Consider the following 57,671-nt stretch of genomic DNA (forward strand, 5'->3'; position numbering starts at 1 on the left):
TTCATGTTGCTCTCTCAAGCGAACTTCTATATCTTAGCATTTCTGAAAGTCACTGTCAAACACTTTTTTAAAAAAGTTTTTTTCATTCGTTTCAAAGACGCTTTATACAATTTAACAGCTATGAACATCTCTGTCAAGCTTGTTTTTATTGTGTTTGTTACTGGCGCTTGTCGCTAGCAACGAGACTAAATATAGCACTATAACATTACGTTATGCAAGCACTTTTTAATTAAAAGATTATTCGCTCTTTTTAAGCTTCTGTTGGATTTACGTTTCTTCCTATTATATAGGCATATTTTTTAGGTAAAGCAATTTTACTTGTCACAAAGAAAAAAGCCACTAGCAAATGCTAATGGCTGAAATGTTTATGCTGTAAATAAGTAAACGACGAAGATGAGTGCGAAGATGTACATAATTGGGTGTACGTCTTTTGCGCGACCTTTTAAGATCATCGTTAATGGGTAAAATACGAAACCGACTGCGATACCAGTTGCGATTGAGTACGTTAATGGCATCATGATCATCGTGAAGAATGCCGGTACTGCTACTTCGAATTTGCTCCAATCAATTTGACCAAGTGATGCAACCATTAATACACCGACAACGATTAACGCTGGCGCTGTTACTGCTGACGTAATAACAGATAATAATGGTGAGAAGAATAATGCTAATAGGAAGAAACATCCTGTAACAATTGCTGCAAAGCCTGTGCGAGCGCCTGCTGCTACACCTGCTGATGATTCAACGTATGACGTAATTGTTGACGTACCGAAAATTGAACCGGCAATTGTTGCGATCGAGTCAGAAATTAACGCTTTGCCTGCGCGTGGTAATTTGTTGTCTTTTACGAAGCCAGCTTGGTTCGCAACTGCCATTAATGTACCTGCGTTGTCAAAGAAGTCTACGAATAGGAACGTTAAAATAACTGAAAGCATTGATAATGTATAGAAGCTTGGGTCACCGAACGCTTCAAATAATGCACCGAATGTTGGCGCGATGCTAGGTGGTGCCGATACGATTGCTTCTGGTGTGTTCACTAAACCGAAAATCATGCCGACAATTGCCGTTACTGCCATACCGTAAAATACGCCTGCTTTTACACCGCGCACTAGGAAGATGATTGTGACGATAATACCGAATACTGCGAGTAATACTTCTGGATCGCGTAAATCACCGATACCAACTAATGTTGCGTCGTTGTTGACGATTAATTTTGCGCTTTGCATACCGATGAAGGCGATGAATAAACCGATACCTGCACCGACTGCTAATTTTAGCTCCATTGGAATGGCGTTAATTAATTTCTCACGTAAGCCTGTTACTGTTAATAGTAAGAAGAATACACCTGAAATGAATACTGCTGCTAATGCGTGTTGCCACGGACTGCCATTTACTAATACGACTGTGTAAGCGAAAAATGCATTTAACCCTAAACCTGGTGCTAACGCTAACGGGTACTTCGCAAGGAAGCCCATAATGAACGAACCGATTGCTGCTGCGATTGCCGTTGCGACGAAAATTGCGCCGTAATCCATACGCAGCGCCTCAGGAAAATCCGTCACCGATTGTAATGATAATGTTTGCGGATTGACGACTAAAATGTACGCCATTGCTAAAAACGTTGTGAAACCGCCTAAAATTTCACGGCGATAATTTGTTCCAAGCTTCTCAAACTCGAAATACTTTTTCATGTGAATGTGTTCCTCCATTTGTCGTCTGAAAGAAAAAAGACGTACAACTTTGAAAAAAGTCGTACGCCTTGTTGGCTACTGCCATTTGAAATGGTTATTTCAAATCGTAGTCGAGTTGTTTACGGTAACTCGGTAGAAACTTTCAGGCCATATTCCTGACTTTATACGACGACATATTTAATTTACTTATGTACTATAGCACTTCATTTTTTTGATTTCAACTTTTTTGGCGAACTTTTAGTGTTTTTTTTGTGTCATCGTTCGGAAATTGATACGACATTCCTTTAATACTACTAATTACAGACATCTTACAACGAACAACGAACAAACAACTAAAAAGACGCAGCGACAATTCGCTACGTCTTCGTTGTTATGAAAAATCGTGAATGACGCTGTCGATAATCGACGCTACACCTGACATTTGGCGACCGACTACGTCAAATAACGTGCGTACAAGTTCGCCGTCTTGCGGATCGTCGCTATCAATTTCATACAGCCAATCGCCGTGCTCATCAAATAACATGAAACGTACAAGCTCCGTTTCTTCATTGAAAAGCAGCGCAAATGTCGCTTGCATTTTATCATAAAAAAACGTTAGCACGACATCGGCACCGCGCATATCGCTCAGCGCCGCTTCAATGTTCGTCGTATCGGTCGTCCACTTTATGCGATTTTTGAGCGTTGCGTGAATGAACGTGTTTAGCAATGCGTGCTCACTGTACATCGAACATCACCTTAAAATCCGCTAAAAATTCATTCATCGCGCGCTCTGCCCCACTTGCGACGCGACGAGCAACTTCATCGATCGGCTTCACAAGTTCGCGCTCCTCTGGCGTTAACGTATTCCAGCCGTATAGCCAATCGCGCGCACCTTCTGTAATTAAAAACGCCGTCACCTCTTGATTGTTTTGCATAAACGTCACGAGTAAAAAACGATAACGCTTGTAGTTCGCCACGATCGGCTGGCTATATTCCGCCCCGTCGACAACGTCCGCAATGACCGATTTCATCTCGCCTTGCTCATATTGCCAATCGACTTTACCTGCAAGCGACGCCTCTAAAATCGCGCCAAGAAATTGTTTTACTTTTTCATCTACCACAATATCACTCCTTCACGCATATTGTAGCAAACATCGCGCCAATTGTTGCACGTGAAACATTACAGCTTGCGGCACATTTGCTTGTAGTTGCACTTTTCGCAGCGATTGATAAACTGGGTGCATGCAAAATCTTCCAGCTCTACAGGCTCATTCGTTAAAATGTCCGCTTGAAAGCTTTTCATAAGGCGCACACTGTCGCTATATAAATGCATGAACACGTCAAGATCGATGTCGTCTAGCTGTGTATTAACGTATCGATTTTCAAGCAAATATTCATTGCGCACTTCGATTTGCTCAAGCGGCACACGTAACGTTTTATGCACGTAATACGCATATAACGCGAGCTGCTGGCGATCGTCCGCAGTCGATTTCCCCGTCTTCCAGTCAACGATAACCCACTGATCGGTGCGGCGGTCTTTGTACAAAATGTCCATGACTAAATAGACGGTAATGTCGTTAAGCTTAATTGTGCGAAATTCCTCCGCCTGCTGCAAATCGATAAATTCGCGGTTTTGTCGCAGTTGCTGCACAGTGTAGCTATTTAAAAAGTTTTCGAAAATGATGTGCAGTCGCTCTTGATAAATCGCGACTTCTTCTCTATTTAAATTGCCATTATAGTACATGTCATATAGCATCGTCGAACGGCTCGGTTTTGCCGCCCATGCCGCTTCGTTTTTCGATTGTATATACGCATCGTTTAGCTTGCGACGGGCGCGCTCAATTAACGTTGTCACGTCCGGCACTTCATTGTGGCGTAAAATCATCATGATCGTTTCTTCAATAATTCCATGCGCAACATGCCCGAAAAACATCGGCAAGTGCTGAAGCTTTTTTAAACGATAGGCGTGCTGTGCTTCCGGCGATACGTTATATTGCAGCCACCCGTTATGTGACACGTAATAATCGTATGCATATTTACGCTGACAGCTTTGCAACGTTTTATGGCGCGATAACGACCAAGAAAATTGCGGATATTTTTTGATTTCAAACATACCGGCTCACCTTCTTCTCATAGTTTATATATATGTAGTGTAACAAACGCGTTCGTAGCACACCATCTTTCAGACTAGTAAATATGCATAATTAACCAAAAACGCATGGACAGCATTTCGCCATTCATGCGCTTTTCATTATTCACGATCGGACAACAAGCTTTCGGCAAAGTCGGCGAGCTGCTTCGCTTGGCGATTAATTTCTTGAATCGTCTCTGAAAACTCGCCGATTGAGCTTTCTTGCGTATTCGTCAGCGTATTAATTTCCGAAAACGACTGATTTAGCGCACCGAGCAGCTGCTGAATGTTTCGCGTAATCGTATTAATTTGATCGGCGTTTTCCTTCGAGTTCGTCGCGAGCTTGCGAACTTCATCGGCTACGACCGCAAAGCCTTTGCCGTTATCACCAGCACGCGCCGCTTCGATTGCTGCGTTTAAGCCGAGCAAGTTACTTTGATCCGAAATGCCTTTTACGACAGCGGAAATTTGCCCGATTTCGCCCGCGCTCACGCTAACGTCTTGCATCGAAACGGTCATGTTTTCCACTTGATGTGACAGCGTGCCGATCGAGCTGCTAATTTGCCCAACCGACGTCGCATTTTTCTCCGCAATCGCTAAAAAGCTTTCGGCCATCGCAAATAGCTGATGTGCCTTTTCTAAGCTCGTGCCAATGCCGACACCACCAATGACGCGACCGTTGCTATCATGAATCGGAATGGCGCGTGCTGCAAGCGGAAACCCAAACAGCTCCTTAGGCACCGAATCCGATAGCTTTTTGTTTTGCCGTATCGCATTTGCAATAATGTCACCTTCTAGCAGCGGATCCCCAGGCTTACTGTTTAACACAAACGTTTTCGCTGGCACTTGAATGAGCAGCTTTTCCGTATCGTACACCCCGACCCCGATATCATCTTGAATTAAATCATTTAAGTACGGCGCCACTTTGACAAACGCCTCTAACAAGCTACGATCTTCCATCCAAACTCCCCCTTGTTTTAATGAAATATTTAAACAAGAAACTATACCCTTATTTTCAAAAAATCTAGCTTTTCACCATAACTTTGAATTGCTTTCCCGGCTGGAGTCCGCCTCTTGTTCCAAGCAACATCTATATCAATCGCAGCTCGTGTTGATGAACCTAAAATTTCTTCCTGAAAACAAAAAAAAGAGCAGATGACATATGCCACCTGCTTCATTGCGAAACGTTACTACTTGTCCGCGTTCTTTTTGTTTTGTAAATATTGCTCGCGTAGCTTTTTCAGCTGCTCTTGTTTATTAAACTGCGCCGGCTTGTTTTTCTCGTGGAATTTCGTCACCGCTGCTTTCCCTTTACTATCTAACTGGTACTTGCCCATACGTTCACCTTCTTCTTTTCCGTTTCACCATCGTCGGTATCTTTTATCTTACTACATTATCGAATGCTTTCGCTAATCGTTCGATTAATGCAAACAAAAAACTCCCTTCTGTTCACGATGCTGCGAACAAAAGAGAGTGTCATAAATATGAAGTTGTCACATTGCCGTCGAGTGCAACATGTTCAATTGATGCACTAAAGGTTTTCCGTAATACCTCGCATCCATTTTCCAAAGTCAACCCCACCACTATTTTTCTTCTTTTTCACGCTCACTGTTTTCATATCTGTCTCTAACAGCGCATTCACAAATAGTAATAGTTTTTTACGCACGTCTTCTAATGTTTTCGCGTCAGCTGTGCATAATTCTTTCGCAACGCGTGACACAACTGATGTGCGCGACTTCAAAATGTAATCTTTAAAGCTTAAGCCGTACACTGATTGTAAAAATATTGCTACGTCATCATTTTTCGCAAAAATGTCTGGATCTAAAATAATTTCTGTCGTAATGCCGACAACTTTATATCTCGCTACATTTTTCGCCTTTAATTCACTTCTAAAAAATCCGTAATCTTTTTTCACAAACCTATCCCCTTTATTGAATTTGATTCATTAACTCTAAACAAATGTCATGCAAATCATCGCGCGATTTTTTATAGCGCGTCGGCAGAGGTCCTTGCTTGCCGACTTGTATATCTCTCACTAAGCTCATATACGCTGTAAAAATGTACAGGTCCTCAACTTCATCCATCGATTCAAATCGATTCTTTAAGTCTTGCTGCTTTTTCGTTAAATTATCATCGAGCAATGTATGAATTAACCCTGCGCATTGTAAATTAATTCCTTCTTCTGAAATTAAATGACCAATCGACTGTTGCAATGCTTTAATGCCGATAAGCGAGTATATGTCTAGTCGATTCGGAATGACATAATAATCGGACGCAAGTAACGCACTCTCCGTATAAATCGTTAACGTCGGTGGGCAGTCGATAATGATGAAGTCATACTTTTCCTTTAGCTTATTCGCATGAATAAATCGTCTTAATCGCTTCGTATGTGAATAATCCGCTGATTTATTCGCCAACACTAAATTTAAATCGCCGCATATAATATGTAAGTTATCCGTTAACTCGACAACAAGTTCGTCCGCTGGTGGTGATTGATACACTTCCGTAAAATTCACTTGCGGCTTAAAAAATTTACTTACTGTTTTCTCAATCGAAAAAATATCTTTAAAATAATCACCTTTATAATATGCTTCGAACAATGCTTGCGTCGAGTTAAACTGCGGGTCCATATCGATGAGCAGCACTTTGTAATTTTCATCTTTGTTAAAGTACTCTGCAAGATAATCTGCAATACCGACACTTAACGTTGTTTTCCCGACGCCGCCTTTCATATTAATTAAAGATATGACCTTACCATTCCTAGTCATAAATACACTCCCTTTAAGCTCTCTTAATTACATATTATACCTTAACTATCAAACTTTTGGGTACAAGAAAAAGAATATTCAAAATTCATTTTGTCGCGTCTTGTGGCAAGCAGAAAAAAAACGCACGCTCGTCGGATTGACTGAGAGTGCGTTTTAACGATGTTGCTTCATTTCGGTATCGTCACGGTTGCTTAGTTGCTGTAGTTGAAGAAATGTATGTTGAATTACATTATGCTGTAGACATTCGAACGCCTCGCCACTTTCGCATTGCACGCCATGATCTGTCGGGTACAGCGAATGAAAACGCATCAGTTCATTTTGTTGCGCGTTGCCTTTAAAGTTGTTTTGAATAGTATAACATCTCTGCAACAACACGAGTACGGATTGCATAGCTATGCGTTTTCTTTCAAAACAAACAAAAAAGTGGCATCAACATCGCTATGAAGATGTACTCATACGTTACAGATTTTCCGAGCGAGAAAGCCCACTCCTTTAGGGGTGGGATGATAGCTCGGTCAAATAGGGCGTGTCTTTAGACGTGTCAACTATTCGATTTTTCTAATGCAACATTCAACAAATGAAATATCGTTTGTGTACGAGTGCTGAATCCTTTTTCTTTTTGATAAGCGTCAATACGATTTAGTAATGTCTTAGGGAAACGTAACATCACAGATACTTTTTCCAATTTTCTCACCTCTTTTTGATAAAAATGATATACAATTTATATCTTTTTTGATAAAATTATATACACAGTATATCATAAAAGGAGGTGAAAGTAATGGGACAAACAATCATGATCAATATAAAGTTGCTTCCTACAAAAGAGCAAGCAACAATCCTTGAAGAAATGAGTAAATCATATATCACCGCTATTAATGAACTCGTAGCGGAAATGGTACACGCCAAACAATTGCTTAAAAAAACAAGCAAAAATGTATTCGTTCCTTTGCCGAGTGCTGTGAAAAATCAGTTAATTCAAGATGCGAAAAGTGTTTTTAATAAAGCAAAGAAAACAAATTATCACTGCATTCCAGTGCTAAAAAAGCCACTATGCGTATGGAATAACCAAAATTACTCATTTGATTTCACGCACATTTCCTTGCCAATCATGGTGAATGGTAAAGCGAAAAAAACACCAATACGTGCTTTATTAGTAGATAGAGAGAACCGAAATTTCACCTTATTAAATCATAAGTTGGGTACACTTCGTATCACGAAAAAGAATCATAAATGGATTGCACAAATTTCTGTGACGATTCCGACTATACAAAAAGCAGGCATGAGAATAATGGGTGTTGATTTAGGTTTAAAGGTTCCTGCTGTTGCAGTAACAGATGACGAGCATGTACGTTTCTTTGGGAATGGTCGTCAAAATAAATACATGAAACGTAAATTCCGAAGCAAACGTAAGGAACTCGGTCAAAAGAAAAAGCTAAAAGCCATCCGTACATTAAACAATAAAGAGCAACGATGGATGAAAGATCAAGACCATAAAGTAAGTAGAGCGATTGTAGAATTTGCAAAAGAACAGAAAATTTCTGTCATTCGTTTAGAAAAGCTAGCGAACATACGACAGACGGCAAGAACAAGCCGTAAAAACGAAAAGAATTTGCATACATGGTCATTTTATCGTTTAGCTAATTTTATTGAATATAAAGCGAATTTAGTTGGCATAAAAGTCGAATACGTAAATCCAGCTTATACAAGTCAAACTTGTCCACAATGCGGTGAAAAAAATAAAGCACAAGACCGCAACTATAAGTGCAAATGCGGATTCAAAAAACATCGTGATTTAGTCGGCGCAATGAATATTCGTTATGCGCCTGTGGTGGATGGTAACAGTCCATCAGCCTAAGATGCTATACGCACTGTCTTAGGAGGGGTAATGGCATACCCTTATCTTGCACGTCAGCGATACTTGAAAAAGACTTCGCCTTTGGTAGCAAGAATCCCACTGTTTCCGAAGGAAACAGCTTGCCCCTTTAGGGGTGGGAGTGTCAAGACGATTATTGTCATTAGTATCGTGACAATCATTGCAGCGATTGTAATCGGTATTTTCATTTCCGAGCAAATCGGTCGCCCGTTATTAAAAATTACCGAAGCGACGAAAACGATGGCGAACAAAGATTTAACGATGGAACCGATTAACGTAAAAAATCAAGACGAACTCGGTGAACTTGCCTTATCGTTTAATACGATGGTCGAAAGCTTACGCGAGTTAATTCAGAACGTGTACGCAAGCACCGAGCAAGTTGCCGCTTCTTCTGAGCAACTGATGGCAAGTGCCGAACAAACGACGCAAGCGACGAACCAAATTGCTGCTTCGATTCAAGAAGTGGCAAGTGGCTCGAAAAATCAAGAGCATAGCGCCGAACAAAACGCTCGTGTCGTACAAGAAATGACGACAGGTGTACAACGTGTAGCAGACGCAACATCGACGGTCGTAACAGCCGCCGAAGAAACGACGAAAGAAGCAGAAGAAGGAAACGAAACGATTCAACACGTCGTTACGCAAATGAATCGTATTCACGAATCGACAAGCGATTCAGCCGCTGCCATCCAAAGCTTAGAAAATCGTTCAGTCGAAATCGTAAACATTCTTGAAGTCATTACGAATTTATCCGATCAAACGAACTTGCTCGCATTGAACGCAGCGATCGAAGCAGCCCGCGCTGGCGAACACGGTAAAGGCTTTGCGGTTGTAGCGGATGAAGTGCGCAAACTAGCGGAGCAATCGAAGCAATCCGCCGACCAAGTCGCCATCCTCGTACGCGAAATCCAAGCCGATACGAATCAAGCCGTACAGGCGATGCAGCAAGGAACCGATTCTGTCGCAACTGGCATGACCGTTGTACAACAAGCAGGCGCCGGCTTCCAAAAAATTCAGCAATCGATCCACGACATGACATCACGCATTCAAGAAATTTCCGCATTCGCACAGGACATTTCGACAAACGTTGCCCAAGTCAATATGACGATGGAGCAAGTGACGTCAGAAGCAAAACAAACGTCTAGCAATACCGAACACATGGCAGCCGCTTCCGAACAACAACTCGCCACGATGGAAGAAATCGCCGCTTCCTCAGCCGCATTATCGAAACGTGCAGAGGAGCTGTTAGCGCAAGTTGGGGAGTTTAAGGTGTAAATAGAAAAAGCGTGATTGGAAAATGGACTTTTCCGATTACGCTTTTTTGCTTGTATATAAGGTTGTCTTCAATAAACAAAGTGATTCAAAAGAATTTCCTTTAACTAACATGGTAACTATTTTTTAGAATTTGTTGGATTTATTCAATCGAAAAGTTTAGTAGATTTTTAGAAATAACGCCTGTTAAACTTGCCAAATATTAAATTTCTAAATAATTCAATTGTGTATCCCCTTCGTCTATTTCCTTTATTAGAGAATTCACCTTTTCGTAATCTACCCAAATGGGATATGTTAAACTATTCGTTATTCTTAAAACACAATTAAATAGCTTAGAATCTTGCTTAAATAACTCTACCATTTCATCTAAAAAAAACACTTTTGTACAATCATCCTTACTTATGTTCTCATCAACATACCTAAGTTCTTCTTCACAAAACTCGCCTCTATTATTTCTAAAAATGAAATTTTCACCTTTTTTAATCAAAAAGTCTCCTAACTCAAAATAACTATTCGTATAAAAAGCTATATGAATTTCGTATTCTAAAAAGCCTGAAAATCCTTGACAACATCTAAGTTTCTTCTCACTATCGTTATTACTTTGGACAAATAATTCCCAGCTCTCTCCGTTAAAAGTTTCAAATTTTCCTTTGGATAGAGCTATGTCCATATAAAAATTCCATCTTTTATTCTTATTTGTATCAGTAGAAACATTACGATATAAGTCTTGAAGAAATTTATATATAATTGTCTTCTTGAAATTTTTATAATCCATGTCATAACATAAATCCATAACATTCATATAATGTGAAAATAATCTTTTAGCATAAATATTATTTAAATGATCCGCTTGTTTTTCATTTGCATCAATACAAATATATGATGCCACAAAGTATTCTTGTAAAGATTTATGTGTCCATCTGTAATCGATTCCCTCTTGATAAAAAATAGGGACATTTTTTATTAAATCATTTAATAGTTCATTTGCATTAAAATCGAGTTGTGTCACAATTTTACATTGATTTAAAAATGTAATAATTTCATCCTTTGTAAATTCAATTTTCCCTTGAATAAAAGTAATAAACCCTAATGTTCTCAAAACGGTATGAAATGTCTCAATATCTAAATCTGATTCTTTTGCTCTTGAGAATGCATCACCTTTACTTAAATCATGTCCTTCAAATAGAGAATCAAAGACCTGTCTATAAAAAATGCTCTTCTTATATGGGATTTTTTGCTTATAATCATAACCTTTATAGAGAAGCGTTACCATTAGAGGATTTTCTAGAAATGTGGCAAGATTTTCATAGTTAGCTTCATTTCTTATTTCTTTAATTAAATTTTCTGCCACCTCAACAGCATTATCGACTAAAGCATATTTACGTAATAAATCATTTGCTTGTTCGTCACTTAAAGGCAACAAATTAAACGAATAAAAATTACTAAAAGATGCTAATGCTGATTCTGGTCTAGAGGATAAAATAAATTGATTATTATCGTCAGCCTTTGTAATAAAATCTTGTAAAATAGCAGTAACATTAGAACGTTCTTTCAAAGTAATTTCATCGTAACCATCTAAGAAAAATGTAAAGCCACCTATATCAATTAAATTTTTAACAATTATTTCATCATATTTTATAGTTAAAGGATTCAATTCTTTTGTAATCTCATCGATTATAGTATGAGTCGAATTGATTTTTCTAAGTTCAATAAATATAGGAATTGTTTTCTTTTCTTTTATGCTTTCTCTAAACATCCACTTCATTACAGTAGATTTCCCCATACCTGCTGAATCAGTAATTATGATTTTTTTGTATTTATTTATAAATATGTTTACATCTTGATTAACATAAAAATCATTTTCACGCTCTATCCTATTCGATAAAGTCAATGGAACATATAACTTCTCTATCGGTGTTGGTGTGCGATGCAAAATAATAGTATTTAACGTTGAACTTTTTCTATACATTCTATTTAAGTATTCTTCAAAATCTTTTAAGAATTCATCTCCCTCATTTGGTTCTTTAAATATTCCTTTGACTCTCCCAAAATTAGTCCTTAAAACTGAATCTATTAGTCCACGTACTAGATGATCTGTTCCTGATTGCATTAAAACTTCTCCCACTCCCTCTAACATAACACACTCCCTTTCTACTATTATTTTACTTTAAATATATAAATAACAAAATGAAAACCCCCTTTCATTCACAAATTGGTGAATAAAAGAGAGTCATAGTTATAAATTAAATTGTTGCAGGTGAACAAGGAAATATCCACTTAAACAATATCTAAACCCTTGATATGACAACGTTTATCGTCTTTCTGGCATTTAGAACTATTCCCACTCAATCGTTGCTGGTGGCTTCGATGTAATGTCATACAGCACGCGGTTTACGCCTTGTACTTCGTTGACAATACGCACTGAGATTTTTTCTAGCACGTCATACGGAATGCGCGCCCAGTCAGAAGTCATGCCGTCGATCGATGTTACGCCGCGGATACCGATTGCGTAGTCGTATGTGCGTCCGTCGCCCATTACGCCAACTGAACGAATGTCTGGTAGTACACAGAAGTATTGCCAAATGTCGCGGTCTAAGCCAGCATTTTTAATTTCTTCGCGTAAAATGTAGTCCGCCTCGCGCACGATTTCAAGCTTCTCTTCCGTTACTTCACCAAGCACGCGAATGCCTAAGCCTGGGCCTGGGAACGGTTGACGCCATACGACTGCTTCTGGTAAGCCTAGCTCTAAGCCAAGTGCGCGTACTTCGTCTTTGAATAATGTGTTTAGTGGCTCGATTAGCTCGAACTTCATATCTTCTGGTAAGCCGCCTACGTTATGGTGTGATTTGATCGTTTGCGCTGTCGCTGTACCTGATTCGATAATGTCTGTGTACAGTGTACCTTGTGCTAGGAAGTCCATATCCGTTAGCTTCGCCGCTTCTTCGTCAAATACGTAAATGAATTCGTTACCGATAATTTTACGTTTTTGCTCTGGGTCTGATACGCCTTTTAGCTTGCTCATGAAACGTTCGCGCGCATCGATTTTAATTAAGTTCATGTCGAAGTCTTCCGTGAATGTTTTCATCACTTGCTCCACTTCGCCTTTACGGTTTAAGTTGTGGTCCACAAACATGCACGTTAATTGATCGCCAATTGCTTTATGAATTAGTACCGCAACAACTGAAGAGTCTACGCCGCCTGAAAGCGCACATAGCACTTTTTTGTCGCCTACTTGCTCACGAATTTTAGCGATTTCGATTTCGATGAAGTTTGCCATCGACCAGTCGCCTTTTGCCCCACATACGTCGAACACGAAGTTGCGCAGTAAGTCTGTACCGTAAACTGAGTGACGTACTTCTGGGTGGAATTGTACTGCGTAAAGTCCGCGCTCTGCGTTTGCCATTGCCGCGATGTGACATGCGGGGCTCGTTGCGATGACGTCAAAGCCAGCTGGTACTTCTGTTACGTGGTCGCCGTGGCTCATCCATACGATTTGCTCTGTCGGTAAGTTGCCGAATAATTTGTTTTCTGTTGCAACGGTTAATTCTGCTTTACCGTATTCGCGTGTTGCGGCTGATTCGACTTTACCGCCTTGCGTATGCGCCATTAGCTGCATGCCGTAGCAAATGCCTAAAATCGGTAAGCCTAAGTCAAAGATTGCAGGGTCTACTTTGAATGCATTGTCGTCGTATACCGAGTTCGGACCGCCTGAGAACACGATGCCGACTGCGTTCATGTCTTTAATTTCGTCTGCTGTGATCGTATGTGGGTGAAGCTCTGAAAACACGCCAAACTCACGAATGCGGCGTGTAATTAATTGGTTGAACTGGCTACCGAAATCAAGGACGACTACTTTTTGTTGTTCTTTTAATAATGTTGACATGTTACACCTCTTCGAATGATTTTTAGTTTTTGTAACTTTTCGCTATCAAGTTATAGCTATGTTTAAACATGACATTTTGGAACGTGTATAGCGGAGCGCGTGCGACGAGACTCCTTGGGGAACAGCTCGTGACTCAAGACCCCGTAAAGCGCGACGCAGGAGCGGTGCGGAGGCTTGAGCCGAGCCCCAGGAAAGCGAGTCGCAATACGCGCGCAGCTTCCTTATTTGCTAATTAACACATTTGATGAAATGATAAACCTCACATCGACATGTAAGTTTCGTTTTTAAAATCACAAAAAAGATGTGCCTTTCTACTGATAAGACACACCCTTTTGGATAAAAAGAGAGGGTGGATGTAGCTGCATATTGCATACTAAATCCACCCTCCTGTTATGCTAGTTGGTTCCGAATTTAGTATGAAGTAAGGATTATTCCCACTCGATTGTGCCGCCTGGTTTTGGAGACAGGTCGTAGCACACGCGGTTAACATGCTTTACTTCGTTAATAATACGGTCTGTAATTTTCAGTAAAATCGGCCATTCGATTGGCTCGATTGTTGCTGTCATTGCGTCGATTGTGTTTACGGCGCGGATAATTACAGGGTATTCATACGTACGCTCGTTGTTGCGTACTCCGACTGATTTGAAGTTTGGTACAACTGTGAAGTACTGCCATACTTTTTGATCTAAGCCTGCTGCTGCAAACTCTTCACGTAAAATAGCGTCTGATTCACGAACTGCTTCTAAGCGGTCGATTTCGATCTCACCTAAGCAACGTACGCCTAAGCCTGGGCCTGGGAATGGTTGACGGTAAACCATGTCATGTGGAAGACCTAGCTCTACGCCACATGCACGCACTTCGTCTTTGAATAGTTGGAATAACGGCTCCACTAATTCGAATTGAAGGTCGTCTGGTAAACCACCTACGTTATGGTGTGATTTTACGACTTTATGAGTTTTTGTACCTGATTCCACGATGTCAGGGTAAATTGTTCCTTGTGCTAAGAAATCAATACCGTCTAACTTGCGTGCTTCTTCTTCAAATACGCGGATAAATTCGTTACCGATAATTTTGCGTTTTTCTTCTGGCTCTGATACGCCTTTTAATTTACCTAAGAAGCGCTCTGATGCGTCTACGTAAACTAAGTTTTCTTCTAAGTCTTTTTCGAACATTGCGATTACGCCTTCAGACTCGTTTTTGCGCATTAAACCGTGGTTTACGTGCACACATACTAATTGCTTGCCGATTGCTTTAATTAAAAGCGCTGCTACAACTGATGAGTCAACACCACCTGATAATGCAAGAAGTACTTTTTTGTCGCCGATTTGTTTGCGCAGTAATGCAACTTGGTCTTCCACGAAGTTTTTCATGTTCCAGTTTGCTTCTGCTTTACACGTATCGAATACGAACTCTTTTAACACTACTTTTGATTCTTCTTCGTTGCCCCAAGCGTCTAATGATTTTGTCGCTTGTGTTGATGGGTGCTCTACGCTTAATACTGGTAAACCTAAGCTGTAGATTTCTTCTAATACGTCGATTGCTTCGCCGTCGATGATGTTGTTTTTACCACCGTTAATGATGATGCCTCGCACTGTTTGTAAGTCTTTAATTTGCTGAGCTGTAATATCATGTGGGTGAATTTCGCTGTATACACCTAAATCACGAACCCAACGTGCGATCGTCGTGTTTTCGCTGCTGCCTAAATCTAATACTAAAATATTATCTTGTTTCAAACTAGTAAACCTCCAAGTAAAGTTTTTATGTTGCTCATTTTCGTTCATGTGCACATCGAAAATACAGATAGAGTACCTCAAAAAGCAAAAAGAACGCATAGAAAAACTATTTTTACTCAGCTTTTCTACGCGTCCTCCTCACAATTTATATAAACAGATATGCGTGCAACAATGCCCGCGTTACCTGCCATCATAGATAAGTTGTTTAAGGTAACTTAGTAGAAACGCCCGAACCGTATTATCGGGCATATATGAAGGCACATGCTATTTTGATTTTTTTAAATTTTACTCCTTGTCGTGTATAAAATCAACCTGAAGTTCGATTGATTAAATATTCCCAACATTCTTGTAAATACGTAAAATCTGCATCTTGCGCATAATTTCCATATAAATAACACTCATATGCTGTCGTTAATGTGGTCATTTCTGTACATTGAAGCGCTTCATCTATTTTTTTGGCGTATGCGCTAAGCGTTTCGTTCGTTCCGCGCACGTAACCAACTGCATGTAATTGACGCAATAAATTTTTATAATTTTTTTCAAACGTCGTCCAGTTTTGCGGCTCATTTTTCGATTGCTTAATGTAATAGCTCGGCAACCATTGGCGTCGACGATTGTACATGACGACTGCTGCGGCAAGCAACATAATGGCAATGCCTCCAAACAGCCATTTTAACACGTCCCACAGTTCCGCAAATGAAAACGTCGATGTCGGTGTTAATGTGGCATCTTGCTCTTCTTCAGCGAGCTGCTCTGGCGCTTGTGACGCTTCCTCAGACTTTTGCTCAGCCGCTTCCACTTCCTGCTCCTGTACGTCATACGAAATGTCGAGCGTGCCTGTGAAGCCAATTGTCGGCTCAAACGGTACCCACCCAATGCCAACTAAGTACACTTCTACCCATGAGTGCGCCTCGTTGTTCGTAATTTCATACGTCGTCGAGTCAATCGCATCACCTGTGACGAACCCTTTCACCCAGCGCGCTGGAATGTCGAGCGCACGCAGCATAACGACCATCGCTGTTGAGAAGTTATCGCAGTAACCAAATTTCGTTTCAAATAAAAACTGATCGACGTAATCTTCATCGTCATCTGGTATCGCAACGTCTTTTGTCGTATACGTATAGCCGCTCGATTGGAAGTACGTTTCAATCGCACGCGCTTTGTCGTACGCATTCCCTGCTTTTTTAGTCACGTTTACCGCTAAATCTCGCACGCGCTGTGGCAATGTTTCAGGTAGCTGTAAATAGCGATCAAATTGTTCACCGAGCTGTGCGTAACGTGACATGTCCGTGTTACGTAGCTCCTCTAAGCTGTACGTCGGCTCATCGACTTCGATGCTGTAGCTCGGAATCATTTCCTCTGTCCAGCTCGTGACGTTCACCGATTCGCGGTAGCCCGATTCCACACTTTCTTCAATCATATACGCGTCGTCGTAGTTATAGCGCAGCGTTCCGTATGGCGACAATACGTACGAGTCGTCCTTATCCATCGTAATCGTAACATAGTCGACATTGTCCTCATCACGCATCGTGCCAATTAATGTGTTCGGTGTAATATACTCCTTCGTCGGCTCGTCATACGATTGCTCCCAGCCTTTTGACGTGTACGTATCGCGCGAATCAATGCGCCAATAACGCTTTTCGTTCGTCTGTGCTGTAAAAACGAGCGTATCATCAGACTCAAACGAACCACCGAGCTCGGCATCGTTCGTATCGTAGCCAACTTGTGATACCGTTTTTTCACCTGTAATGACACCTGTTACGAACGGTACAGGGTCCGGCCATTTCGGTGGTGACTTCGGCAAGCTATACGCACCGTAGCCCGCAGCCGCAACAACTATAATAAGTGGCAGTGTATATAACACCGCCTGCTTCCATGAAAGACGAATGTCGTGCGCTGTAATTATTTGCTTTAAGACGAGCATCCCTGTTAACACGAGCCCGTAAAGCAACACTTTCATAATCGCAAACTTGCCATCATACGTGCTAAACGTATCAAGCGTAGCGATAAAGACAATCGTCATGACTAAAAAATAAAATAGCGAATGGCGTACCGTCATCCAGTAATGAATTAAATACATAAGCATCCATAATAAAATGAAAAACAAAATAGTACGCACGGAATTCGTAATGTATGAAAAGTCGCCTGCTACCAATTGTTGCGCGTTGTACGTCACTTCCGACAGTAAAAAGCGCACGCCGTCTAACTGCACTAAATGCGCACCACCATGTGTCAATGTAATGAACCATAGTATGTACATCACTTTAATGATGGCACTGAGCCACGAACGTAGCTTCAGCAAGACGCAAATAATGGAGAGCACAATAAATAATAAAAAGTAATAAATGTACCCTGTATTCGTCAGCTCCATCACCGGTACGAGCCATTCATATAATATAAGGAAGATAAGCGTATAATATACCGCTAGCTCCAGCTTGGAAATAGGGGCTTTCATCGCTTCGCCACCTCCTTTAATACGTCGTTAAAGCCTGTCGGTGGCACATACATAATATGAACATTTTGTATTTGTACGCGCGGCTTTTGCATCTCGCTTACGATAATACATATGACCGGCTTACGCAGCTGCTGCAACGCATATAGCTGCTCCTCGGTAAACGTCGCACTAACGTATAAACATGCGCCGTCTTGCTGAGCGATCGACGGTAGCAATTGCTGTTGTCCGTCACTTGTCGGCTGTACAACGGCTAAATGCTGCATTACTTCGTTCATTTGCGCTGCATTTTGAAGCGACGGGAACACTTGGCATTCTTTTCCGAGCGTCATGAACACCGTTTGACTTTGCTGCTTCGTAAATGTTTTTAGTAGCGATGCCGCAAGCGATACAGCCGCTTCAAACTCTCGCCCTTCTTTTAAATCAAGCATGAGCATAATGCGCTGTGACTGCGTATCTTCAAAATCTTTCGTGCGCAGCTGCTCCGTTTTCGCAAATGATTTCCAATGAATCCACGACATGCGATCTCCGGGCTGATAGTTACGCACACCGGTTACGAGCGATGTATCTTTTACAGCGGCGTAGCGACTATTCGTTGCGCCGTGCTCTAGCTGCGTTTCAACAGCGGCGTGGCGAACGCTTTGTACACGCGGCTGCACGTAAAAGCTTTGCGGTGCCTCCACATTAAATGAACGCGCACCCCATTTAAAAAAGTCATAGCACTTAATATGAAGTGTTTGAAACGTATACTCCCCACGCGACAGCTCTCGATGTGTTAGCTCCCACGTAAATGTTTTACGAAAACCAGCAAACTGTAGCTGTCTGCGCTTTACTGTATACGTGTTTGTCATATCGTCTTGCAATGTAATGAAGCATAGCGGAAAGCGGTTTGAGCGTTCGACTGTTAACGTCACCTTCACAGCGTCGCCCGCTGTTAATGTCGCTGGTGTTATATCACGCGTTACGCTATGAAATGATAGCGGCGCAAATTGGAACACGACCGCATATAGTACAAACGGCGTAATCGTGAAAAAAATAAACCAGCTCGTAAATCCTCCTTGAAACATCGCAAAGCAAAACGCCACCGCATAAAAAAGTAGCACGATGACGAATTGTTTCACGTGTTTTACTGTTTGCCATACGCTATTCATAATTCATTGCTTTCTGTGTCGGTACAGCGACACGCGCTACGACACGCTGAACAATTTCCTCCGCCTCAATTTGTTCATAGCGTGCCTCTTGCTTCAAAATTAAACGGTGGCTTAACACGAACTTCGCTAAATATTGCACATCGTCTGGCAATACGTAGCTGCGCCCTTGCATAAACGCATAGCTTTGTGATGCACGCATGAGCGCGATCGATGCACGTGGACTTGCCCCTAAATAAACGTGCTGATCCGAGCGTGTTTGACGCACGATGTCGACGATGTATGCTTTTACCGAGTCTTCAATGTGTACTGTTTTTACTTGCTGCTGTAATGCGCGCAGCTCCTCAATCGTCATAACCGATTGCAGCGTCTTTAACGGCTCTCGGTGAGCAGCGCGACGTAGCACTTCGACCTCCTCATCAAACGTCGGGTAACCCATTTGAATTTTAAATAGGAAGCGGTCTAATTGCGCCTCTGGTAATGAATACGTTCCTTCATATTCAATAGGATTTTGCGTTGCCATGACGAAAAATGGCTTCGGAATGTGTACTGTTTCGCCATCTACTGTAACAGTCCCTTCCTCCATCGCTTCAAGCAATGCCGATTGAGTTTTTGGTGACGTACGGTTAATTTCATCCGCTAATACGATATGCCCAACGATCGGCCCTTCACGAAACTCAAATTCGAGCGTTTTTGGATTGTAAATTGATACGCCGACAACATCTGACGGCAATAAATCCGGTGTAAATTGTATGCGATTAAAACTTGTGCCAATTGACTTTGCCAACGTGCGCACCATCATCGTTTTACCGACACCTGGTACGTCCTCTAATAAAATGTGACCTTCCGCAAGCAGTGCAACGAGACTTAACGTTGCAACTTCACGCTTTCCAATCATCACTTCATCTATATTCGTTAAAATTTTTGCAATTTGATCATTCATCTGAAAATAAAATCCTCCTACTTCCACGTCATTATTCTTAAGAATAGCGAAAACGACTAGCGAATACAACCAATTCAAATAGCGTCGCACATCATATGCGACGCAAAAATCCATATTCGTTTCGTGAACGGACGGCTAAATCGACGTTTCGTATCCATGAATGGCGCGTCGATGCTTGCTCATCGTCAATAGTTTTGAAGATGCTGCATGCAGTTGTGCCTGTAAAAGTGCTGCATTTGGATCGGTATGAATATTTGGTAATATTTTTTGCTTTTTCGTCGCGCGTGGCTGTTCCGTTCTTTTTTTCTTCGTCGTTTGCTTTTTCTTTTGAGGCTGCTGCTGCAACATACTACTACTTTGTTGAAACGTACCTTCTGAAGCAACTACTGCTCGTTTTGATTGTCCTCGGAATGTCGTATCTCGTGCTGGTCCAACTGATGACGTGCGCATTGCCGTCCCTCCTTTCATTTTAATTCCAAATACAAGCGTGTTGATTAGCCAGTGAACAGGCAGAAGCGTACTGCGGCTCGCGTTCCTGGGGCTCGGCTCAAGCCTCCGCACCGCTCCTACGTCGCGCTTTACGGGGTCTTGAGGCACGAGCTTTTCCCCAAGGAGTCTCGCCGCACGCTTCCTGCCACTAACATGTCGCATTACTTCTATATTTAATGCTAAAACGATGGATTTCATCGTATAAAAAAGGCTAATCAACACACTTGCTGTTTTGCTGCTCCATATTATCGAAAAATGTCGTTTGCATTATATATGAATCGATGTTTTTTCACACTATATTCACTATATCGGTAGTGTTTAATACTTTTATAGGTCTTTTTATACTAGTATCATCGACTTATTACGTAAAAAATAAATAAGTAGCACTAATATTTTTTATATTAGCGCTACTTATTAACTAATTCATTCAGTTGTTAGCTATGTCATTCGTGTGACATCACGTTGTATTATTTCCAATATTGTGCAACTTTACTTCCAAAAATCGTCGAACACGGTAATTGGCATATGACGTTTATGCTCCGAACGCGCGTAATAACGTTCGATCGCTTCACGTGCTGCTCGCGCGACGTCTTTGCCTTCTAAATAGTCGTCGATGTCGTCGTACGTTACGCCGAGTGCCACTTCATCTGGCAATGCGGGGCGGTCTTCTTCTAAATCCGCAGTCGGCACTTTTAAATAAAGATGCGGTGGACAGTCAAGCGCCGCTAAAATTTGTTTTCCTTGACGCTTATTTAAACGAAAAATAGGCATTAAGTCTGCGCCGCCATCACCGTATTTCGTATAAAAGCCCGTGATCGCTTCTGCTGCATGATCTGTGCCAAGTACGACTGCACTATGCATCGCCGCAATCGAATATTGTACTTTCATTCGCTCGCGTGCTTTTTCGTTCCCTTTTGCAAAGTCGCTTAACGTAATGCCCGCTTCCGTTAAATTTTTCACCGATGCGTCGACCGCGTCTTTAATGTTCACTGTGTAAATTTGCGTCGGCTGAATGAAATCGAGCGCATCTTGACAATCTTGCTCATCAAACTGCGTCCCGTACGGCAAACGCACCGCAAAAAAGCTGTATACGTGCTCGCCTGCTTCGTCGTTTAACTCATCGACCGCCATTTGTGCAAGTTTTCCTGTAAGCGTTGAATCTTGCCCACCTGAAATGCCGAGCACAAATCCTTTGACAAACGGGTGCTTTTTGGCGTATTCCTTCAAAAAATCAATCGTCGTGCGAATTTCTTGTTGAACATCAATTGTCGGCTTCACTCGTAATGCTTCAATAATTTGTCGTTGCATAAAGCTGCCCCCTTTTATTGTTCTAAACGCTCCACTTTCGCGCGCGCCTCTTCGATATTACGCATTTTGTTGTCCCAGCATTTTTGACTTAAATCGACTGGGTATTCCTCTGGGTTTAACGAACGCTTGTACTCGTCCCAAAGAAGCGATAAATTGTCGTGCGCATATTTTTGCATATGCAGTAACGGCGGATTGTCATATGCAATTTCACCGCAATCAATCACTTTCACGTGTAAATTTTTCGCTTCGAAATTTTCAACGTGTTTTGAGATGAATGTATGCACAGGATGGAACATTTTTAAGCTCGCCTCTGCCTGTGGATTTTCGTCTGACATCGTAATGTAGTCGCCTTCTGATTTGCCTGTAACGCGATCGATAATGCGGTAGACGTTTTTTAAGCCTGGTGTCGACACTTTTTCAGCGTTGCCTGAAATTTTAATCGTATCTTCCATGTCACCGTTGTCATTTTCGATCGATACCATTTTGTACACGGCGCCGAGTGCTGGCTGGTCGTATGCGGTAATAAGCTTCGTGCCAATGCCCCACATGTCAACGCGCGCGCCTTGTGCCTTTAAGTTTAAAATCGTATATTCGTCTAAATCGTTTGAGACGATAATTTTTGCGTTCGTGAAGCCTGCCTCGTCTAGCATTTTGCGCGCTTCCTTCGATAAAAATGCAATGTCGCCGCTATCTAAACGAATGCCGATGAAATTAATTTTGTCGCCAAGCTCTTTTGCTACTTTAATTGCAGTTGGCACACCCGACTTTAACGTATTGTATGTATCGACTAAAAATACGCAGTCACGGTGGCGTTTCGCATACGAATGAAACGCATCGTAATCACTTTTATACGCCTGTACGAGTGCATGTGCGTGCGTGCCAGCAACTGGAATATTAAACAGCTTACCTGCGCGGACGTTGCTCGTTGAATCGAAGCCGCCGATTACTGCTGCGCGTGCACCCCAAATTGCTGCATCCATCTCTTGTGCGCGACGTGTGCCAAACTCCATGCAAACTTCGTGCTGCGCTACTTGCTTAATGCGGCTTGCCTTCGTTGCGATGAGCGTTTGAAAGTTCACGATGTTTAAAATGGCCGTTTCGATTAATTGCGCTTCAACTAGCGGCGCTTCGACACGTACGATTGGCTCGTTCGCAAATACAAGCTCACCTTCTACCATTGAGTGCACCGTCCCTGTAAAGCGCACTGTTTGTAAGTAGCTTAAAAAATCTTCCTCATAGCCAAGCTCGCGTAAATACGCCATGTCCGACTCGCTAAATTTGAAGTCACGCAAATAATCCAGCATTCGTTCTAACCCTGCAAATACAGCATAGCCATTCCCAAATGGCAGCTTGCGAAAATATAATTCGAATACAGCTTTTCGATTATGAATACTATCTGCCCAATAAGACTCTGCCATGTTAATTTGATATAAATCAGTGTGTAACGTTAAGCTATCGTCTGCAAATTTCACTGTTTTCATAAGGATCATCCTTCTTCCACTTCGTAATACGTCATATTATACACTAGTTTGTTATTTTTCTGTCATGTTATTCCGAGTCGCAAGGTAGGAGGTCGACTTCGTATGAACGCACACTTTCCTCCGAATCGTCTATCATGATGACTCGCCTATTTAAATAATGTTACATTTCCTCACAATATAAAAACGTTGATTTAACGCGGTTCCACGTATGTAACGAGCACTTCATGTTAGTTTTCCTGACATAAATTTTCGCCAAGCTATTGTTTTTTCTAATTTTTCAGTTTATTATGTTAATTATCTTAACATACATTTATTTGAAGGGGTGAGCGTTATGAAAAAGATCGAGGCAATTATTCGTCCAGAGGTGTTTGCAAAAGTACGTGAAGGGTTAGCGATTGCGGGTATTGGCGGCTTAAGTGTAACTGAAATCGCAGGGTGTGGTCGTCAACGAGGTCGTACAGGTATTTTCCGCGGCAACACGTATGAAATGGAGTTTTTATCGAAGCTGAAGCTCGAAATGGTTGTCGAAAATTCGCAAGTGCAGCCGATTATCGATGTGCTGCTACGTGATGCGTCAACAGGTGATGTAGGTGACGGTAAAATTTTCATTTATCCAGTCGAGCAGGCGATTCGTATTCGCACGAAGGAAGTCGGCGCGATCGCGATTGAATAATACAAATTGAGTTGTTAACGGCAAACGACGATTCACGCAACACGATCAACAAAAACAAGGGGGAATTACAATGACAGTAGAAGCTTTGGAATTATCCATTAACTTAGTTTGGGTTATGCTTGGCGCATTTTTAGTATTTTTCATGCATACAGGATTCGCAATGGTTGAAGCAGGGTTTACGCGCTCGAAAAATGCCGTGAACATTTTAATGAAAAACTTCATCACCATTTCACTCGGCGGGATTGTGTACTTCTTCGCAGGCTATGCGATTATGTTCGGTGATTCAGTGAACGGCATGATTGGATTTTCGGGATTTGCGTTACGAGGAGTTGAAGACATTGCGTTTTTCGTGTTCCAAGCGATGTTCGTAGCAACGTGCGCGACAATTATTTCAGGGGCAGTGGCAGAACGTACGAACATTTTCGCCTACATCGCGATGGTCATTGTGATGACGCTATTCATTTATCCGATCGTCGGTCACTGGGTATGGCAAGGTGATGGCTGGTTAACGTCTCTTGGCTTTATCGACTTTGCAGGCTCAACAGTTGTGCATTTAACAGGTGCGGTCGCTGCATTCGTCGCAGCTGCGATGATCGGACCGCGTATCGGTAAGTATACAGGTAGACGCGTCAACGTTATTCCAGGTCACTCGATTCCACTTGGCGCACTTGGGGTATTCATTCTTTGGTTAGGCTGGTTCGGCTTCAACGGCGCTTCAACGTTAGCTGCTGATCCTGCTTCTGTGCCAGGGGTTATTGCAAATACGTTTTTAGCTGCTTCTGCTGGTGTGTTTATGACGGCGATGTACACGAAATTCCGCTACGGCTACATGGATGGCTCACTTACACTAAACGGTGCGCTTGCTGGCTTAGTATCGATTACAGCCGGTGCTGCAAACTTGAGCATGATCGGTGCATTAGTTGCTGGTACGATTGCTGCTCCAATTTTAGTAGAAGGTGTCCGCTTCATCGATTCAAAATTACGTATTGATGATCCAGTTGGTGCCGTAACAGTTCACGGTTTCTGCGGTATTTGGGGAACGCTCGCAGTTGGCTTACTCGACAAAGCAAACGGTTTATTTTACAGCGGCAGTGCAACGTTACTTGCCGTACAAGCAATCGGCATTGTCGCAGTCATCGCATGGACGAGCATTGCGATATTCATCAGCTTATCGATCATTAAACTATTCATTCCTTTACGTGTACCACGAGAAGAAGAAATTGCAGGTCTTGATACAATCGAACACGGTGCAAATGCATACGAGTTCCAAGATTCATTTAAAGGGGTACAGCGCAGCGGTTCGTTTGCGGAGCGTTTAACGACACTTGGTAATCAGCAAACTTCTAATTCTGAATTACGAAAAGCATAAAATGAAGCCGGGCGTAAATATGCGCTCGGCTTTTTTCGTATATTTGTACAGAGCGAAAAAGACGTGTATCATTTTAGCTGTACATATTTTACGAAAAGGGGTTTTTGTATGTCATTACAAAGCGTACTCGATTATTTCCGCTCGGTGAACAAAGAACAGGACGTGCTGCAACTAGAAAGCAGCAGCGCAACAGTTGACGAAGCTGCGGCTGCACTTCAAGTTATTCCAGCGCGCATTGCGAAAACGTTATCATTTAAATCAGGCGACGACGCCATTTTACTCGTAGCAGCAGGCGATGCGAAAATCGACAATCCGAAATTTAAAGCAGAATTTCAACTGAAGCCGCGCATGCTCGATGCCGAAACGGTCGTCGCGTTAACAGGGCATCCTGTCGGCGGCGTTTGTCCGTTCGGGCTTGCGACAGACATGGCTGTATATATCGACATTTCGTTGCAGCGCTTTGACACCGTGTTCCCTGCTTGTGGCAGCCGCAACTCTGCCATTGAGCTAACGCCTGAGGAACTATTTATGCATGCGAAGGCAGTGCGCTACGTCGATGTATGTAAAGATTGGAACACAACACTTTGACAATGAAGGAGTGATTGCTATTTCTGCGATTACGTTTCAAAACGTTTCATACATTATTGATGAACGCGAGCTGCTACGCGATATGACAGGCACAATCGAGAAAGGACGTATTACGACACTCGTCGGTCCTTCTGGTGCGGGCAAAACGACGCTACTGAAGCTTTGTAACGGCTTATATAGCGCAACGACTGGCACTGTATCGATTGCGCAGCGCCCGATTTCAAGCATCGAGCCGACTGAGCTACGACGCTATGTCGGCATCGCATTACAAGCAGCACCGATGATTGACGGCACAGTTTACGACAACTTATGCTTACCGAAACAGCTGCGCGGCGAAACGTTGACAAAAGAGCAAGCATATCACTTTTTAGACGATGTGCATTTGCCGCATAACTTATTAATGCAGCAAGCGCGCGATTTATCAGGTGGACAGCGACAGCGCGTATCGATTGCGCGCACGCTCGTCAACCGCTCGCCTATTTTATTGCTCGATGAAATTACGTCGGCGCTCGACCGCACTGCTTGTCGTGAAATCGAAGCGCTCATTCAGCATATTAACGACACATACGACACGACGATCGTTTGGATTACACACAACTTACAGCAAGCATTGAGCATCGGGCATGATACGTGGATAATGATGGATGGACGGCTCATTGAAGCAGGTCCGTCTTCGCTGCTAACCGAGTCGACTAACGAAGCAGTGCAAGCGTTCGTGCGAGGTGATGCACAATGACGTATACAGCGCTATCACTTACGCTCATTTTCGTATTCATTCCGTTTGCACTATCGAAAACGTTAAAGCTCGGCTTAGAGAACGATATATTCATCGCCACCGTTCGCTCGACGATTCAACTGCTTGCAGTCGGCTACATTTTGTCGTTCGTCTTCGAGGCAAAAAGCGCGGTTTTCATCGTGCTCATGATTACGCTCATGATCGTCGTTGCAACGCTGAATGCACGCAAAAAAGGGCGATGGATTCGCGGCATTACATGGAAAATTGCACTCGCCCTCATCACAGTCGAAGTCATTACGCAATCTGTGCTGCTCGGCTTTCAAATCGTCCCAGCAACACCGCAATATATCATTCCAATTAGCGGCATGATGATTGGCAATGCGATGGTCATTTCCGTATTGTTTTTAAATCGCTTCAAAGCAGAAATCGATGCGCGCACAGATGAAGTAGAGCTCATTTTATCGCTCGGCGGCACACCGAAGCAGGCAATTCATCGCCAGTTAATCGATGCTGTGAAAGCGAGCATGATTCCGACAATTGAAAGCCAAAAAACGATTGGGCTCGTGCAGCTTCCCGGCATGATGAGCGGACAAATTATCGGTGGGGCTGATCCGATACAAGCGGTGCAATTTCAGCTGCTCATTATTTTTGCACTCCTTACATGCGCTGCCGTTTCAAGTACAATTGTCGGCTTTACAAGCTACCGCACATTATTCAATGAACGTATGCAATTACACATTTAACTTTTTGGGGGTTTATTTATGGTTTTACGTAAAACATTTTCAACACTCGCAACGCAGCCACAGCTTCAAGCAGCGGCACAAAAATATGGTTTGCAGCTCGGCGCACAGCACATCGTCGGCGGCACGAACATTTCAGAAGCAATCGAGCGCGTACAGGCGTTAAACGTCCAGCACATCGACGCGACGCTCAACTATTTAGGGGAGTTTGTAACGGATGAGCAACAAGCAGTCGAAGCAAAAGATGCGATTTGTGCGGTCATTGATCATATTGTCGAAGCAAACGCACAGGCGCACATTTCGGTAAAGCTTACGCAGCTCGGCTTACTGTTAGACGTTGATTTTTGCTATGACAACGTGCGCGACATCGTAGAGCATGCTGCTACGCAAAACGTTTTCGTTACAATCGATGCAGAAAATGAAAACACGCTCGCCATTACGCTCGATATTGTCGAGGAGCTACAAAAAGTATTCGATAACGTCGGAACAGTCGTGCAAGCGTATTTACACGATGCACCGAAAATTGCCGAGCGCTTCCAATCGTCGCGCATTCGCATCGTTAAAGGAGCATATAACGAGAACGAATCGGCTGTATTAAAAGAACCGCTTCATATTGATATCCAATACGTTGAGCTCATCGAATTCCATTTATTGCACGGTACATTTACATCGATTGCAACGCATGATGACAACATTATCGACCATGTGAAGCGCTTCGTTGCAGAGCACAGCATTCCGACAAACAAGTTCGAGTTCCAAATGCTGTACGGCTTCCGAAAAGAATTGCAGCAGCATCTCGCACGCGAAGGCTACAACGTTTGTGCGTACGTGCCATTCGGTGAAGATTGGTACGGCTATTACATGCGTCGTTTAGCGGAACGTCCAAAAAATATGTCGCTCGTGACGAAGCAACTATTTACGAAAAAGACGAACACGGCGCTTGCGATTGCCGCTAGTGCGTTCATTCTCGGTCGCTTAACGAAAAGAAAATAACGAATAAAAAAAGCTGCTATGAGGCGAACTCACAGCAGCTTTTTCGTTTACTTAAATGACGCGCGAATGCGACGTTTCGTACCTTCTTGTTGCAGTTTAATACCCGTCGCTTGACGATGTGCTTGTTGCATTTGCGCTAGCACTTGCTGCGGGTCAACGTTTGTCGATTTCGTTAAGTTAATTTGAACGTGCCCACCGTTTTGTGCGTTCATTTCTGCCATTTTACGATGGATTTTTGATAACGAATCCCAGTACGATTGTGGATTATGTAAATTCACTAAAATGACTTTCCCTTTACCAAAGTCCGCAATTTTCACCTCGCGCACCTCATGCCATGAAAACGTCTTTTTATCGTATGAAAAATCCTCATCTGTTACACGTAAGTACGGCGTGTTCGTCATGAAATCTTTGCCAAACACAATTAACATACCGGCGAAAAATGCAATCCCGATGACACCGAAGACGATGTTTAACGTCGCTTGTACTTGCAAGCCAACGACAATCGACATAATGCTCATGGCGACCATTACAGCCGATAGCGAAAACATCATAATCGGGCGCTTTTTATCGCGTTCAATTTGTTCAATAACTGTCATATTGATCACCTCCATTAGTAGTATAACGGAGTAACACGCAAAATGTTATAGTCGCGTTTATTTATTCCAGCCTTTTTCTTTAAAGCGCGCAATCGCTTCAATACGATTGCCGACGTTGAGCTTTTCTAAAATAGTGGAAATATAGTTGCGAACAGTACCGGCGGATAAATACAGCTCGGCTGCTATTTCCTTTGTCGACTTTCCCTCAGCCACCAACTCCAACACTTGGCTCTCACGCTCAGTTAGCGGATTTTCGCTATCGTCCTCATATACGAAGTCGACAAGCTCCGGTGCGTAAATACGGCGACCGTCCATAATAATACGGATTGAATTCACAAGCTCCTCAATCGGACTATCTTTCAATAAGTAACCACGTACACCCGCTTTACGTGCACGCTCAAAATATCCTGGTCGCGCAAACGTCGTTAAAATAATGACTTTGCACGGGTTCTTTTCACTATACAGCGCCTCTGCTGCATCTAAGCCGGTTTTAATTGGCATTTCAATATCCATAATGCAAATGTCTGGCTGATGCTCCGCAACGAGGGCAAGTGCTTCTTCCCCGTTTTTCGCTAAGCCAACAACTTCCATGTCATCTTCCATACTAAGCAACGATTTTAACGCACCGAGTAACATCCCTTGATCTTCTGCGATAACGATTTTAATCATATGGTCACTTCCTTTTTTGACGAGTAATGGCAACTGGAATTCGAATGTGAATAATTGTGCCTTGTTGATTTGTAAATTGCAGCGTGCCATTAATAAATTCTAAGCGCTCGCGCATGCCCTTTAAGCCGCTTCCTCCGATGCCGACTTCTTCTTGTATGAAGCCGTTACCGTTATCTTGAATGCGCAAAATAATTTCATCACTCGTTTCATGATACGTAATGTGGCACATCGTCGCGTCGCTATGTTTGACGATGTTGTTTACAGCCTCTTTCATACACATGCTCAATACACTTTCCACAAACAAGGACGCTTGCACGTTTTCAAAATCTGCATCAAGCATGAGCTCAATTTCTGCGGCGTCAAGCATTTGACGAATACGAATAAGCTCGTCCTGCAGCTTCACTACGCGCATATCGGCTACGAGTTCGCGCACTTCCTTTAACGCGATGCTTGCCGTTTGTCGAATTTCTTTAATTTCCTCAATGGCCTTTTTCGGATCTTTTTCAACGAGACGTGCCGCTAAATCACTTTTTAAGCCAATCATCGATAATTTTTGCCCGAGCGTATCGTGCAAGTCACGCGAAATACGTTGGCGCTCCTCGATAACGATGAGCTCAGAAATTTTATTGCGCGCCGTCGTTAGCTCGCCTTGTAAATTTTCACGCTTGTTGCGGTTGTATAGTGTAAACGGCAATAGCACGACGCCGATGACCGATAGCACAACAAACGGCAATTGATTTAAAAATAATTCAATATCTATAAAGAAGCCGCCGACAATTGCAATTACTGTAAAGCCAATATGCAAGCCATACATAATGTAAAAGCCGACCGTATGCTTAATGTTGCCGATGTAATACGCCGTAAATAGCGCCAAGTAGACGTAACCAAACATGAGCGTCATCGCAATGTTAATAAGCATTTCAAAACTTATCCACATGTACACAAGCCCCGGTCGCGCTCGTATCGCTAATCGATAAAATAAAAAGTATAGTAAAATAAATGAAATGCCAATCGAAATTTCTACCCACGATTGTGAGCGGAAAATGAAGAAAAATGGCAAAACACAAAAAGCTGCCCATACGTAAATACTGATCCACGGGCTTTTAGTCGAAATATGTTGCATAATAGCCTCTTTCATTGTTTTTCCTCTTATTATACCGAAAAATGACTACTTCGTCGGCTCAGCGTCTTGAAAATACTTGTAAAAAAAATAGGCTCTCCACATTCGGGACAGCCTACTTGTTGTTTACGATAATCGCGCTGAATTGCTTCGCTCTTTAATAATTTCTTCCGCATCTTTGAACGTTACGAAACGCATACGCTCTGGGTCATATAGCTTGTAGCGTAATGACTCTAAGCTCGTTTTTAACGTAATCGTCGTTGCTTGCTGAAGTGGTGGGTTTGCTTCGTGTGCTTTTTCTAAGTTGTAGTTTGGCACACGTGGCGCTAAGTGATGCACGTGGTGGTAACCGATGTTGCCTGTAATCCACTGTAACACTTTTGGTAATTGGTAGTACGAGCTTCCTTCAACAGCCGCTTTTACGTAATCCCACTCTGACTCTTCTTCAAAGTATGAATCTTCGTACGTATGTTGAATGTAGAATAACCAAATGCCTAATGCACCTGCGATAAACATTGTCACACCATGTACAAGTAGTAATGGCATCCAACCAATTGTTAAACCGACAGCGATTAAAATTCCGAATACTAAAATGTTTGTAATATATGTGTTCATGCGCTCTTTCGGCTTCGCGTCTGAGCGGTTAATGCGGTTTGCTACTAACACTAAAAATAGTGGTCCTAAGCCAAACATAACGAACGGGTTACGATATAGACGGTACGTTAAACGACGCATCGGTGTTGCCTCTGCATATTCTTCAACCGTTAACATGTTAATATCGCCAATACCGCGCTTATCTAAGTTTGAGCTCGTTGCGTGGTGAATCGTATGCTCACGCTTCCATTTTGCATATGGGAATGATGTTAATACACCTGTAATTAAACCTACATAATCATTTGCTTTTTTGTTTTTGAAAAATGAACCGTGTGTGCAATCATGAAAAATGATGAATGTTCGTACGACAAATCCCGCGGCTAGCACTGCACTTACAACCGAAATCCACGGAGATACATTATAAAATGCATAACCCGCAATCCAAATTGCTAGTAATGGTAGTACCGTATTAAAAAGTTGTAGCACGCTTTTTCGAGTGTCTGACTTTGCATACGGTGCAACGCCTTTACGCAGTTGCTTCGTCTTTTCCGCATGTGTTGATACTGTTGTCATCGCCCAAAACCCCCTTATTTTTTCTTATGACCTTATCATAATAGCAATTCGTCATACACTGTAGCCATATTTATCATATTGTGCGCATGACAAATGCATACATTTCACATGACATTTGTCACTAGACTTTTTTAATGGATGTGAAAGCAATTGTTGCTATCGTTTCTTGTCACGTCGAGGCACGCTTTCCACCGAGGTCAACAGATGTTTGTTCAAGCTATCCTAACTGGCGTTCACCTGTTGTTTCAAGCAACTGTTAACGAAGCAGCAAAAAAAAGCGTTATCGGACAATAAATTTCTCCGATAACGCCTCATTTCGTCTTAAGCTCGTTTTACACAATTCGCTTTCTACACTACCTCTAAACTAAATAGTATAATTTACCGGTGTCATCGCTGGCTTGTTGCTTAAGCGCTGAATGACCTTCGCGAGCAAGTACGTGCGCTCTGTCAATGTCGGAATGTCTAAATATTCATCGATGCTATGCGCACCACCACCTACTGGACCTAAGCCGTCGATCGTTGCAACGTGTACACTCGATGTAAACGATGCGTCCGAGCCGCCACCTGTTGCGACATCCTCAATTGCTAAGCCAATTTCCTTACCTGCTTCACGAATGTGCGCCAATAAACTTTCCGTCTTGTCGTTTTTAATAACCGGATAACGATTAATGCCACCGACAAGCTCGATGTTCGTTCCTTCAATATGCGGCTTTGCACACACTTTGCGCACTGCTTTATCAATTAATGTACCTTGATGCGGCTCAGTAATTCGCACATCGATCGTTGCTTCGGCGTACGGTGATACGACGTTTGATGCTTCGCCACCACTAATGAGTCCTACGTTTACATTTACGCCTTCTTCGATTCCATTTAACTTTTGTAGCTCAATAATTTTGTAGCAAATTTCCTCAATCGCACTAATCCCTTCCTCAGGTGCGATACCTGAATGTGCTGCCTTGCCGTACACACGCAACGTATACGTACCGCCACCGCGACGTGCTGAAACGAGCGCTCCATTTGCTCGTGCAGGCTCCATAATGAGGGCGTAATCTTTGCCGAGCGCGACGTTTTCAATGACGATTTTTGATTTGTGCGAACCAATTTCCTCATCGCTATTTAATACGATGTGCACGTTGCTGTAACTTTTTTCATCACCCATTTCAACGAGCGCTGATAACGCGGTTAGCAGTGCAACTTGGCTTGCCTTCATATCGATAACGCCTGGACCGTAAGCACGTGATCCTTTAATCGTAAACGGTCGCTCCTTCGCTGTGCCTTCTGGAAATACCGTGTCCATATGCGCGACAATGACGATGCCTGGTCGCACCGTTTCTTTATGGCGAATAATTAAATGATTGCCGACGACATCCTCCGTCGCAACGTCAACGATAAAGCCGAGCTTCTCGTATTTTTGACGCAGCATATGTCCGATTGCATCGACGCCTTTTTTGTACTTGCTTCCTGAGTCTTGATTCACTAATCTCTCTAACAGCTGAAGCATTTCCTGCTCCCTTGCGTAAATGGCTTCCTTTAACATAAAAATCGCTCCCTATAGTGCTTACGTAGTTAATTTAGTTATCTAAAAATTCCAACTTTTATAGTGCATTGTAAAATACTATTCCCACTTTTACAAACTTCGAAAAGTCCTTATATAGAAACAGTAAAAGGCGTGATAAAAGCCAAAGATGACTTTTACCACGCCCTCGTCTTCTTTTATACGTTGAAGTAACGCGCATCTGGATGTGCAAACACGATTGCCGTTACACTTGCTTCTGGCTCCATCATGAAGCCTTCCGTTAAATTAACGCCGATATCTTCTGGTTGAATAAGCTTAAATAATTTCGCTTGATCCTCTAAGTTCGGGCACGCTGGGTAACCGAATGAGAAGCGTTGACCTTGGTATTTCGCCGCAAAACGGTCACGCATCGTGAAGTCCGTTGCGTCTGGGAAGCCCCACTGGTCGCGAATTTCTTGGTGAAGACGCTCCGCAAATCCTTCCGCAAGCTCAAGTGCTGTCGCTTGTACGGCGTGGCTTTCTAGGAATTTCCCTTCGTCTTTTAGGCGGTTTGCTTCTGCGCGTACACCTTGACCAGCTGTTACGACCATTAATGCTACATAATCCATTTCGCCGCTTTCGACTGTACGTAGGAAGTCTGCTAAGCATAAAAACGGTGCTTTTTGCTGGCGTGGGAACGTGAAGCGCTCGATTTCAACGCCTGGCTTTTCCGGGTCATAAATGACAACATCGTCTCCGTCTGCTTGTGCAGGGAAGAAGCGGTAAATACTTGATGGCTTTAATAAATCTGATTTTAAAAAGCCTGTCGTCAGCTCTGTTAATTGTACGGCACGCTCATCGTTTGCTTTTAACAGCTCCTCTAAGTTACCTTTTAAGCCTAAATGATGCCCGATTAATGTGCGCATGTTCACGTACGGCTGTAAATGCGCCACTGAATATTCGCGCGTGACGTGACGTTTTAAATCTTTCGGTACGAACACTGGTGCATCACCAATTGTACGCACTGGCTTTTCCGTTACTTCGACTGGCGCTTTTTCAGCACGGCGCGCATCTGATTCTGCACGCTTTACTTGTGCTTCCTCCAGCTCTTGAAGTAATGCCGGGCGCGTTTCAGGGTTTACGAGACGGTTGATCGTTTCTAAGCCTGCCATCGCATCTTTTGCGTACATTACTGGACCGTCGTAGTTCGGTGCAATTTTCGTCTCAGTGAAGCGGCGAGATAATGCAGCGCCACCGACGATAATTGGCACATCAATTCCAGCATCTTTAAAGTCTTGCGCTGTAATAACCATTTGCTGTGCTGATTTTACAAGTAAGCCCGATAAGCCGATAATGTCTGGCTTTTCTTTACGGATAGCCTCGATTAATGTCGTCGGTGTTACTTTAATACCTAAATCGACAACGCGGTAACCGTTGTTGCTCATAATGATATCAACTAAGTTTTTACCGATGTCATGCACGTCACCTTTAACGGTCGCAAGCACCATTTTGCCTTTACCAGCTGACTCCTCGTCCTTTGCCATAAAGCGTTCTAAATGCGCAACGGCCGCTTTCATAACACCTGCTGATTGCAATACTTCCGCAACGATTAATTGGTTTTCATTAAATAGACGACCAACTTCCGCCATGCCCGCCATTAAAGGTCCGTTAATTACTTCTAGTGGCGTGCCGTAAATTTCAAGCGCTGCGTCTAAGTCTGGAATTAATCCTTCTTTCGTACCTTCTAAAATGTAGTACGCTAGGCGCTCAGGCACTGTTTTTGGAATGTCATCCTCTGTTTTTTCTTTCTTTTTATCGCGATAAAATGCTGTGAATACAGCTAACGTTTCGTCGTTCGTGTTGAAAATTAAATCGTTCGCAAGCTTTACTTCCGCCTCTGGAATCGATGCGTAACGCTCTAGCTTTTCTGTATTGACGATCGCGTAGTCAAGACCAGCTTGTGTACAGTGGTATAAATATACAGCGTTTAATACTTCGCGTCCTACTGGTGGTAAACCGAACGATACGTTACTTACACCAAGCACCGTTAATACGCCTGGTAAGTTTTCTTTAATTAATCGAATCCCTTCGATCGTTTCCTCCGCTGAACCGATGTACTGCTCATCACCTGTACCAACCGGGAATACTAACGGGTCAAAGATGATGTCCTCCGGCGCTAAGCCCCACTTCTCTGTTAATAGTTTATATGAGCGCTTTGCTACTTCTAGCTTTTTCTCACGCGTAACACCCATGCCGACTTCATCGATTGTGCCGACAACAACTGCTGCTCCGTATTTTTTTACAAGTGGCATTACCGCATCAAAGCGTTCTTCGCCGTCTTCTAAGTTAATCGAGTTAATGATTGCTTTACCTTGTGAGAACTTTAATGATTCTTCGATTACGTGCTCGTCCGTTGAGTCGATTACGAGCGGTACTTTTACTTTTTTCACGACTTCTTGCATGAAGTTTTTCATATCTTCTAGCTCGTCGCGGTCTGGGTTTGCTAAACAAATATCGATAACGTGCGCACCGTTTCTTACTTGAGCACGGGCGATTTCTGCCGCTTCCTCAAACTTGCCGTCAATAATTAAGTTTTTAAATTTACGAGAGCCGATGACGTTTGTGCGCTCCCCGATAAATAACGGACGCATTGAATCATCATATAATAACGGCTCAATGCCTGATACGGCGTGACCGTGTGTTTTTTCTGGCTTTTTGCGTGGCGCATGCTTGTCTACTGCTTCACGAATGGCTGCGATATGTGCCGGCGTCGTACCACAGCACCCACCAACGATGTTTAACCAACCTTTTTCAGCGAAGCCGCTTAGCTTTTTCGATAACGAATCCGGCGTTTCGTGGTAGCATCCTTCCTCGTCTGGTAAACCAGCGTTCGGGTAACAGCTAACAAAGCTCGTCGCAAGCTCTGATAATGAACGAATGTGGTCGGTCATAAATTCTGGACCTGTTGCACAGTTTAAGCCGACTGATAACGGTTTAATGTGCTCGATTGACACGTAAAACGCATCGATCGTTTGACCAGCAAGCGTCGTACCCATTGGCTCGATCGTACCTGAAATCATGATTGGTAGCTCTTTACCTAGCTCGTCAAACGCTTGCTTAATGCCAAGTGTACCTGCTTTTACATTTAACATATCTTGAGACGTTTCAAGTAAAATGACGTCCGCACCTGCATCGATTAACGCATATGCTTGCTTATAGAAGTTTTCTACAAGCTCATCAAATGTAATACCACCTGTTACCGATAACGTTTTCGTCGTAGGACCGATTGCACCGGCAACGAAGCGCGGCCATTCCGGTGTTGAAAACTCATCTACCGCTTTACGTGCAATGCGCACACCTGCTGTATTAATTTCATCCGCTAAATGTCCGATATTGTACTCATTTAATACGAGCGGTGTTCCACCAAACGTATTCGTACAAATAATATCTGCACCAGCTGCTAAATATTCGCGGTGAATTTTTTCTAATACGTCCGGACGTGTTAATAATAAATTTTCGTTACAGCCGTCTAATTCTTCTCCACCAAAGTCCTCTGGTGTTAAGTTTTCGTTTTGCAACATCGTCCCCATCGCGCCGTCTAAAATTAAAATGCGCTTTTCGAGTTGCTGTTCAATCAAATGCTTCGTCATTACGCTTGTACTCCCTTTTTTTGCTCATCTAATTGATGAATATATTTCATTAATTCTAGTGTCATATCGTATCGTAAAAATGGTGTAATTAAGTAAATGCCGTTGAAGTATTGTGCCGCCACCTCGACAAGCTCTTTTGCGATCGCAATACCTTCTGCTGTCGCTCTTTCCTTATCGTCGCCGCACGCTTCCATACGCGCTAACGCATCTTCTGATAATTTAATGCCTGGCACTTCATGATGTAGGAACTGTGCGCTTTTATGGCTCGTTACAGGCATGATGCCGATGTAAATTGGCGTTTCAAGATGCTTCGTTGCCTCGTAAATTTCCACAATTTTTTCCTTCGTATATACCGGCTGTGAAATGAAGTAGTCTGCACCGTGCTCGATTTTTTTCTCTAAACGAGCAACGGCGCGGTCTAGTACACGCACGTTCGGGTTAAATGCCGCAGCTACTGAGAAGTTCGCCTTTTTGCGCAGCGGCTTGCCTGAGAATGAAATGCCTTCGTTTAACTGCTTAATAAGCGAAATTAATTCCATTGACGACACGTCGTACACGCTTGCTGCTCCCGGGAAGTCGCCTACTTTCGTCGGATCACCCGTTACTGCTAAAATGTCGTGAATGCCGAGTGCGTTTAAGCCCATTAAATGCGATTGTAAGCCGATTAAGTTACGGTCGCGACACGTTAAATGCGTCAGTGGACGAATGCCTTCCTCTTTCAATAGCGCGCCCATTGCGATGTTACTAATACGAGGGGATGCAAGCGAATTGTCCGCCATCATCACAACGTCCGCTCCTGCTGCATATAGCTGACGTGAGCCTTCCATAAAGCCTTCAATTTCTAAATGTCTCGGTGTATCAAGCTCGACGATAATCGAGCGCTCCGTTTTTGCTTTTTCGTGAAGTGGCTGCTGCTCGCGCGGCTCTGCGTCACGCATTTTTACAACTGGCTGCTCCTTCGCGTCCTTTGCCGTCACGGGTGAAAGCTCTGTTAACGCTGCTTTCACTGCTTGAATATGCTTCGGTGTCGTACCGCAGCACCCGCCGATTAGACGCACGCCTTGATTTCGTAGCTCGACCGCTGCTTTTGCATAATAATCAATTTCTGATTCGTACACGACGCGCCCTTCTTCAATATCGAGAAGACTTGCGTTCGGATATGCCGACATGAACGCATTTTTCGGTAACTCGACTGTTTCGAACGCTTGAATTGTATGGTGTGGACCTAAGCGACAGTTCACACCGACAATGTTTGCACCGAGTGCTTCAAGCTCCGCGAACGCATCATTTAGCGATAAGCCGTTTTGCAATACACCTGGCTCATGCATTGACACTTGCGCCACGATTGGTAATTGTGTTAACGAGCGAACGAGCTTCACCGTTTCTGTTAGTTCCTCAAAGTCGTAATACGTCTCGAGTAAAATGCCGTCTGGTTGCCCTGCGATTAGCGCCTCTGCTTGCTCCTTCACTACCGCTAAAATATCGTCTAGTGTTACATCGCTTTTACGAATACCACGAATGCCACCAATTGTCGCAAGCACGTATTGTCCACCGTCAGCTGCTGCTTTTTTCGCAAGTGCAATCGCCGCCGTGTTTAGCTTCACAACATCGTTTTCTAAGCCGTAGCGCGCAAGCTTAATCGCATTTGCCCCGTAGCTGTTCGTTTGAATAATGTCCGCACCTGCCGCAATGTATTCACGGTGAATTTTTTCAATTAGCTCTGGTCGCTGTACATTCATTTCCTCGTGACAATATTCTAAGCCGTAGCTATACAGCACCGTGCCGATTGCGCCATCTGCTGTTAACACTTCATTTTGTAATCGTTCAAGCAATTTCATCTATAAAACCCTCTCTTCCTTCGTCGCACATTTGTCATATTTTACGTATGTTGATTACCGAGTAATTGGCTCGATGCGTATTATCATTACACTCGAGCACTTTCTTCAAATGTTGTATTTATCGATTCAGCTGTATAAAAATAACTAATCAACACACCTCATTTTAAGCTATAAAAAAAGCCTTCTTTTGTATAAACAAAGAAGGCGTATCATTTACATGTAGCCTTATCTGCCAAAACGCATTGTTTTGCTGGATTTAGCACCTTGCATACTGCTGGTTGCTGAAGCTTCTACGGGCCAGTCCCTCCACTTCTCTTGATAAGAGTTTATTCAATTGATTGAATTGTTAAAAGAATCATAACGTTATAACGATTAAACGTCAAGTAAGTTAACAATTTTAACGGGCGACATTACGAAATTGTTGAAATTACGCGCGTTGCGATTTCGCGTCCATTTTGCATGCACGCGCCGACGCCGACACCGTAAAATGAACAGCCTGCTAAAACGACGTTCGGATAATGAATAGCTAAGTAATCAACAAGTGCATCACGCGTTTTACGATGCGCTAAATCGTAGCGTGGCATTTGGTCAATCCATTTCGTCACTTCACAAATAGTCGGTTCGTCCGTCACATCTAAGCTCATCTTAATATCGTCCATCGCCACGCGAACGAGCTCGGCATCACTCATCGCCTTAAATTCCTCATAGCGCGGGTGCACGTCTTTATAAAATAAACGCACAAGTAGCTTCTCGTGCTTTGACGTATGCTTCCATTTGCGGCTCGTCCACGTACACGCATTGCACTGTAAACTGCTATTGTGCGACACGATAAAGCCTGTGCCATCCGCCGGTAAAATCGCATCAGGCACGTCATAACCTAAATAAAGCGTAATGGCCGAGCCGTTGCGGAAGCCGTCGAAATACGGCTGCAATGCGTCGTCGTTAAAGAAGCGGCGCGTCACATCATGCGGCGTCGTTAACACTACTTCATCGACGTAACGAATATCGCAATTTGATAAATAAAGCGCATACTGCTCACCCTTTTTCTCTAGTAGCTCTAGCTGCACATTTGTTAGCACCTCTGTTTTCGTTAGCGACTGGCAAACGCGTTCGGCAAAGCTCGACAACCCTCGTTTAAAGGAAATGAATTTTTTGTCGTTTGCCTTTTCGAACTTTTCGCGGTTCGCCTCAAAGCCTTTTATAATGCTGCCGAATTGTTTTTTATAGTCGAGCAAATACGGAATCGTTGACGCGATCGATAACTCGTATAAATTGCCTGAATACACCCCTGACAGAACCGGCGCGATTTGCTTCGTTACAAGCTCATCGCCAAAGCAAGACGTTAAAAAGTGACCGATCGAGTCGTCCTTCGTAAACGTCGTGTTTGGCGTCGTTACGTCTTGCAACGCGCGCTCCTTACCTGCCTCAGTTAAGAGCGTACTTTGCATAAGCGACTCAACGCTCATCGGAATACCAAACGTCGAATTTAACGGAATGCCGTGCAGCTCGCCGTTCGTATGAATGTAAGATGTACCTGTTTCGTTGTACACGAGCTCCTGTGCCATACCGAGCTCCTCAACCATCGCGAGCACACCCGGATGACGAGCGACAATTGAATCCGCCCCGACTTCCATCGCAAATTCGTCCGTCGTTACCGTATGAATTTTCCCACCGACATAGTCATTTTTTTCAATTAATATAAATTGTGCATCGATGTTTTGTGCTTTCGCTTGGCGCTCCATTTCGTATAGCGCACATAAGCCTGTAATGCCTCCACCGACGACCGCAATTGTTTTCATCCTTCGTTCCTGCTTTCGTTTTTTCTTTATATTATACCTCTTAACAAACCAAAAGGAGCAAAGCATTATGCTTCACTCCCACTCGTTATTTTTCTAAATCGATCGCTAAGTTTGATAAGTTGTCTGCTGATACGACAACCTCATCTAACGCCTGACTCATTTCCGTCATTGTATTATTCAACGTTTGTAAATGCTCACCCATGACGTTGTTTTGCATTTTTGACTGGTGAATCGCCTCCAAAATAACGATAAATTGATTTGCCGTATTTTCCGTCGATGTTGCGCCACCTTGTACTTCCGATAATACATCGTGCAGACGGTTTTCCAGCTGTTGAATGTACGTCGTCGTATTTTTTAATAGCTCCGACACACGCGACGTCGAATTTTTCGTTTGCTCCGATAATTGACGCACCTCTGACGCAACGACGGAGAAACCTTTACCATATTCGCCTGCACGTGCTGCTTCAATGGCCGCATTAAGTGACAGTAAATTCGTTTGATTCGCAATTCCTTCAACGATACCAATAATATCGCCCATTTCTTTTGATAGCTGCACGAGGTTTTGAATGTCATCAACGACCGTGTTCACCGAATGATGGATTTGCCCCATGCTATGAACATGCGCCTCGATATAATCTTTCCCTTGCGTTGCCTTTTGCTCAACTTCAGTCGAATACTCAATTGCCGTTTGCGCTAAATCTTTTAAGTTATTCGATTGACAGCGAATCGTTTGGAATGACGCGTTCGTTTGCTCTGAAATAGCTGCTAAACCTTCTGACGTCGACAAAATCGTACACATAGCATTTTTCTTTTCTTCATTAATACGCTTTTTCATTTCTTCAATAATTTGATCAAACTCCTCTAGCACAATTTGCTGCTCGAAGTTTGAAATTTTCGAAATGGCACCCACAACAGCATGACGGTCTTCCTCATCATCTACGTACTTCCACACAAGCTCCGAGAAACTCGCAAATAGTTGCTGAAATGCCGCAATGTACCAAGGTGCTTTTAAGCCGATATGCACATGCACCTTCGCAATGCGTCGACGCGTTTCGAAATACGTATCGTCCAAAACACCACTAAACATTTCAATAATATGTTTGCGCAGCGTCACCTTCAATCGATCAACTGAACTATGCTCATTAATGATCGTTACGAGCGATTCTTCTTTGCCGATACAATAATAAAACGCCTCTACTAGTTCATCAATGTGCTTTTGAACGTAAGGGCGCATACTACATAAATAACGTAAATCTTGTTCGGTAATATTCACTATATCTACTTTTTTATTTAAATGTTTATGATGTGTAAATTGAATTCGCACATTATACCCATCTAGTTTTATTTTTTTCACTTGTTGTTTTTGCTTAAAAAACATTGCTTCCACTTCTTTCATTCTTAATCCATTAACAGTTTAGTAATCCCCATTACTACTTCGTACAAACCATTCATTCTTTTATACAATTTTATGGAAAAGATTAGTTTTACTTATAATTTTTTGACACGAAAAGCCTTTATACTCATAAAAACATATGCAAATCAATAATCTAAACTTAACATAATACTTTCGATTCATAAAAAGATATCACTATTTTTATGACTTTTAGTGTTCATCTATTTTTTTAATTTATTCCAATGGCTAAAAAAAAAATGAGCTAGTATAGTCATTCTATACTAACTCACATATATTTATCTACTTTCGGTTAATAAAACTTCGCGGTTTCTTCTTGAAGTAGTAACATTTCTGCCTCAAGTTCCATCGAGCGCTTCTCAAAATAGCCGAGGCGATCCGCAACACGCGTATGTTCACCACTTGTATTTGTTAGCGTGTCGACTACTTCTGTTAAAAATAAACGCAACGTTCGTAAGCCACTTTCTAACGCGCGCACTCGTTTGCCGTACACGACGAAGGAATCGTCCTCCGTCTCCTCTTTACGCAATGCTTTGAAATTACGTGCGATCAGTTCGTCCAGCTGTGTGTAGCGTTTATCTTGCCTTATTGTAATGCTGTGTAAGTTTTCCTTAAATGCCGCCGCTTCATCTTGGTCAATACCAACTTGCTGTACACCGATACAATATTCCGCATATGTGCATAATACACGCAAATCTTCTAACTGCTCTTTTTCTGCTAGACGAATAAATCGTAAATCCTCTGTATAATGTAACGTTCTTCCTTTTGTTTTTTGCATCGCTTACACCTCTTTTAAATTTTATCCCGTCGTTCGATTGTTTACTTAAACGTACTATAACCTTCTTTCCACAACTGAAAACCTATTTTCATATAGCTTCTTCGATGACAACGATAGCTAAACGAATGATGCGCTCTAGCTGCAAATATTTATTGCAACATGTACACTCGTTGCTCCGCCTGCTCGTCGCCAAGTAACGCCACTTCGTTGTAAAATAATATCGCCTTTTGTACGTCCTTATTACCACCGATGCCATGCTCGTAAAAATAGCCACAATTAAATAGCGCATCGACATGTCCATGTGCAGCTGCCTCAACGAAAAAATGTTTCGCCTTCTGTTCATCGCACGCTACATGTAGCAGCCCTTCATAATGAATCATACCTAAATAATACACCGCTTCTACGTCACCGAGTGCAGCTGCTTGCTCATAATAATGCAAAGCGAGCTGCGCATCGTGCGAGACACCGAGTGCGGTCTCATACATCATCGCTAACGTAAAATATGCCTCAGCTACACCACAAGACGCTGCTTCTTCAAACAATGCACGTGCCTTATTATAATTAACGGCAGTTCCTTCACCATTTAAATACATATCTGCCGCATTATTTAACGCATCGGCATGCCCAAGCTGTGCTGCACGCTCATATAACTGTAGCGCGCGCACATCATCCTTTTGCATTTCTTCCCCTTCAAATAGTGCATTGGCTAGCTTAAACTGTGCCTCGCTATCTTGACTGTTTATAATTTTTAAAAAGTGCTGATTCATCATTTCACCTCCGTTTAGCGCTTCATTTACTTGCCAAAATCCCCTGTTCATACTGTAAACGATTCAACAGAAATAGGCAAAGCCATCATGACTTTGCCTACTTCTATTTATTGAATTAACGCATAAACGAATCGGTGAAATTAACGATCATTTTCGCTGCATGTGAGCGCATCGTCGGGTTGCCTGGCATGAACTTGCCTTCCCAACCTGTTGCGATTTCTTGATTATATAAAAACTGCATCGCTTTTTGCGCTTCTTCGTTGTAGCTGCTAATATCGGTAAAGCTGCTTACCGTCACATCAATTTCTTCACCTCTAATGTACGTATAAGCACGCGCAATCATTAATGCTAGCTGTGCACGTGTCACCGGCTCATTCGGTCGGAACTTGCCATCTGTTCCTTGAATAATCCCCACTTCGTACGCGGCTGCAATTTGGTGCTTCGTTTCGTCTGCGTAGCTACCGATGTCGGTAAACGGTGCTTCTTCTGTATGCTCTAATCCAAGCGCGTTCGTCAGTAGCTTTACAATTTGTGCGCGCGTTACTTGTAAGCTCGGTCGATACGTGCCGTCCTCATAGCCTGATACAAACCCCATATTGGCAGCGCGGTCAATGTATGTACGATCTGCATGTGTCGCAATGTCGGTAAACGGATAGTTCCCTTCTTCAGACGGTGTTACTTCCCACGTTGATAACGGACGAATTTCGTTGCCAAACGTGTCAGTAAGCGTTACGTGAAATTCATACATCGTCGCTGGGTCTAACTCCTCGATCGTAATTTCGGTCTCATCACGTCCAACTTGTGCTACGAGCTCCTCGTCAACATATACGTTATAGCTTTGTAACGTGTCTTCATAATCTGCCGCGCTCCATCGTACGTCGACTGTTGTCGGTGATGTCGCTGTCGCAAACATACGGTACGGTGTGTAATACACATCGTTTTCTAGCTCGGCAATTACTTCGCCCGCCATCGCTTCATAGCCTGCTTCACTCGGGTGAATGTTGAGTGGATTTGGTAAATAGGCTGCGACGTTTTGTGCAATCGCATCTGCCGTTTCAACGAATGTAGCGTCATGTTGTTCGACTACGCTCGCAATGGTATTGTTTAACGCGCCGAGCAGTTGCCCAGCTTGTGCCGCCGTTGCTGGTGGTAAATGCGCAAATGCGTTGTAATAGCCGACAACGTAAATAAATGCACGTGCATTCACTTCACGAATTTCCGTTAACATATTTTCGTAGTTCGTCTTCACTTTTTGCTGTTCCGCTAAAAGAGCTGCAAAGTCGATCGTTAATTCATTGTTATTGCGCTGTACATGCTTTAATAAATCGTTCGCACCTGCTGTAATTGTAATGACGTCTGCAGCTTCAATTGCGTCAAGTGTACCAGCTGGGAGTTCAGCTATATTAATGCCTTCATTTATTAAACGCGCTGTATTGTTTTCTATCGCATTATAAACGTCCGCTGTCGTATAGCCTGGTACTGCATAACCGTTTGAATAACTGTTTAATACGTTATTGTCCGCTAAATAATGCGCAACGAAATGCGTGTAGCCGTTGCCGATATTATTTTGTTCATTAATCCCAAACGCGAGTGAATCACCAATTGCGACGTAGTTAAACTTTTCATACCACGTCGCTGTTTCTGTTTCCCTCTCTGTTTCTGCTACTGCACTGTTTGATGCAATTGTAAGCGATAGTACTGCCGCTAAACTAACAAGCCATTTCCTCATCGTGCCATCCCCTTTTTCCATTTATTATACGCCTATTTTTCTCGCTTATGCATATATTTTTTAAATTCATCATACTAGGTTCTGTCTAAAAACGATTTTATTAAGCGGATTGATTCGCCATTGCATTTGCAGTTCGCATATTGCGGCTCGCTTTCCTGGGCCTCAAGGGGAGCGAACGCGATATTTGTCATGAGGCACGAGCTTTTCCCCAAGGAGTCTCGCCGCACGCTCTCTGCCATTACAATGCTGCATTTATTTTCATTTTGCCGCCGAAAGCTACCGATGCAGCTGCATACGAGTAGCTAATGAACAAACGTGTATTAAACAACTCCAAACAAAAAAGGTGCACAACAGCCTGTTTGGACTGTCGTACACCTCGTCATGTGATGAAATTATTTCTCTTCTTCTGTCGTTTCTTCGTCAGTTTTTTCTGCTGAATCATCCGTTTTTTCTTCGTCAGTTTTTTCTGCCGACTCATCCGTTTTTTCTTCATCAGCTGCTAAAGTGTTTTCAACTTTGTATTCTTTCTTTTTATCTTCCATCCAAGTTGCGAATTGCTCAGACACTTTTGCATATACGTAGTCGTCTTTTACTTTATCTTTCACATCTTCGAATACTGCTGCTACTGCTTCTTTTTTGTCATATACATTAATAATATGGAAGCCGTATTCTGTTTTTACTGGTGCTGAAATTGTGCCTACTTCTTGTGCGAATGCAACTTTTGTAAACTCTTCAACCATTACACCTTCACCGAAGAAGCCAAGGTCGCCGCCTTTATCTTTGTTTGAAGTATCTGTTGATAACTCAGCTGCTAATTTATCCCATTCTTCACCTGCATTTAAACGCTCAAGTGCTTTTTTCGCTTCTTCTTCTGTCGCTACTAAAATATGTTTTGCTGCTACTTCAGCAGATGTTTCATAGTTTGCTGCATTTTCATCGAAGTACGTTTTTAACTCTTCATCTTTCACTTCAATTGTAGAAGCGATTACTTTTTCAGTTAATAATGAGTTTTCGATATCTTTACGTACGTCGTCAGCTGACATGCCGTACATTTGAAGCATTGAATTGAAGCTTTCTTCGCCACCGTAGTAGTTAATGTAGTTTTTATACTCTTCTTCAATATCTTCTTCTGATACTTCTACTTTCGCTTTTGCAGCTTCTTGTTTTACGATTTCATTTGTGATCATCGTTTCTAATGTATCTTTACCTTGTAACTCGATTAATTGATCTGCTAAATCTGTGTAAAGAATTTCAGTGTCGCCAATCGTTGCTAACACTTCATTTTCTACTTTGTCTCCTGAACAGCCTGCTAACATTGCTGCTAATGCTGTTGGTAAAGCTACATAACGAAACATTTTTTTTAACTTCATAATGAAAAATTCCTCCAAAGGTTATAATTAATTAAAATACTACACGTACTCTTTTATTTGCGCTACATGGCATTGCACATTTTTTTATGATGAGCGCATTTGCTATTGTATACACAAAGTTGCATTGCCAGAACTTTGTTTCTCGTCGGTAGCATATCATACATCGGCACGATTCGCCACGATTGACACATACTATTCAAGACGCCGATTGCTGACGAAAAGTTTCACATAAATAGTATGTCATTGTGCGATACTGCCGCATGCACATTACTTTTTATTATACAGAGAAATGCCGCTTCTGCCTATCGCTTTGTCAATATATGGACAACAAAAACATCGATGGACATATTTATATGCATCGATGCCTTAAGCGTTCATGTATTATTTTTTCCACACATCTGCGTACTGCTCTTTTTTCTCAAATTCTTTTTTCGCAAACGGGCAAAGCGGAATAATTTTCTTTTGCTCGGCGCGCGCTTTATCGGCGACCGCTTCCACGAGCTTTACAGCAAGCCCTTCACCGCGATGCGAATCTGCAACAAACGTATGGTCAACAATCATGACGTAGTCGCCTGCATTTGACCACGTAATTTCTGCATACGTTTTGCCATCTTCCTCTAAATATAAGCGACGATCCTCTTCTAAAAATTGCATCGGTTACTCCCCTTTTCGAATGTATTGTAATGCACCAGACGGACATGTATCAATGACGCGCGCGACTTCATCTGCAGGAGCCGCATCTGCTAAAATCCACGGCTTGCGCTTCGTATCAAAAACATTCGGATTTCCTTTTACACAATTGGCGGCATGCTCACAAACATCTACTGAAAAATATACGTCAATATGCTCGCCTTCATACTTTCGATATCCTTTTTCAATCCAATGATCCATGTAAAATGCTCCCTTCTGCTATCAATTTACTATTTATTAAATGTACCCTCTCCACTCACTAGCAAAACCTTTATCCTTTCTATATACAAGGAGAATGCGAACGAGGCTCGAAACAAGAGGCGGACTCCAGCGTGACACGAAAGGCTCACACTACGCCCACGGAAAGCCTGCCTCGATGTGGAGAGCCGACGAACAAAACGCTAAAATATATTCACCGTCTATATAGGCAAAAATTTTCTGAATGTTCGTCTTTTTCAAACGAGCAAAAAGAGGTATAATCGATACGAATATATACACATTTTTTCATGAAAAATATGAACATTAAAACATTTTTAGTGTTATAATATTCGTAATTTAATCAATCTAGCCATATAAACAGACAGCAATGTTTGTTTTCTACGATTGTATTTTCCATGTAAGAGTGAACAACTAATGAGGAGTGTTTCAATTGAGTACAACAACTAAACGCGCATACAATTTCAATGCAGGTCCATCAGCATTACCTTTAGAAGTGTTACAAAAAGCACAAGCAGAATTAGTAGACTTCCAAGGTACTGGTATGTCAGTTATGGAGCTTAGCCACCGTAGCGCAACGTTCGAGGCAGTACATAACGAAGCAATTGCTAACTTACGTAAATTATTCGCTGTACCAGACAACTACGAAATCGTATTTTTACAAGGCGGCGCAAGCTTACAATTTTCAATGATCCCAATGAACTTCTTAACTGAAGGAAAACGTGCAAACTACGTATTAACAGGCTCTTGGTCTGAAAAAGCATTAAAAGAAGCGAAATTCTCTGGCGAAGCAGTAGCATCTGTTTCTACAAAAGAAAACAAATATAAAAACATCCCAACTGAAGTTGAAGTTGGCGAAAATGATGCATACGTGCACATTACATCAAACAACACAATTTACGGTACACAGTGGAAAACATTCCCTGAAACAGGTAACGTGCCATTAATCGCTGACATGTCTTCTGATATTATGTCAAAGCCAGTTGATATTTCTAAATTCGGTATGATCTACGCAGGCGCTCAAAAGAACTTAGGTCCTTCAGGTGTAACAGTAGCAATTATCCGTAAAGACTTATTAGAGTCAGCAAACACAAACTTACCGACGATGTTAAAATACGATACATTCGTAGCGAACAACTCACTATACAACACACCACCAACATTCGGTATTTACATGTTAGGTGAAGTGTTAAAATGGATCGAAGCACAAGGCGGCTTAGAGCAAGTTGCGAAAAACAACGAAGCAAAAGCAGCACTTATTTACGATGCAATCGACAACTCTAACGGCTTCTACTACGGTCACGCTGAAGAAGGTTCTCGTTCATTAATGAACATTACATTCCGCGTAGCTGACGAAGAGTTAGAAAAACAATTCCTTAAAGAAGCAGAAGAAGCCGGTTTCGTAGGCTTAAGCGGTCACCGTTCAGTAGGCGGCTGCCGTGCATCTACGTACAACGCTGTACCGACAGAAGCTTGCCAAGCGTTAGCTGACTTCATGAAAGCTTTCCAAGCGAAGCACCAATAATCAAATAAAAAGGAGTTCGGGTCATGTGCCCGAACTCCTTTTTTATATATATTCACCTGCGTAATTTACGTAATACGTCTTATTAATTTGCGTAATGCATTCAAACAGCTGCGAAAAAGGAAGCGGCTTGCTAATGTAATAACCTTGAATGTAATGGCAACCTCGCATCGATACGTACTGTAGCTGCTCTGCCGTTTCTACACCTTCTGCAACAATTGTAAGCTGTAGCTTTTGTCCAAGCGTAATGACTGTCTCTAAAACTGCCTCATCTCGTCGTCCTCTGCCAATTAACTCAACAAAGCTACGATCGACCTTTAACGTATCTGCTGGGAAATCTTTCAAATACGATAACGATGAATAACCTGTGCCGAAGTCGTCGATTGCTACTTGCACACCGAGCTCTTTTAGCTGCTGCAGCACCGTTCCCATCATATCGCTATTCATCGACATGCTTTCTGTAATTTCAAGCTCAAGTAAATGCGGCGCAAGTCCTGACGTTTTTAACGCTTTTTTCACATCGTCAATAATGCTGCGCTGCATAAGCTGACTAACCGATAAATTCACCGCTACTTGAATCGGCGTTCCGTATATGCGCTCATACGATACCGCGTCCACACACGCCTGCTGTAAAATCCAACGACCTACTTTAATCATCATGCCCGTGCGCTCTAAAATTGGTATGAACTTCATCGGCGAAATGAATGCTCCAGAAGATTGGCGCCATCGTAGCAACGCCTCGACCGCCTCCACTTTTCCGGTTTTAATGTTTAGCTTCGGCTGATATTCTAAATACATTTCGTTGTTTGCAATAGCAGACGGCAGCTCATGCTCTAACTGTAATCGCTGCTGTGTTTCAACCGCTAGCTTACCATCGTAAAATTCAAACGTTTTTTGTCGTACAATCGCATCTTCCATCGCGAGCTGTGCCATTTCAATAAGCTCGACTAAATTCGTACTATGTATCTCAAATAGTGACACACCCATTACAGTATTCGGCTGCAGTGAATATTCGCACATTTTCACGGGCTCATTTAACGCCATAATTAATTGTTCACATACTAATTGCTCGTCAATTAATTGGCGCTCGCACGCAAATAATAAATGATTTTCATCTAGACGTCCTAGCACACTTCCTCTAGGCATTACGTACTGTACGCGCTGCACGAACAGACGAATAAACGCGTTCGCATTATCCTCACCTAAAATGGAGCGAATATACGGAAGTCGTTCAATTTTAATAGCGACAAACATCGTATGCTTTCCTAGCTCAAGCAGCGTCGGCAAATATCGCTTATTCGGCAAATTCGTCACGTCATCATAATACGCCATCGTTTGCATCTTCTCTCGCTTTTGTGCAAGGCGCAAATATGGCTGCTCCACTGATACAAAATACATCATACGAAACATTAATGTAACGTACACTACTTTTGATGCTTGAATAAATAAAAAGTTAAAATTGTTCATATCAACGTAACTAAGCTCCATTATTAAGTAAATTAATAGCGCTATGTTCGTTACAAATGCCATATGCCGAATTGGCTTTGCTTGCTCGAATCGTTGCAATTTGTAAGCATAAAATGTCCATAAACAGACGATCATGGCACATACAATGACAACCGTTCGCACTACGTCAATTTCCACAAATGCAACTATTTTATTAAAAAATCGAACGTAAATGTACACGCCGCCAATAATAGCATTTACACTTAAAAACATCGCGATGTACATTTTTACACGGTATGCAGCTGAAACGACTTTCGGCAGTTTCACTGTTTGGACAAGTAAAATAAATGGCAATAAAAATAGCGAGATGATTTTAAACCATTCTGATAAATTCTCACCTAAAATACTTCTTGAAGAGATCAATTCTTGCGATAGCGCAATGCTCGCAATTTCCATCATAGCAATCGCGGCAATTAATGTGCCTTGCCATACGACAATATTCGATAAATCAAAACGCGTCGATAGTAAAAGTTGAATCGCTAAGCTAGCAATTAATATGACATAAAATAAATGAATAGCAAACAAAATATACGGCTTATATAACAACTCAAAATTACCTACTGTATGACCTAAAGTAACAAGGACTACGCACAGACTAACCAACATGTAGAATTTTTTGCTAAATTGTTTGGGCTTCTCATAAAAGTCCACTTTCCCGAATTTTTCATTCACATTATATACCTAAACCTCTTTTATATTATGTTTGATTGTACCTCTTCTACTATTTTACATACTTTTTACCTAAAAAAATAGCGTAAAATTCATAAATTACAGCAATACATATGCATATTACGTAATCCACTCGTAATAAACATAACAATACATATTTTTCAACATCATTTATTTTATAATTTTATGCATTACTATAATAAAAAATAAACAAAAAGACTCTATTATATAACGTTAGAAGCAACAAAATATCAAACAATAGTAAATAATCAATAAAAATCATAAATATACAGGTGGACATAAAAAAACTACTTCCTAAGACATGATGCTAGGAAGTAGTTTCACTTTCGACTTTACATATTCAATCAAACTAATGGCTAAAAACTTTGACGTTCGATTTACTTAAACATCGGTGCGGTAAATTACATCATACCGCCCATGCCACCCATGCCGCCCATATCAGGCATTGCTGGTGCTTTTTCTGGGATGTCTGCTACTACTGCTTCAGTCGTTAAGAACAGCGCTGCTACAGATGTTGCATTTTGTAATGCTGAACGAGTAACTTTCGCTGGGTCTACTACACCCGCTTCGATCATGTTTACCCACTCGCCTGTTGCTGCGTTGAAGCCGATACCTGCTTCTTCTGTGCGTAAACGGTGAACGATTACTGAACCTTCAAGACCTGCATTTTCAGCAATTTGACGTACTGGCTCTTCTAATGCGCGTAATACGATTTTCACGCCCGTTGCTACGTCGCCTTCTACTGTATCTAATACTGCGCTCACTGCACCGTATACGTTTAATAACGCTGTACCACCACCTGCAACGATTCCTTCTTCTACCGCTGCACGTGTAGAGTTTAATGCGTCTTCAATGCGTAGTTTGCGCTCTTTTAATTCCGTTTCTGTTGCTGCACCAACTTTAATTACCGCAACGCCGCCAGCTAATTTCGCTAAGCGCTCTTGTAATTTTTCTTTATCAAACTCAGACGTTGCTTCTGCTGCTTGAGAGCGGATTTGTGCGATGCGTCCTTCGATTGTTGATTGATCTCCAGCGCCTTCAACGATTGTTGTATTGTCTTTTGTTACAACGACTTTCGCCGCACGTCCTAATGATGTTAAGTCAGCTGATTTTAAGTCTAAGCCTAAATCTTGTGTAATGACTTGACCACCTGTAAGGATGGCGATGTCTTCAAGCATTGCTTTACGACGGTCACCGAAGCCTGGTGCTTTTACCGCTACTGCGTTGAACGTACCGCGTAATTTATTCACAACTAATGTTGCTAACGCTTCACCTTCTACGTCCTCTGCAATGATTAATAATGGACGACCTTGTTGTACAACTTGCTCTAGCACAGGAAGTACTTCTTGAATGTTGGCGATCTTTTTATCTGTAATTAAAATGTATGGGTTATCAAGTACCGCTTCCATTTTATCTGTATCTGTTACCATGTAGTGAGATGCGTAACCGCGGTCAAATTGCATACCTTCTACAACGTCTAGCTCTGTTGTGAAGCCTTTTGATTCCTCAATTGTAATAACACCGTCGTTACCTACGCGCTCCATTGCTTCAGCGATTAATTGACCTACTTCTTCGTCAGCTGCTGAAATCGCCGCAACTTGTGCGATTGATTCTTTGTTTTCAACTGGACGTGAAATTGCTTGTAGCTCTGTTAATGCAGCTGCAACCGCCTTGTCCATCCCTTTACGAATGCCAACAGGGTTTGCACCAGCTGTTACGTTTTTTAACCCTTCGCGAATCATCGCTTGTGCTAAAACTGTCGCAGTTGTCGTACCGTCACCCGCGATTTCGTTCGTTTTCGACGCAACTTCAGCTACTAGCTTTGCACCCATGTTTTCGTATGGGTTTTCAAGCTCAATTTCTTTTGCGATTGATACGCCGTCGTTTGTAATTAATGGAGAACCGAATTTTTTCTCTAACACGACGTTGCGCCCTTTAGGACCTAATGTTACTTTTACTGCGTTTGCTAATTTGTCTACACCTTGTAGCATTAAAGCGCGTGCTTCTTCTGAGAATTTAATATCTTTTGCCATATTGAATGAATCCTCCTAGTAATTTGTTTGTATGATGTGCTCGTCAATGAGCATATATGTGTATGTTTGTTGATAAACGTCGTGTTCGCCTCCGAGCCCTAAAAACGCGAGCCGAAACATGGATCGTCATTTACTGTTTAATCAACGTATGTTTTGTATGTTATGAAAGCGTATGGATGCAAGCGTTGCACCCATACAATAAATTAGTCTTCTACAATTGCTAAAATGTTGCGTACATCTAAAATTAAGTATTCTTTTCCATCATACTTCACTTCTGTACCTGCGTACTGTTCGAAAATGATGCGGTCGTTAACTTTGACATCAAGTTCTGCACGTGTCCCGTTATCAAGTACGCGACCTGCTCCGACTGCAACGACTACACCTTCTTGTGGCTTCTCCTTCGCTGAGTCAGGTACAATAATACCGAATGATGTCGTTTGTTCTGCTTCTTGTAGCTCGATAATGATGCGATCACCTAATGGTCTTAACAAGTGAAACAACCTCCTAAAAGTAAGTTAATATAGTTTTATTAGCACTCCTTTGTAACGAGTGCTAACACAGTTATTATGATAAATAATTTTCGTTTTTTTTGCAACTGTTAACACATATATTTTTTCATCATTCCGAAAAAATTACATTGCGTTAACAATGCGACGCGCGAAATGACGTAACGTTCTTTCATTTCTTTTCGCGGGCGTTTCCTCTACAATGAATGGTATGTAATTTATTTAGAAGGGATGTTCGTTATGACAACTCAACAACAACAGCCGAAGCTAACAGCCATTTACGTTATCGTCATTTATGTCGCAATGCAGCTTTCGGGCTTTCTTCTTCAGTTCCCTGCTATATTCGACCCGCTCGTGAATGTAAGCAATTTAAGCGGAGATGCAGCGCGCAATTGGGTCGTCGGCATGTGGTCTGCTGTATCATTTGCTGTTGCGTGTGCGATTACACTTGCGGTGACGACTGCCGACAAAACATTTTGGCAAAACTTCCGCGATGAAGAAAAAGCACCGTGGAGCGACACGATTTTTTGGGGCGTTGCCGGCTTTTTCATCGTTATGGCTGGACAGGCGCTTGCTATTCAAATTGAAACGTGGATTGGCATTGACCTAGGCTCTGACAATACAGGACGCATTATTGAAATTTCAAAAGCGGCACCGATGATGATCGTTGCGACCATATTATTCGGTCCAATTTTAGAGGAAATTTTATTCCGCCGCGTCATTTTCGCATCGTTTTTACCGTCGATGAAGTTTTTTGGCGCAGCACTCATTAGCAGCATCGTCTTTGCCGCGATTCATATGGATTTTTCACATATGCTCATTTATATAGCATGTGGCTTTACGTTTGCGTTCGTATACTATAAGACAAAACGTATTACAGCCTCTATTATTACGCACGTGCTCATGAATGGCTTCGTGACGGCAACAGCATTTTTACTATAGCTCACAAAAACAGGACTAGACACGCTAGTCCTGTTTTTCGTTTGCTAATTCAATTTGGCGGCGCTGCTCGGCAAGTGCGGCAGCGACAATGTCTTGATGTTCTAGCTGTTGCAGCTCCGCATCACGCGCTGCTTGCTCCTGTTGTCGCTGCTGCTCGGCTTTCAAATATTTTTTGTAGCCGACGCGCGAAATAATGATGCTAATTTCATATAAAATGAATAGCGGCACAGACACGATAATGTGCGACATAAGCTCTGGTGGCGCGATAATGGCGGCGGCGACGAACAGCCCGAAGTATGCATATTTTCGCACCTTCCCCATGTAGTCAGGGTTTAAAATGCCGAGGCGCGCTAAAAATAGCAGCACGACCGGCAATTGAAATAGCACGCCAAACGGCAATGTGAGCTGAAATAAAAATGTGAAGTATTCATTAATACCAATCGTTTGTTCAATTTCTAGGCGATTTGATAAATCATATGTAAATCGCATGACGAACGGGAACAGCACGTAATATGAAAACGCGAGCCCACCGATAAACAGTAAGAAAATAAATGGAATGTATGCGAGTGTTGCTTTACGCTCCGTTTCATATAGCCCTGGACTAATAAACGCCCATAGCTGATAAAACAAAAGCGGCGACGACAAAACGAGTGCGACGATAAAGATGACTTGAAAATAAATGGCAAGCGGGTCGAGCGGGCTAAAGGCGTTTAATGTAAGCTGCTGTGCCTCATCGCTATACTGAATGTGTTGAATGATTGGCTCTGCTACAAAAAAGCCTACCGCAATCGCAGCGATGAAAAACAGCGCCACGAAAAACAGCCGTTTGCGTAGCTCCTCGACATGTTCAATCATCGTTAAATGCTTTCCATCCATAGACAGCACCTAGCTACAGCTTCTTCTTCTCTTGATTCGTATCATCATCATCCGCAAGCCCTCTTGTCGCATTTTTAAATTCACGAAGCGTTGAACCCATCGCTTTGCCGAGTTCGGGTAATTTTTTCGGGCCAAAAATTAATAGCGCAACAATGCCAATGATAATCAGACTCATAGGACCAATACCACCCATTGCACCCACCTCCTCTGTATTATCTTCTATCATACATCTTTCTTGTCGTTTGCGCACATTTTTACTCAACATTTCATTTATTTTTTTCCTTATAACGACGAGTGCTCACAATGCAGCGCTTTAGTGAAAGAAATGATAACGGAGAGCGACAAGATGTGTTACAATTTTTAATATTGTTTAAACATTTAAAATGTATGATGTTTTAGGAGGTTCGAAGTGAAACAAGAAGCAAAAATTCCACAGGCGACGACGAAACGGTTACCGCTGTATTATCGTTTTTTACAAAATTTTGCTGCTGAAGGACAAGAACGCGTATCATCTCAACAGCTTAGCGAAGCAATGAAAATTGATTCGGCAACAATTCGCCGCGATTTTTCTTATTTCGGAGCATTAGGCAAAAAAGGATATGGTTATGACGTGCAGTATTTAATTGCCTTTTTCCGTGAGACGTTAAGCCAAAACGAAGTAACGAACGTAGCGTTAATCGGTGTCGGAAATTTAGGGAATGCTTTATTAAAGTACAACTTCTCTAAAAATCAAAACACACGCATTATCGTTGCCTTCGACTCAAAAGCACCAATTGACGGTACATTTGTAAGTGATATTCCTGTTTTCCCTCCAGAACGTTTAGAAGAAAAAATTAAAGAATTCGGCGTTGAGCTTGCGATTTTAACGGTGACGCCACGCTCTGCACAGGCGATGGCAACACGCTTAACGAAAACGCCGATCAAAGGCATTATGAACTTCACACCAAACCGTTTAGATGTGCCAAAGTCGATGCATGTGATGAACATCGATTTATCGCTTGAGCTTCAAGCACTCACATATTTAGCTCGCAGCACACAACAAGCAAATGACGACTCATTGAAACAGACGGAGCAATAGTCTCTGTCTGTTTTTTGTATGGTGATTGTCATGTTGCTCTTCACATTCGAGGCAGGCTTTCCGCGGGCGTGGCTTGAGCCTCCTCGTCGCTATGCTCCTGTGGGGTCTCAAGTCTCATGCTCCTGCGGTTACTCGTCGCAAAAAGAATTTTCGCTTTTCCCGCCGGAGTCCGCCTCTCGTTACGAGCAACAGATACTGCTCTATTTGAATCGTAGCAATCACTCATTTTCTGCACAAGCAATATGTTAAAATAACAACGATGTAAAGGCGCAGATGGATAACGATTCGCGCCTTGCCAACCGCCAAAGCATGACGAATGAGACTGCGCGCATTTTGCAGGCTCAGGCGGCATGGGCGGGAGCGCGAATCGTTGCTATACCGCACACAAACTAACGAAAGAACTGAGGTGTAATCCATGATTGTATTACAAGTCAATCAATTATATAAATCATTTATCGCCGACGAAATTTTAAGCGGCGTCAAATTAGAAGTGCAGCACCGTGATCGCGTCGCATTAGTCGGACGTAACGGCGCCGGCAAATCGACATTACTGAAAATTATCGCTGGGCAAATGTCGTACGATTCAGGTGACATTATCATTCCAAAAGACGTGCGACTCGGCTATTTAGAACAGCACGCAGGCATCGATTCAGACCTCTCTATTTGGGACGAGATGATGACGATTTTCGAACCGGTGCGCCAAATGGAAAAACGTCTCCGTCACCTTGAACAACAAATGGCAGAGCGTTACGATGACGACAAGCTACTCGCTGACTACGACCAATTGCAGCACGACTTCAAAGACGCAGGTGGCTATCAATACGAGGCTGATACGCGCTCGGTGCTTCACGGTATGCAGTTTTTCCATGAAGACTATGCGAAGCCGATTACGTCGCTATCAGGCGGTCAGCGCACACGTCTAGCGTTAGCGAAGTTGTTATTATCAAAGCCCGACTTGCTTATTCTCGATGAGCCG

The 57,671-nt window shown here is 42.5% G+C and carries 50 protein-coding genes and 3 riboswitches (1 of these 53 running past the window's edge); of the genes, 12 read left to right on the forward strand and 38 right to left on the reverse strand.

Annotated features, from left to right (window positions below; genetic code table 11):
- Positions 1-365: 365 nt before the first annotated feature.
- The 9 genes from A6K76_RS12115 to A6K76_RS16810 form a co-directional block, all read right to left on the reverse strand.
- Positions 366-1,691 (reverse strand): NCS2 family permease, encoded by a 1,326-nt coding sequence (locus A6K76_RS12115; protein ID WP_066465451.1) that lies wholly within the window; start codon positions 1,689-1,691, stop codon positions 366-368.
- Between the two features lie 87 nt (positions 1,692-1,778).
- Positions 1,779-1,880, reverse strand: a riboswitch (purine riboswitch).
- Between the two features lie 181 nt (positions 1,881-2,061).
- Entirely contained in the window at positions 2,062-2,415 is a 354-nt protein-coding gene (locus A6K76_RS12120) for a hypothetical protein (protein WP_066465453.1), read from the reverse strand.
- Positions 2,405-2,791 carry a hypothetical protein gene (locus tag A6K76_RS12125; RefSeq protein ID WP_066465460.1) on the reverse strand — a complete coding sequence of 129 codons (387 nt, stop codon included), beginning with the start codon at positions 2,789-2,791 and terminating at the stop codon, positions 2,405-2,407. The genes A6K76_RS12120 and A6K76_RS12125 overlap by 11 nt, the downstream gene beginning before the upstream one ends.
- 59 nt (positions 2,792-2,850) lie before the next feature.
- Positions 2,851-3,783, reverse strand: coding sequence for a PD-(D/E)XK nuclease family protein (locus A6K76_RS12130; protein WP_083995428.1), 933 nt, complete (start codon positions 3,781-3,783; stop codon positions 2,851-2,853).
- A 138-nt stretch (positions 3,784-3,921) separates the two neighbouring features.
- Entirely contained in the window at positions 3,922-4,761 is an 840-nt protein-coding gene (locus tag A6K76_RS17215) for a methyl-accepting chemotaxis protein (RefSeq protein ID WP_066465466.1), read from the reverse strand.
- Between the two features lie 230 nt (positions 4,762-4,991).
- Entirely contained in the window at positions 4,992-5,138 is a 147-nt protein-coding gene (locus A6K76_RS16805; protein WP_169818018.1) for a hypothetical protein, read from the reverse strand.
- 194 nt (positions 5,139-5,332) lie between these two features.
- Positions 5,333-5,716, reverse strand: a complete 384-nt coding sequence (locus A6K76_RS12140; protein ID WP_066465468.1) for a hypothetical protein — start codon at positions 5,714-5,716, stop codon at positions 5,333-5,335.
- Positions 5,717-5,729: 13 nt separating this feature from the next.
- Positions 5,730-6,569 (reverse strand): ParA family protein, encoded by an 840-nt coding sequence (locus tag A6K76_RS12145; protein WP_066465470.1) that lies wholly within the window; start codon positions 6,567-6,569, stop codon positions 5,730-5,732.
- A gap of 541 nt (positions 6,570-7,110) precedes the next feature.
- Positions 7,111-7,263 carry a ribbon-helix-helix domain-containing protein gene (locus A6K76_RS16810; protein WP_245671989.1) on the reverse strand — a complete coding sequence of 51 codons (153 nt, stop codon included), beginning with the start codon at positions 7,261-7,263 and terminating at the stop codon, positions 7,111-7,113.
- Between the two features lie 84 nt (positions 7,264-7,347).
- Here A6K76_RS16810 and A6K76_RS12155 point away from each other — a divergent pair, with 84 nt between their 5' ends.
- Complete coding sequence (locus A6K76_RS12155; RefSeq protein WP_066465474.1) at positions 7,348-8,424, forward strand: RNA-guided endonuclease InsQ/TnpB family protein; 1,077 nt, start codon at positions 7,348-7,350, stop codon at positions 8,422-8,424.
- A gap of 81 nt (positions 8,425-8,505) precedes the next feature.
- Entirely contained in the window at positions 8,506-9,714 is a 1,209-nt protein-coding gene (locus tag A6K76_RS12160) for a methyl-accepting chemotaxis protein (protein WP_169818020.1), read from the forward strand.
- Between the two features lie 199 nt (positions 9,715-9,913).
- On the opposite strand, the gene A6K76_RS12165 is transcribed toward A6K76_RS12160, so the two are convergent.
- From A6K76_RS12165 to A6K76_RS12205, 9 genes are all read right to left on the reverse strand, one after another.
- Positions 9,914-11,848, reverse strand: a complete 1,935-nt coding sequence (locus A6K76_RS12165) for an NACHT domain-containing protein (RefSeq protein ID WP_066465478.1) — start codon at positions 11,846-11,848, stop codon at positions 9,914-9,916.
- A 198-nt stretch (positions 11,849-12,046) separates the two neighbouring features.
- Complete coding sequence (guaA, locus tag A6K76_RS12170) at positions 12,047-13,594, reverse strand: glutamine-hydrolyzing GMP synthase (RefSeq protein WP_066465479.1); 1,548 nt, start codon at positions 13,592-13,594, stop codon at positions 12,047-12,049.
- A 428-nt stretch (positions 13,595-14,022) separates the two neighbouring features.
- Positions 14,023-15,375, reverse strand: coding sequence for a glutamine-hydrolyzing GMP synthase (gene guaA, locus A6K76_RS12175; RefSeq protein WP_211271762.1), 1,353 nt, complete (start codon positions 15,373-15,375; stop codon positions 14,023-14,025).
- A gap of 125 nt (positions 15,376-15,500) precedes the next feature.
- A riboswitch (purine riboswitch) is annotated at positions 15,501-15,602 on the reverse strand.
- A 32-nt stretch (positions 15,603-15,634) separates the two neighbouring features.
- Positions 15,635-17,782 carry a transglutaminase TgpA family protein gene (locus A6K76_RS12180; protein WP_066465481.1) on the reverse strand — a complete coding sequence of 716 codons (2,148 nt, stop codon included), beginning with the start codon at positions 17,780-17,782 and terminating at the stop codon, positions 15,635-15,637.
- Complete coding sequence (locus tag A6K76_RS12185; protein ID WP_066465482.1) at positions 17,779-18,930, reverse strand: DUF58 domain-containing protein; 1,152 nt, start codon at positions 18,928-18,930, stop codon at positions 17,779-17,781. The genes A6K76_RS12180 and A6K76_RS12185 overlap by 4 nt, the downstream gene beginning before the upstream one ends.
- A complete protein-coding gene (locus tag A6K76_RS12190; protein WP_066465484.1) occupies positions 18,923-19,870 on the reverse strand; it encodes an AAA family ATPase in 948 nt (315 codons plus the stop codon). The genes A6K76_RS12185 and A6K76_RS12190 overlap by 8 nt, the downstream gene beginning before the upstream one ends.
- A gap of 135 nt (positions 19,871-20,005) precedes the next feature.
- Positions 20,006-20,320, reverse strand: coding sequence for a hypothetical protein (locus A6K76_RS12195; RefSeq protein WP_066465486.1), 315 nt, complete (start codon positions 20,318-20,320; stop codon positions 20,006-20,008).
- 528 nt (positions 20,321-20,848) lie between these two features.
- On the reverse strand, positions 20,849-21,667 hold the full coding sequence (nadE, locus tag A6K76_RS12200; protein WP_066465491.1) for an ammonia-dependent NAD(+) synthetase: 819 nt from the start codon (positions 21,665-21,667) through the stop codon (positions 20,849-20,851).
- Positions 21,668-21,681: 14 nt separating this feature from the next.
- Positions 21,682-23,148, reverse strand: a complete 1,467-nt coding sequence (locus tag A6K76_RS12205; protein WP_066465493.1) for a nicotinate phosphoribosyltransferase — start codon at positions 23,146-23,148, stop codon at positions 21,682-21,684.
- Between the two features lie 331 nt (positions 23,149-23,479).
- On the opposite strand from A6K76_RS12205, the gene A6K76_RS12210 reads away from it, so the two are divergent.
- From A6K76_RS12210 to A6K76_RS12235, 6 genes are all read left to right on the forward strand, one after another.
- Positions 23,480-23,821 carry a P-II family nitrogen regulator gene (locus A6K76_RS12210; RefSeq protein WP_066465497.1) on the forward strand — a complete coding sequence of 114 codons (342 nt, stop codon included), beginning with the start codon at positions 23,480-23,482 and terminating at the stop codon, positions 23,819-23,821.
- A gap of 70 nt (positions 23,822-23,891) precedes the next feature.
- Positions 23,892-25,190 carry an ammonium transporter gene (locus A6K76_RS12215; RefSeq protein ID WP_066465499.1) on the forward strand — a complete coding sequence of 433 codons (1,299 nt, stop codon included), beginning with the start codon at positions 23,892-23,894 and terminating at the stop codon, positions 25,188-25,190.
- A 108-nt stretch (positions 25,191-25,298) separates the two neighbouring features.
- Entirely contained in the window at positions 25,299-25,778 is a 480-nt protein-coding gene (locus A6K76_RS12220; protein WP_066465501.1) for a YbaK/EbsC family protein, read from the forward strand.
- The gene (locus A6K76_RS12225; RefSeq protein ID WP_066465502.1) at positions 25,747-26,514 is read left to right on the forward strand and encodes an ABC transporter ATP-binding protein; all 768 of its coding nucleotides are present in this window, start codon (positions 25,747-25,749) and stop codon (positions 26,512-26,514) included. Before A6K76_RS12220 ends, A6K76_RS12225 begins: the two co-directional genes overlap by 32 nt.
- A complete protein-coding gene (locus A6K76_RS12230; RefSeq protein WP_066465503.1) occupies positions 26,511-27,257 on the forward strand; it encodes an ABC transporter permease in 747 nt (248 codons plus the stop codon). The genes A6K76_RS12225 and A6K76_RS12230 overlap by 4 nt, the downstream gene beginning before the upstream one ends.
- Before the next feature lie 18 nt (positions 27,258-27,275).
- Complete coding sequence (locus tag A6K76_RS12235; protein WP_066465504.1) at positions 27,276-28,247, forward strand: proline dehydrogenase family protein; 972 nt, start codon at positions 27,276-27,278, stop codon at positions 28,245-28,247.
- 47 nt (positions 28,248-28,294) lie between these two features.
- On the opposite strand, the gene A6K76_RS12240 is transcribed toward A6K76_RS12235, so the two are convergent.
- The 15 genes from A6K76_RS12240 to A6K76_RS16920 all read right to left on the reverse strand — a co-directional run bounded on the left by A6K76_RS12240 (position 28,295) and on the right by A6K76_RS16920 (position 47,527).
- Entirely contained in the window at positions 28,295-28,843 is a 549-nt protein-coding gene (locus tag A6K76_RS12240) for an STM3941 family protein (protein ID WP_066465506.1), read from the reverse strand.
- Between the two features lie 57 nt (positions 28,844-28,900).
- Positions 28,901-29,512: a response regulator transcription factor gene (locus tag A6K76_RS12245; RefSeq protein ID WP_066465507.1), complete on the reverse strand. Its 612-nt coding sequence runs from the start codon at positions 29,510-29,512 to the stop codon at positions 28,901-28,903.
- A gap of 4 nt (positions 29,513-29,516) precedes the next feature.
- On the reverse strand, positions 29,517-30,650 hold the full coding sequence (locus A6K76_RS12250; RefSeq protein ID WP_245671990.1) for a sensor histidine kinase: 1,134 nt from the start codon (positions 30,648-30,650) through the stop codon (positions 29,517-29,519).
- Positions 30,651-30,758: 108 nt separating this feature from the next.
- Positions 30,759-31,799: a Delta(5) desaturase DesA gene (gene desA, locus A6K76_RS12255; RefSeq protein ID WP_066465508.1), complete on the reverse strand. Its 1,041-nt coding sequence runs from the start codon at positions 31,797-31,799 to the stop codon at positions 30,759-30,761.
- A gap of 364 nt (positions 31,800-32,163) precedes the next feature.
- Positions 32,164-33,336 carry a M20 family metallopeptidase gene (locus tag A6K76_RS12260; protein WP_066465509.1) on the reverse strand — a complete coding sequence of 391 codons (1,173 nt, stop codon included), beginning with the start codon at positions 33,334-33,336 and terminating at the stop codon, positions 32,164-32,166.
- A gap of 176 nt (positions 33,337-33,512) precedes the next feature.
- Entirely contained in the window at positions 33,513-36,944 is a 3,432-nt protein-coding gene (gene metH, locus A6K76_RS12265) for a methionine synthase (protein WP_066465510.1), read from the reverse strand.
- Positions 36,944-38,782 (reverse strand): bifunctional homocysteine S-methyltransferase/methylenetetrahydrofolate reductase, encoded by a 1,839-nt coding sequence (locus tag A6K76_RS12270; protein WP_066465511.1) that lies wholly within the window; start codon positions 38,780-38,782, stop codon positions 36,944-36,946. The genes metH and A6K76_RS12270 overlap by 1 nt, the downstream gene beginning before the upstream one ends.
- Positions 38,783-39,004: 222 nt before the next feature.
- Positions 39,005-39,107: riboswitch (SAM riboswitch) on the reverse strand.
- 85 nt (positions 39,108-39,192) lie between these two features.
- Positions 39,193-40,581 (reverse strand): protoporphyrinogen oxidase, encoded by a 1,389-nt coding sequence (gene hemG, locus A6K76_RS12275; RefSeq protein ID WP_066465513.1) that lies wholly within the window; start codon positions 40,579-40,581, stop codon positions 39,193-39,195.
- An 85-nt stretch (positions 40,582-40,666) separates the two neighbouring features.
- Positions 40,667-41,959 carry a globin-coupled sensor protein gene (locus tag A6K76_RS12280; RefSeq protein ID WP_066465562.1) on the reverse strand — a complete coding sequence of 431 codons (1,293 nt, stop codon included), beginning with the start codon at positions 41,957-41,959 and terminating at the stop codon, positions 40,667-40,669.
- Positions 41,960-42,284: 325 nt separating this feature from the next.
- A complete protein-coding gene (locus A6K76_RS12285) occupies positions 42,285-42,770 on the reverse strand; it encodes a hypothetical protein (RefSeq protein ID WP_066465518.1) in 486 nt (161 codons plus the stop codon).
- A 149-nt stretch (positions 42,771-42,919) separates the two neighbouring features.
- Complete coding sequence (locus A6K76_RS12290) at positions 42,920-43,537, reverse strand: tetratricopeptide repeat protein (RefSeq protein WP_066465519.1); 618 nt, start codon at positions 43,535-43,537, stop codon at positions 42,920-42,922.
- Between the two features lie 115 nt (positions 43,538-43,652).
- Complete coding sequence (locus A6K76_RS12295; protein ID WP_169818021.1) at positions 43,653-45,266, reverse strand: S-layer homology domain-containing protein; 1,614 nt, start codon at positions 45,264-45,266, stop codon at positions 43,653-43,655.
- Between the two features lie 392 nt (positions 45,267-45,658).
- Positions 45,659-46,636, reverse strand: a complete 978-nt coding sequence (locus A6K76_RS12300; RefSeq protein ID WP_066465521.1) for a peptidylprolyl isomerase — start codon at positions 46,634-46,636, stop codon at positions 45,659-45,661.
- 381 nt (positions 46,637-47,017) lie between these two features.
- Entirely contained in the window at positions 47,018-47,290 is a 273-nt protein-coding gene (locus A6K76_RS16915; protein ID WP_066465522.1) for a GNAT family N-acetyltransferase, read from the reverse strand.
- 3 nt (positions 47,291-47,293) lie between these two features.
- Complete coding sequence (locus tag A6K76_RS16920; RefSeq protein WP_066465523.1) at positions 47,294-47,527, reverse strand: (4Fe-4S)-binding protein; 234 nt, start codon at positions 47,525-47,527, stop codon at positions 47,294-47,296.
- A gap of 448 nt (positions 47,528-47,975) precedes the next feature.
- Between A6K76_RS16920 and serC the strand changes: the two genes are divergently transcribed.
- Positions 47,976-49,067, forward strand: coding sequence for a 3-phosphoserine/phosphohydroxythreonine transaminase (gene serC / locus A6K76_RS12315; RefSeq protein WP_066465525.1), 1,092 nt, complete (start codon positions 47,976-47,978; stop codon positions 49,065-49,067).
- Positions 49,068-49,109: 42 nt separating this feature from the next.
- On the opposite strand, the gene A6K76_RS12320 is transcribed toward serC, so the two are convergent.
- The 3 genes from A6K76_RS12320 to groES form a co-directional block, all read right to left on the reverse strand.
- Positions 49,110-51,095, reverse strand: a complete 1,986-nt coding sequence (locus A6K76_RS12320; RefSeq protein ID WP_211271763.1) for a putative bifunctional diguanylate cyclase/phosphodiesterase — start codon at positions 51,093-51,095, stop codon at positions 49,110-49,112.
- A gap of 566 nt (positions 51,096-51,661) precedes the next feature.
- A complete protein-coding gene (gene groL, locus A6K76_RS12325) occupies positions 51,662-53,293 on the reverse strand; it encodes a chaperonin GroEL (protein WP_066465529.1) in 1,632 nt (543 codons plus the stop codon).
- Between the two features lie 203 nt (positions 53,294-53,496).
- Entirely contained in the window at positions 53,497-53,784 is a 288-nt protein-coding gene (gene groES, locus A6K76_RS12330; protein ID WP_066465531.1) for a co-chaperone GroES, read from the reverse strand.
- 255 nt (positions 53,785-54,039) lie between these two features.
- Between groES and A6K76_RS12335 the strand changes: the two genes are divergently transcribed.
- Entirely contained in the window at positions 54,040-54,741 is a 702-nt protein-coding gene (locus A6K76_RS12335) for a CPBP family intramembrane glutamic endopeptidase (RefSeq protein WP_169818022.1), read from the forward strand.
- Positions 54,742-54,765: 24 nt separating this feature from the next.
- Here A6K76_RS12335 and tatC read toward each other — a convergent pair whose 3' ends face one another.
- Positions 54,766-55,617 carry a twin-arginine translocase subunit TatC gene (gene tatC / locus A6K76_RS12340; RefSeq protein WP_066465537.1) on the reverse strand — a complete coding sequence of 284 codons (852 nt, stop codon included), beginning with the start codon at positions 55,615-55,617 and terminating at the stop codon, positions 54,766-54,768.
- Between the two features lie 13 nt (positions 55,618-55,630).
- A complete protein-coding gene (locus tag A6K76_RS12345; RefSeq protein ID WP_066465540.1) occupies positions 55,631-55,810 on the reverse strand; it encodes a twin-arginine translocase TatA/TatE family subunit in 180 nt (59 codons plus the stop codon).
- A 216-nt stretch (positions 55,811-56,026) separates the two neighbouring features.
- Between A6K76_RS12345 and A6K76_RS12350 the strand changes: the two genes are divergently transcribed.
- Together A6K76_RS12350 and A6K76_RS12355 are read left to right on the forward strand one after the other, a co-directional pair.
- The gene (locus A6K76_RS12350; protein ID WP_066465542.1) at positions 56,027-56,695 is read left to right on the forward strand and encodes a redox-sensing transcriptional repressor Rex; all 669 of its coding nucleotides are present in this window, start codon (positions 56,027-56,029) and stop codon (positions 56,693-56,695) included.
- Positions 56,696-57,110: 415 nt separating this feature from the next.
- On the forward strand, positions 57,111-57,671 hold the 5' portion of the coding sequence (locus tag A6K76_RS12355) for an ABC-F family ATP-binding cassette domain-containing protein (protein ID WP_066465544.1). The gene runs 1,362 nt beyond the window's last position; only the first 561 of its 1,923 coding nucleotides appear in the window; the start codon lies at positions 57,111-57,113; the stop codon falls past the right edge of the window.

The organism is Caryophanon latum (assembly GCF_001700325.1).
Taxonomy (GTDB): Bacteria; Bacillota; Bacilli; order Bacillales_A; family Planococcaceae; genus Caryophanon; species Caryophanon latum.

Excerpts from the sequence above, each read along its gene's own strand:
- A6K76_RS12115 (WP_066465451.1), bottom strand. The coding sequence starts at position 1,691 with ATGAAAAAGTATTTCGAGTTTGAGAAGCTTGGAACAAATTATCGCCGT.
- A6K76_RS12120 (WP_066465453.1), bottom strand. The coding sequence starts at position 2,415 with ATGTACAGTGAGCACGCATTGCTAAACACGTTCATTCACGCAACGCTC.
- A6K76_RS12130 (WP_083995428.1), bottom strand. The coding sequence starts at position 3,783 with ATGTTTGAAATCAAAAAATATCCGCAATTTTCTTGGTCGTTATCGCGC.
- A6K76_RS17215 (WP_066465466.1), bottom strand. The coding sequence starts at position 4,761 with ATGGAAGATCGTAGCTTGTTAGAGGCGTTTGTCAAAGTGGCGCCGTAC.
- A6K76_RS16805 (WP_169818018.1), bottom strand. The coding sequence starts at position 5,138 with ATGGGCAAGTACCAGTTAGATAGTAAAGGGAAAGCAGCGGTGACGAAA.
- A6K76_RS12145 (WP_066465470.1), bottom strand. The coding sequence starts at position 6,569 with ATGACTAGGAATGGTAAGGTCATATCTTTAATTAATATGAAAGGCGGC.
- A6K76_RS12155 (WP_066465474.1), top strand. The coding sequence starts at position 7,348 with ATGGGACAAACAATCATGATCAATATAAAGTTGCTTCCTACAAAAGAG.
- A6K76_RS12165 (WP_066465478.1), bottom strand. The coding sequence starts at position 11,848 with ATGTTAGAGGGAGTGGGAGAAGTTTTAATGCAATCAGGAACAGATCAT.
- guaA (WP_066465479.1), bottom strand. The coding sequence starts at position 13,594 with ATGTCAACATTATTAAAAGAACAACAAAAAGTAGTCGTCCTTGATTTC.
- guaA (WP_211271762.1), bottom strand. The coding sequence starts at position 15,375 with ATGAACGAAAATGAGCAACATAAAAACTTTACTTGGAGGTTTACTAGT.
- A6K76_RS12180 (WP_066465481.1), bottom strand. The coding sequence starts at position 17,782 with ATGAAAGCCCCTATTTCCAAGCTGGAGCTAGCGGTATATTATACGCTT.
- A6K76_RS12185 (WP_066465482.1), bottom strand. The coding sequence starts at position 18,930 with ATGAATAGCGTATGGCAAACAGTAAAACACGTGAAACAATTCGTCATC.
- A6K76_RS12190 (WP_066465484.1), bottom strand. The coding sequence starts at position 19,870 with ATGAATGATCAAATTGCAAAAATTTTAACGAATATAGATGAAGTGATG.
- A6K76_RS12195 (WP_066465486.1), bottom strand. The coding sequence starts at position 20,320 with ATGCGCACGTCATCAGTTGGACCAGCACGAGATACGACATTCCGAGGA.
- nadE (WP_066465491.1), bottom strand. The coding sequence starts at position 21,667 with ATGCAACGACAAATTATTGAAGCATTACGAGTGAAGCCGACAATTGAT.
- A6K76_RS12205 (WP_066465493.1), bottom strand. The coding sequence starts at position 23,148 with ATGAAAACAGTGAAATTTGCAGACGATAGCTTAACGTTACACACTGAT.
- A6K76_RS12210 (WP_066465497.1), top strand. The coding sequence starts at position 23,480 with ATGAAAAAGATCGAGGCAATTATTCGTCCAGAGGTGTTTGCAAAAGTA.
- A6K76_RS12215 (WP_066465499.1), top strand. The coding sequence starts at position 23,892 with ATGACAGTAGAAGCTTTGGAATTATCCATTAACTTAGTTTGGGTTATG.
- A6K76_RS12220 (WP_066465501.1), top strand. The coding sequence starts at position 25,299 with ATGTCATTACAAAGCGTACTCGATTATTTCCGCTCGGTGAACAAAGAA.
- A6K76_RS12225 (WP_066465502.1), top strand. The coding sequence starts at position 25,747 with ATGTATGTAAAGATTGGAACACAACACTTTGACAATGAAGGAGTGATT.
- A6K76_RS12230 (WP_066465503.1), top strand. The coding sequence starts at position 26,511 with ATGACGTATACAGCGCTATCACTTACGCTCATTTTCGTATTCATTCCG.
- A6K76_RS12235 (WP_066465504.1), top strand. The coding sequence starts at position 27,276 with ATGGTTTTACGTAAAACATTTTCAACACTCGCAACGCAGCCACAGCTT.
- A6K76_RS12240 (WP_066465506.1), bottom strand. The coding sequence starts at position 28,843 with ATGACAGTTATTGAACAAATTGAACGCGATAAAAAGCGCCCGATTATG.
- A6K76_RS12245 (WP_066465507.1), bottom strand. The coding sequence starts at position 29,512 with ATGATTAAAATCGTTATCGCAGAAGATCAAGGGATGTTACTCGGTGCG.
- A6K76_RS12250 (WP_245671990.1), bottom strand. The coding sequence starts at position 30,650 with ATGAAAGAGGCTATTATGCAACATATTTCGACTAAAAGCCCGTGGATC.
- desA (WP_066465508.1), bottom strand. The coding sequence starts at position 31,799 with ATGACAACAGTATCAACACATGCGGAAAAGACGAAGCAACTGCGTAAA.
- A6K76_RS12260 (WP_066465509.1), bottom strand. The coding sequence starts at position 33,336 with ATGTTAAAGGAAGCCATTTACGCAAGGGAGCAGGAAATGCTTCAGCTG.
- metH (WP_066465510.1), bottom strand. The coding sequence starts at position 36,944 with ATGACGAAGCATTTGATTGAACAGCAACTCGAAAAGCGCATTTTAATT.
- A6K76_RS12270 (WP_066465511.1), bottom strand. The coding sequence starts at position 38,782 with ATGAAATTGCTTGAACGATTACAAAATGAAGTGTTAACAGCAGATGGC.
- hemG (WP_066465513.1), bottom strand. The coding sequence starts at position 40,581 with ATGAAAACAATTGCGGTCGTCGGTGGAGGCATTACAGGCTTATGTGCG.
- A6K76_RS12280 (WP_066465562.1), bottom strand. The coding sequence starts at position 41,959 with ATGTTTTTTAAGCAAAAACAACAAGTGAAAAAAATAAAACTAGATGGG.
- A6K76_RS12285 (WP_066465518.1), bottom strand. The coding sequence starts at position 42,770 with ATGCAAAAAACAAAAGGAAGAACGTTACATTATACAGAGGATTTACGA.
- A6K76_RS12290 (WP_066465519.1), bottom strand. The coding sequence starts at position 43,537 with ATGAATCAGCACTTTTTAAAAATTATAAACAGTCAAGATAGCGAGGCA.
- A6K76_RS12295 (WP_169818021.1), bottom strand. The coding sequence starts at position 45,266 with ATGAGGAAATGGCTTGTTAGTTTAGCGGCAGTACTATCGCTTACAATT.
- A6K76_RS12300 (WP_066465521.1), bottom strand. The coding sequence starts at position 46,636 with ATGAAGTTAAAAAAAATGTTTCGTTATGTAGCTTTACCAACAGCATTA.
- A6K76_RS16915 (WP_066465522.1), bottom strand. The coding sequence starts at position 47,290 with ATGCAATTTTTAGAAGAGGATCGTCGCTTATATTTAGAGGAAGATGGC.
- A6K76_RS16920 (WP_066465523.1), bottom strand. The coding sequence starts at position 47,527 with ATGGATCATTGGATTGAAAAAGGATATCGAAAGTATGAAGGCGAGCAT.
- groL (WP_066465529.1), bottom strand. The coding sequence starts at position 53,293 with ATGGCAAAAGATATTAAATTCTCAGAAGAAGCACGCGCTTTAATGCTA.
- A6K76_RS12335 (WP_169818022.1), top strand. The coding sequence starts at position 54,040 with ATGACAACTCAACAACAACAGCCGAAGCTAACAGCCATTTACGTTATC.
- tatC (WP_066465537.1), bottom strand. The coding sequence starts at position 55,617 with ATGGATGGAAAGCATTTAACGATGATTGAACATGTCGAGGAGCTACGC.
- A6K76_RS12345 (WP_066465540.1), bottom strand. The coding sequence starts at position 55,810 with ATGGGTGGTATTGGTCCTATGAGTCTGATTATCATTGGCATTGTTGCG.